This window comes from Lentzea alba (assembly GCF_011067745.1).
Classification (GTDB): domain Bacteria; phylum Actinomycetota; class Actinomycetes; order Mycobacteriales; family Pseudonocardiaceae; genus Lentzea; species Lentzea alba.
On record NZ_JAAMPJ010000009.1, the window covers coordinates 1 to 57,671 of the forward strand.

General features: G+C 67.5%; 49 protein-coding genes (1 of these 49 running past the window's edge). 27 read left to right on the plus strand and 22 right to left on the minus strand.

Going from position 1 to position 57,671, the window contains the following annotated elements:
• The first annotated feature begins 197 nt into the window (after positions 1-197).
• The 5 genes from G7043_RS29505 to G7043_RS29525 all read left to right on the plus strand — a co-directional run bounded on the left by G7043_RS29505 (position 198) and on the right by G7043_RS29525 (position 10,756).
• Entirely contained in the window at positions 198-2,411 is a 2,214-nt protein-coding gene (locus G7043_RS29505; protein ID WP_166051128.1) for an McrB family protein, read from the plus strand.
• Positions 2,408-3,568, plus strand: a complete 1,161-nt coding sequence (locus G7043_RS29510; RefSeq protein ID WP_166051130.1) for an McrC family protein — start codon at positions 2,408-2,410, stop codon at positions 3,566-3,568. Before G7043_RS29505 ends, G7043_RS29510 begins: the two co-directional genes overlap by 4 nt.
• Before the next feature lie 346 nt (positions 3,569-3,914).
• Positions 3,915-5,693: a hypothetical protein gene (locus G7043_RS29515; protein ID WP_166051132.1), complete on the plus strand. Its 1,779-nt coding sequence runs from the start codon at positions 3,915-3,917 to the stop codon at positions 5,691-5,693.
• 887 nt (positions 5,694-6,580) lie between these two features.
• Positions 6,581-6,970, plus strand: a complete 390-nt coding sequence (locus G7043_RS29520; protein WP_166051134.1) for a hypothetical protein — start codon at positions 6,581-6,583, stop codon at positions 6,968-6,970.
• A 138-nt stretch (positions 6,971-7,108) separates the two neighbouring features.
• Complete coding sequence (locus G7043_RS29525) at positions 7,109-10,756, plus strand: nSTAND1 domain-containing NTPase (protein ID WP_207311925.1); 3,648 nt, start codon at positions 7,109-7,111, stop codon at positions 10,754-10,756.
• Positions 10,757-10,761: 5 nt separating this feature from the next.
• Here G7043_RS29525 and G7043_RS29530 read toward each other — a convergent pair whose 3' ends face one another.
• From G7043_RS29530 to G7043_RS29550, 4 genes are all read right to left on the minus strand, one after another.
• Entirely contained in the window at positions 10,762-11,286 is a 525-nt protein-coding gene (locus G7043_RS29530) for a toll/interleukin-1 receptor domain-containing protein (protein WP_166051136.1), read from the minus strand.
• A 1,201-nt stretch (positions 11,287-12,487) separates the two neighbouring features.
• Positions 12,488-14,101 carry a CocE/NonD family hydrolase gene (locus G7043_RS29535; RefSeq protein ID WP_166051138.1) on the minus strand — a complete coding sequence of 538 codons (1,614 nt, stop codon included), beginning with the start codon at positions 14,099-14,101 and terminating at the stop codon, positions 12,488-12,490.
• Positions 14,098-14,637 carry a TetR/AcrR family transcriptional regulator gene (locus tag G7043_RS29540; protein WP_242642820.1) on the minus strand — a complete coding sequence of 180 codons (540 nt, stop codon included), beginning with the start codon at positions 14,635-14,637 and terminating at the stop codon, positions 14,098-14,100. The genes G7043_RS29535 and G7043_RS29540 overlap by 4 nt, the downstream gene beginning before the upstream one ends.
• 910 nt (positions 14,638-15,547) lie before the next feature.
• Entirely contained in the window at positions 15,548-16,165 is a 618-nt protein-coding gene (locus tag G7043_RS29550) for a TetR family transcriptional regulator (protein WP_166051141.1), read from the minus strand.
• A gap of 124 nt (positions 16,166-16,289) precedes the next feature.
• Here G7043_RS29550 and G7043_RS29555 point away from each other — a divergent pair, with 124 nt between their 5' ends.
• The 5 genes from G7043_RS29555 to G7043_RS29575 all read left to right on the plus strand — a co-directional run bounded on the left by G7043_RS29555 (position 16,290) and on the right by G7043_RS29575 (position 20,369).
• Entirely contained in the window at positions 16,290-17,282 is a 993-nt protein-coding gene (locus tag G7043_RS29555) for an aldo/keto reductase (protein WP_166051143.1), read from the plus strand.
• 512 nt (positions 17,283-17,794) lie between these two features.
• Entirely contained in the window at positions 17,795-18,097 is a 303-nt protein-coding gene (locus tag G7043_RS49560) for an L-rhamnose mutarotase (protein ID WP_313888141.1), read from the plus strand.
• Positions 18,098-18,101: 4 nt separating this feature from the next.
• A complete protein-coding gene (locus tag G7043_RS29565; protein ID WP_166051145.1) occupies positions 18,102-19,205 on the plus strand; it encodes a sensor histidine kinase in 1,104 nt (367 codons plus the stop codon).
• Complete coding sequence (locus G7043_RS29570) at positions 19,202-19,858, plus strand: response regulator transcription factor (RefSeq protein ID WP_313888142.1); 657 nt, start codon at positions 19,202-19,204, stop codon at positions 19,856-19,858. Before G7043_RS29565 ends, G7043_RS29570 begins: the two co-directional genes overlap by 4 nt.
• A gap of 106 nt (positions 19,859-19,964) precedes the next feature.
• On the plus strand, positions 19,965-20,369 hold the full coding sequence (locus G7043_RS29575; protein WP_166051147.1) for a hypothetical protein: 405 nt from the start codon (positions 19,965-19,967) through the stop codon (positions 20,367-20,369).
• A 16-nt stretch (positions 20,370-20,385) separates the two neighbouring features.
• Here G7043_RS29575 and G7043_RS29580 read toward each other — a convergent pair whose 3' ends face one another.
• Positions 20,386-20,985 (minus strand): ABATE domain-containing protein, encoded by a 600-nt coding sequence (locus G7043_RS29580; protein ID WP_166051149.1) that lies wholly within the window; start codon positions 20,983-20,985, stop codon positions 20,386-20,388.
• A 90-nt stretch (positions 20,986-21,075) separates the two neighbouring features.
• On the opposite strand from G7043_RS29580, the gene G7043_RS29585 reads away from it, so the two are divergent.
• Positions 21,076-21,858, plus strand: a complete 783-nt coding sequence (locus G7043_RS29585; RefSeq protein ID WP_166051151.1) for an MBL fold metallo-hydrolase — start codon at positions 21,076-21,078, stop codon at positions 21,856-21,858.
• A 104-nt stretch (positions 21,859-21,962) separates the two neighbouring features.
• Here the strand turns inward: G7043_RS29585 and G7043_RS29590 are convergent, their stop codons facing one another.
• Entirely contained in the window at positions 21,963-22,814 is an 852-nt protein-coding gene (locus G7043_RS29590; protein ID WP_166051153.1) for an NmrA family NAD(P)-binding protein, read from the minus strand.
• A gap of 64 nt (positions 22,815-22,878) precedes the next feature.
• On the opposite strand from G7043_RS29590, the gene G7043_RS29595 reads away from it, so the two are divergent.
• Positions 22,879-23,208: a winged helix-turn-helix transcriptional regulator gene (locus G7043_RS29595; protein WP_166051155.1), complete on the plus strand. Its 330-nt coding sequence runs from the start codon at positions 22,879-22,881 to the stop codon at positions 23,206-23,208.
• 451 nt (positions 23,209-23,659) lie between these two features.
• On the opposite strand, the gene G7043_RS29605 is transcribed toward G7043_RS29595, so the two are convergent.
• Complete coding sequence (locus tag G7043_RS29605; protein WP_166051159.1) at positions 23,660-24,064, minus strand: nuclear transport factor 2 family protein; 405 nt, start codon at positions 24,062-24,064, stop codon at positions 23,660-23,662.
• A gap of 159 nt (positions 24,065-24,223) precedes the next feature.
• Positions 24,224-26,935 (minus strand): right-handed parallel beta-helix repeat-containing protein, encoded by a 2,712-nt coding sequence (locus tag G7043_RS29610; RefSeq protein ID WP_166051161.1) that lies wholly within the window; start codon positions 26,933-26,935, stop codon positions 24,224-24,226.
• Positions 26,936-27,308: 373 nt separating this feature from the next.
• Here G7043_RS29610 and G7043_RS29615 point away from each other — a divergent pair, with 373 nt between their 5' ends.
• Complete coding sequence (locus G7043_RS29615; RefSeq protein ID WP_313888143.1) at positions 27,309-28,067, plus strand: FadR/GntR family transcriptional regulator; 759 nt, start codon at positions 27,309-27,311, stop codon at positions 28,065-28,067.
• 124 nt (positions 28,068-28,191) lie between these two features.
• On the opposite strand, the gene G7043_RS29620 is transcribed toward G7043_RS29615, so the two are convergent.
• Together G7043_RS29620 and G7043_RS29625 are read right to left on the minus strand one after the other, a co-directional pair.
• A complete protein-coding gene (locus G7043_RS29620; protein ID WP_166051165.1) occupies positions 28,192-28,596 on the minus strand; it encodes a nuclear transport factor 2 family protein in 405 nt (134 codons plus the stop codon).
• A 255-nt stretch (positions 28,597-28,851) separates the two neighbouring features.
• Positions 28,852-29,175, minus strand: coding sequence for a winged helix-turn-helix transcriptional regulator (locus G7043_RS29625; protein ID WP_242642840.1), 324 nt, complete (start codon positions 29,173-29,175; stop codon positions 28,852-28,854).
• A 226-nt stretch (positions 29,176-29,401) separates the two neighbouring features.
• On the opposite strand from G7043_RS29625, the gene G7043_RS29630 reads away from it, so the two are divergent.
• Positions 29,402-29,770, plus strand: coding sequence for a winged helix-turn-helix transcriptional regulator (locus G7043_RS29630; RefSeq protein ID WP_166051170.1), 369 nt, complete (start codon positions 29,402-29,404; stop codon positions 29,768-29,770).
• A gap of 79 nt (positions 29,771-29,849) precedes the next feature.
• Positions 29,850-32,417 (plus strand): excinuclease ABC subunit UvrA, encoded by a 2,568-nt coding sequence (locus G7043_RS29635; protein WP_242642821.1) that lies wholly within the window; start codon positions 29,850-29,852, stop codon positions 32,415-32,417.
• Positions 32,418-32,478: 61 nt separating this feature from the next.
• Here the strand turns inward: G7043_RS29635 and G7043_RS29640 are convergent, their stop codons facing one another.
• Positions 32,479-32,919, minus strand: a complete 441-nt coding sequence (locus G7043_RS29640; RefSeq protein ID WP_207311927.1) for a MarR family winged helix-turn-helix transcriptional regulator — start codon at positions 32,917-32,919, stop codon at positions 32,479-32,481.
• A 101-nt stretch (positions 32,920-33,020) separates the two neighbouring features.
• Positions 33,021-33,440, minus strand: coding sequence for a cupin domain-containing protein (locus G7043_RS29645; RefSeq protein ID WP_313888145.1), 420 nt, complete (start codon positions 33,438-33,440; stop codon positions 33,021-33,023).
• A gap of 1 nt (position 33,441) precedes the next feature.
• On the opposite strand from G7043_RS29645, the gene G7043_RS29650 reads away from it, so the two are divergent.
• Complete coding sequence (locus tag G7043_RS29650; RefSeq protein WP_166051174.1) at positions 33,442-33,993, plus strand: GNAT family N-acetyltransferase; 552 nt, start codon at positions 33,442-33,444, stop codon at positions 33,991-33,993.
• Between the two features lie 501 nt (positions 33,994-34,494).
• On the opposite strand, the gene G7043_RS48660 is transcribed toward G7043_RS29650, so the two are convergent.
• Entirely contained in the window at positions 34,495-34,830 is a 336-nt protein-coding gene (locus tag G7043_RS48660) for a hypothetical protein (protein WP_242642822.1), read from the minus strand.
• Between the two features lie 379 nt (positions 34,831-35,209).
• Between G7043_RS48660 and G7043_RS48665 the strand changes: the two genes are divergently transcribed.
• From G7043_RS48665 to G7043_RS29675, 5 genes are all read left to right on the plus strand, one after another.
• The gene (locus G7043_RS48665) at positions 35,210-35,638 is read left to right on the plus strand and encodes a hypothetical protein (protein ID WP_242642823.1); all 429 of its coding nucleotides are present in this window, start codon (positions 35,210-35,212) and stop codon (positions 35,636-35,638) included.
• Positions 35,639-36,126: 488 nt separating this feature from the next.
• Positions 36,127-36,537: a nuclear transport factor 2 family protein gene (locus G7043_RS29660; protein WP_166051176.1), complete on the plus strand. Its 411-nt coding sequence runs from the start codon at positions 36,127-36,129 to the stop codon at positions 36,535-36,537.
• Between the two features lie 49 nt (positions 36,538-36,586).
• Positions 36,587-36,943: a helix-turn-helix transcriptional regulator gene (locus tag G7043_RS29665; RefSeq protein ID WP_313888146.1), complete on the plus strand. Its 357-nt coding sequence runs from the start codon at positions 36,587-36,589 to the stop codon at positions 36,941-36,943.
• Positions 36,944-37,043: 100 nt separating this feature from the next.
• A complete protein-coding gene (locus G7043_RS29670) occupies positions 37,044-37,727 on the plus strand; it encodes a ScbR family autoregulator-binding transcription factor (RefSeq protein ID WP_166051179.1) in 684 nt (227 codons plus the stop codon).
• Between the two features lie 7 nt (positions 37,728-37,734).
• Complete coding sequence (locus G7043_RS29675) at positions 37,735-38,376, plus strand: TetR/AcrR family transcriptional regulator (RefSeq protein ID WP_166051181.1); 642 nt, start codon at positions 37,735-37,737, stop codon at positions 38,374-38,376.
• 5 nt (positions 38,377-38,381) lie between these two features.
• Here the strand turns inward: G7043_RS29675 and G7043_RS29680 are convergent, their stop codons facing one another.
• From G7043_RS29680 to G7043_RS29705, 6 genes are read right to left on the minus strand one after another with little or no spacing between them, the layout of a single operon-like run.
• On the minus strand, positions 38,382-39,584 hold the full coding sequence (locus tag G7043_RS29680) for an ROK family transcriptional regulator (RefSeq protein ID WP_166051183.1): 1,203 nt from the start codon (positions 39,582-39,584) through the stop codon (positions 38,382-38,384).
• Between the two features lie 12 nt (positions 39,585-39,596).
• Positions 39,597-41,720, minus strand: a complete 2,124-nt coding sequence (locus G7043_RS29685; protein ID WP_166051186.1) for a beta-galactosidase — start codon at positions 41,718-41,720, stop codon at positions 39,597-39,599.
• 49 nt (positions 41,721-41,769) lie between these two features.
• Entirely contained in the window at positions 41,770-42,711 is a 942-nt protein-coding gene (locus G7043_RS29690) for a carbohydrate ABC transporter permease (protein WP_166051188.1), read from the minus strand.
• Between the two features lie 4 nt (positions 42,712-42,715).
• Positions 42,716-43,636 carry a carbohydrate ABC transporter permease gene (locus G7043_RS29695; RefSeq protein ID WP_166051190.1) on the minus strand — a complete coding sequence of 307 codons (921 nt, stop codon included), beginning with the start codon at positions 43,634-43,636 and terminating at the stop codon, positions 42,716-42,718.
• A complete protein-coding gene (locus G7043_RS29700; RefSeq protein WP_166051192.1) occupies positions 43,627-44,841 on the minus strand; it encodes an ABC transporter substrate-binding protein in 1,215 nt (404 codons plus the stop codon). The genes G7043_RS29695 and G7043_RS29700 overlap by 10 nt, the downstream gene beginning before the upstream one ends.
• A 15-nt stretch (positions 44,842-44,856) precedes the next feature.
• Positions 44,857-47,340: a glycoside hydrolase family 2 protein gene (locus tag G7043_RS29705; RefSeq protein ID WP_166051194.1), complete on the minus strand. Its 2,484-nt coding sequence runs from the start codon at positions 47,338-47,340 to the stop codon at positions 44,857-44,859.
• A 483-nt stretch (positions 47,341-47,823) separates the two neighbouring features.
• Between G7043_RS29705 and G7043_RS29710 the strand changes: the two genes are divergently transcribed.
• Together G7043_RS29710 and G7043_RS29715 are read left to right on the plus strand one after the other, a co-directional pair.
• Positions 47,824-49,731: a glycosyltransferase family 2 protein gene (locus G7043_RS29710; protein ID WP_166051196.1), complete on the plus strand. Its 1,908-nt coding sequence runs from the start codon at positions 47,824-47,826 to the stop codon at positions 49,729-49,731.
• Positions 49,728-50,933, plus strand: coding sequence for an acyltransferase family protein (locus G7043_RS29715; RefSeq protein WP_207311994.1), 1,206 nt, complete (start codon positions 49,728-49,730; stop codon positions 50,931-50,933). The genes G7043_RS29710 and G7043_RS29715 overlap by 4 nt, the downstream gene beginning before the upstream one ends.
• Here G7043_RS29715 and G7043_RS29720 read toward each other — a convergent pair.
• Positions 50,918-52,186, minus strand: a complete 1,269-nt coding sequence (locus G7043_RS29720) for an ROK family transcriptional regulator (protein WP_313888147.1) — start codon at positions 52,184-52,186, stop codon at positions 50,918-50,920. The genes G7043_RS29715 and G7043_RS29720 overlap by 16 nt on opposite strands.
• Before the next feature lie 239 nt (positions 52,187-52,425).
• On the opposite strand from G7043_RS29720, the gene G7043_RS29725 reads away from it, so the two are divergent.
• Positions 52,426-54,369 carry a discoidin domain-containing protein gene (locus G7043_RS29725; RefSeq protein WP_166051200.1) on the plus strand — a complete coding sequence of 648 codons (1,944 nt, stop codon included), beginning with the start codon at positions 52,426-52,428 and terminating at the stop codon, positions 54,367-54,369.
• A gap of 48 nt (positions 54,370-54,417) precedes the next feature.
• On the opposite strand, the gene G7043_RS29730 is transcribed toward G7043_RS29725, so the two are convergent.
• Positions 54,418-54,786 (minus strand): hypothetical protein, encoded by a 369-nt coding sequence (locus G7043_RS29730; protein WP_166051202.1) that lies wholly within the window; start codon positions 54,784-54,786, stop codon positions 54,418-54,420.
• Positions 54,787-55,674: 888 nt separating this feature from the next.
• On the opposite strand from G7043_RS29730, the gene G7043_RS29740 reads away from it, so the two are divergent.
• From G7043_RS29740 to G7043_RS29750, 3 genes are read left to right on the plus strand one after another with little or no spacing between them, the layout of a single operon-like run.
• Positions 55,675-55,929 carry a hypothetical protein gene (locus G7043_RS29740; RefSeq protein WP_166051204.1) on the plus strand — a complete coding sequence of 85 codons (255 nt, stop codon included), beginning with the start codon at positions 55,675-55,677 and terminating at the stop codon, positions 55,927-55,929.
• 5 nt (positions 55,930-55,934) lie between these two features.
• Positions 55,935-56,642, plus strand: coding sequence for an STAS domain-containing protein (locus G7043_RS29745; RefSeq protein WP_166051206.1), 708 nt, complete (start codon positions 55,935-55,937; stop codon positions 56,640-56,642).
• Positions 56,639-57,160, plus strand: coding sequence for a hypothetical protein (locus G7043_RS29750; protein WP_166051208.1), 522 nt, complete (start codon positions 56,639-56,641; stop codon positions 57,158-57,160). Before G7043_RS29745 ends, G7043_RS29750 begins: the two co-directional genes overlap by 4 nt.
• A 289-nt stretch (positions 57,161-57,449) precedes the next feature.
• Here G7043_RS29750 and G7043_RS29755 read toward each other — a convergent pair whose 3' ends face one another.
• On the minus strand, positions 57,450-57,671 hold the final stretch of the coding sequence (locus tag G7043_RS29755; protein ID WP_166051210.1) for a GAF and ANTAR domain-containing protein. Its footprint extends 507 nt past the window's final position; the window shows 222 of its 729 coding nt (coding positions 508-729); its start codon lies off the right edge, out of view — the gene reads right to left on this strand; the stop codon is at positions 57,450-57,452.

A 57,671-nucleotide genomic window follows, 5' to 3' on the forward strand; every position in this document is an offset into this window, starting at 1 on the left:
CCCGGTACAGCCTGACCGCTCGAGCCCTCAGCTCATCGGGGTACTTCTTCGGTGGTGCCACGGACGACTCCCTTCAGGTCCTATCGGACCATGCTTGAAAGTCTCCGAGCTACCGGGGGAACCTCACAGCTCTGGTCGATCACTGTGCTGCGCGGACTGCAGGTGGCCGGAGCCGTGCTGCGCGGCAGGTGTGCGGCATGGCACGAGAGCGCATCGTTGGACCGTTTGGTGGTGGGCGTAACCGCCCAGCGAAACGACGCGATAGGCGGATCGTGACTTACGAGTTTGACGAACACCGGTGGGGCCTGCGCCGTATCGAGGCGCCTGCCCGGAGGATTATCGATGCCGGCCTGGGTGAGAGCAGGTCGGCGATCGAGCCGGAGTTGCTCGCTTGGGACGCCCCGGTGGTCGTAGAACTCCGAAGGCGGATCGTCGACAACGCTGATGCCGGGCGTGGGACGTTCCTGAAGAAGCTGCGTGAGCAGTTGGTCGGCGCAGACCGCGAAGTCGTGCTGCTGATGGCGGAGTTGCTGGCGTTGCACGCCCTGCCGTTGGGGAATCTCAGCGGGGCGGTGAAGACAGGCAGGGTCACCACGGTGTTGGCGTGGACGGACCCACCTGCTGTGGTGCCCACGGACATCAGCATGGGTCTCGAGGGACCAGGCGTGTTTCACGGTGGTGTGGGGTTCAATGTTCAGATCTGGCAGCAGCTCGGCTGGTTGCTGTCGTTCGTCGAGGAGTGGCACGAGCTGAGTCCATCCGATCGGCAGGCCGCTCTGGAGGAGCCATGGATGTTCCGGGAGTTCGTTGACCGCCAGGACACCGGCCAGATGGCGATTCGGAACTCGTTGCTGTATCTGGCGTTTCCGGATACGTTCCTGCCGATTGCCCGCCAGGCGGACAAGGTCGCGATTCGCAACGCCTTCGAAGCGGAGATCGGTGGCCGGACCGGAGCCGACGCCGTCGCTGTCGACCGCGATCTCTTCGCGATCTATCGCGCGCATCGAGAGCGAGCGGGTGGTGAGCGCGTTCACTACTACAGCGATGAGTGGGAACCGAGGTGGCGCAAGCAGAAGCGCAAGCACACCGACGATTCCTCCCGAGCCTGGCTCGTGCGCGATCCCGATATCGGCCAGGCCGAGCGCATTTCGATCGCCGCGGATCATCTGGGTGACCTGGATCCCTCGATCGACCGCGAACAACTCGACGCGGCGGTCGAGGAGGGGTACCAGCACCTCGATTACGTGCAGCGCAGGGCGTTGGCGACCGATTACTTCCACTTCCTGTCCACGATGAAGGTCGATGACCTGGTGGCGGGGATCGCCGACGACCGCGTCTACACCGGCGTGGTCACGGGTGAACCAGAGCGCATCGGCGGGAGCCTGTGCCGTGCGGTTTCCTGGTCGCCGCAGAGCGTCGCCAGCGTCCGGGCTTTGTCAGCGGATCTGGCCAGGGAGTTCGAGCAACAGGGCGCGGTGGTGGACATCACGGGAGCCTTCGCTGCGCTCACCAGCCTCGCCGGCGCTCCCGACGCGCCCGAGGAGCCGCAGTCGGTCGGCGAGCTCTCGCTGCGCATGGTGACCAGCGAGCTCGCCGACTCGTTGCACTTCGATCAGGAGTGGTTGCAGAAGGTCGTGTCGGCGCTGCAGGACCGCAAGCAGATCGTCCTCTACGGCCCGCCGGGGACTGGAAAGACTTATCTCGCGCGGGAACTGGCTCGTCACATCACTGTCCCGACGGCGATTCGCTTGGTGCAGTTCCATCCGTCGTACGCCTACGAGGACTTCTTCGAAGGCTTCCGTCCGCGCTCGCACGGCGAAACCGTCAGCTTCGAACTGGTACCTGGTCCGCTGCGCCGGCTTGCCGCGGCCGCAGAGGCTGACAAGGGCCGTCCGTACGTCCTGATCATCGACGAGATTAACCGCGCCAACCTGTCGAAGGTGTTCGGGGAGCTGTACTTCCTGCTGGAGTACCGCGACGCGACGATCGACCTGCAGTACTCCCCAGGCGACCGGTTCAAGCTGCCCCCGAACGTGTTCGTCATCGGCACGATGAACACCGCCGACCGCTCGATCGCGCTGGTGGATGCCGCCATGCGGCGGCGATTCGCTTTCTTCGAGCTGCATCCCGACCACCCACCGGTCCGCGACCTGCTGGCACGGTGGGTAGCGGCGAATGCCAAGACCGACGACCGGGCCGAGCTCCTCGCCAAGCTGAACAGCGCGATCGGCTCGGACCGTGAATTCAAGATCGGCCCTTCGTACCTGATGAAGCCGGACGCCGACCGCGGGCTCGAGCTGGTGTGGGAGCAGTCGATTCTGCCGCTCTTGGAGGAGCACTACTACGAGACGTTGAGTCGGCAGAACGTGCATGAGAGGTTCGGTCTCGACGTCATCCGCGGTATGCAGTGATTGTTCTGAAGGAGAACGCCTCCGCAGGCCCGACTGTGCCGCTCACCGCGGCACAAGTCGCATACCTGCGCGACAGCAAGCTGGTCACGATCCGCGGCACCGGTCCGTACACGATCACCCCCAAGATGAAGCAGGTCGGCGCCGTGCACGCGCACGGACTCGACGTGGTGGTCACGCCCAAAGTGAGCATCCAGCGCTTGCTGTTCCTGCTCGGCTATGCGGCCAACCCGGGCTTCCTCTCCGAGGACGTCGAGGGCGTCCAAGCTGACGGCCTGTGGCCGATCGTCGCGGAAACCTTGTGCCGCAACGCTGAACGCGCACTGGCTGGCGGGGTGCTGCAGGGTTACACGACCGATCAGACGACCAGCAGCGTGCTGCGCGGCCGAGTCCGGGTCGCCGATCAGATAGCCCGCCGCCCAGGCCGGATGATGCCGTTGGAGATCACTCACGACGAGTACACAGTGGACATCGCCGAGAATCGTTTACTGCGCGCTGCGGTCCGGCGGATGTGTCGCGTCCCCCGCGTTCCCCAAGCGCTGCGCACCCGCTTGCGTCACCTGGACAACCGTCTGGACGGTGCGTCAACGCTGCGTACGGGCGCTCCGCTGCCACGGTGGCGTCCGCACCGGCTCAACGCCCGTTACCACCCGGCACTGCGCATCGCGGATCTGGTGCTGAACACCCTGTCGTTCGAGGTCGGCGAGGACGGCCTGGCCATCGCCGCGTTCGTGGTCAACATGGAGCGGGTCTTCGAGGACTTCGTGACCACCGCACTGCGCGAGGCTTGGCGCGCCGATCAGGGACGCACTCACAGTCAGTACCCGGCCACCCTCGATACCGGCGGCGCTATCGTCCTGAGAGTCGACGTGGTGCACCTGGTGGACCACAAGCCCCGATTCGTGGTGGACGCCAAGTACAAGCTCGAAGGTCGCTCCGGCGGCTACCCGAATGCCGACGTCTATCAGGTGCTTGCGTACTGCACCGCGCTGCAGGTCGATCGTGCTTGGCTGGTCTATGCGAGCGGCACCGGCGGTTCGGCACCGCGGGCGATCCGCAACACCGGCATCACGATCACCGAGTACCCGCTGGACCTCGATTCCGCGCCTCGTGATCTGCTCGCCCAGGTCAACCAGCTCGCGCGCTCGGCTTGGATCTGACAACCATGACAACGAACAAGCGCCCTACTACGACCTACGACGCTTTGATGAAGCCTTCCGCACTTCGCGCAGGCGCTCGCGATCCCCAAGGAAGCGGACGAAGACTTCGACCAGGCACTGGTGAAGTTTGCGTGACCTCGAGCGCGAGGACCCCGCCCCGCGGCCGCGTCAATCCGCAACTGAAGTACCGCAGCCAGCGACTCGCCAATCGCTCGCCCGCTCATGTCATGAGCCGTTTGAGACTCAACGTCGGTGGATTCGGTTTGTCCGAAGGCATTGAGCCGTAGACTTCGGCGGTCAACGCCGACGAGGTACGGCCGTTGCGCGCCTGTGGGGAGAAGATCGCATGCAGGACCGTTCGGACTCGATGGAGATCGCCGAGCCTGAGGAGAACGGCCGGCGAGATGCCGCCAATATGCCTGTTGCGAACGATTCGACGTCCGACTCGGGCACCGAATCGACGACGTCGACGGTCTTGGTGGAGGTGCTTCCAGGAGTGGCTGTCGTCGCCGGCGAGGTCCCGCCGGAACTGAAGCCCGACCTGATCGACTTCGGGATCGTGCCAGCGGCCGACCGCAAGCAGATCTCAGCAATCCTTGCCTCGATCGGAAACGCGGCGACCGTGGCCGGCAATCTCGGAAACGCGTTCGCCAGCGTGCAGGGGCTCTACAGGATCGGCGACACGGCACAGGCCCTGCTGAAGAGTGGCGCGACGCTCGCCGTCAAGGACGGCGGGAACCTCGGAGCGGTGATGGGCCCCGGTGGCATCCTGCATCAGGCCCGCTTCTACCCCGTGACTGCGGTGAGCAAGGCGCAGATCGCGGCCTCGGTCGGGCCGGCACTGGCCATGGTCGCGTTGCAGATGATGCTGAACGAGGTCTCGGGCCTCGTCAGGACCAACCTCGCGGTGACAAACCAGGTCCTCACCGTCATCCGCAAGGATCAGTGGGCCGAACTGACGGGGCTCGTCGCCGCCGTTGATCGCGCGGTCGACCAGGCGCGAGAGATCGAGTCGGTTCCGACGTCGTTGTGGGAGGACGTCGCGGGCAGCGGAGCGTTGCTGCAGAAGCAGCTTGAGCTCTATCAGGGAAACGTCCGCCACCACGTCAAGCGGATCGATCGGGCCGACGCGCGCAGTCACCGCGAGTACCTACAGGCCAACGTCGAGGTGATCGCCTTCGACGTCCACGCCCTGCTGTCCTCTCTCAATGCGTGGACGGGGTATCACGCGCTTCGCGCCGCAAGGGCGAGAGCCGCTGGACGTGAAGACGCTGCCGAGGCGCAGTACGCAGAGGTGATCGCCCGCGATACTCGCGTGGAGTTCGACTCGACCCTCGCCGAGATGACGAGTCTCGTCGACGCGCTGGTCCGGGAGCTTCGGATCACAGCCGAGCTCCGCGACCCGGACGTGTGGCCGCTGTTGGGAAAGCGGAAGGACGTGAAGGCAGCGCGCGAAGTTTCCGCCCGGCTTCTGGAGGCGATCGAGCCTCTTGCCGACTCTCTCCACCCGCCGGTTCCTCCGCTCGACGTCCCTGACGTCATCTGCGGACTCGAGTCGCTGGACTCAGAGCCGTACCTTCGCGTTCTGCGGTGGCTCTTCGACGACGGTGAGACTCTGCGTGCCCTTGGCTTCCCCGAGCAGCTCGACGACGACGGTCCCATTTCCGCGCTCGTCGGCGGAGCGATGGGGGTGTTGGCGGCAGCGATGGACAAGACCACGGACAGGACACTGGTCGCCGTCACGGATCGCCGCATCATTCTGGCCAAGACGAACACTTTGCTTGAGCAGGCCGAGACCCACCAGGACATCCCGATCGACCAGGTGCGCTACGTCCGAGCACCAACCGCACCGGACAGCAGTTCACGCCTGGTGATCGACCTCATCACACGCGACGAGAACATCCGGTGGCTCTTCCACCCCGACGTCGACAACACTCAAGTAGACGCGCTCGCCGCCGTGCTCGCCGAGTCGATGACGATCCCTGACACTGAACGCGATGAGCTCCAACGGCGGCGCTACGCCTCCATTGAGGCGGGCGAGAAGAGCGAGAGTACCGGCACGAGGTCTACCAAACCGATTGGATTCGAGGCCACGACCTGCGATGCCCAGTCGGCGCCGAGCTGATCGAACAGTTCGTGGCCGGGTGAGCTTCCCGGTATCCCGAGTCTTTCCAGAAGCGATGTAGCTGAACGATCAGATCGTCGCGGGCGCGGACGGTGTTAGGCACCCTGCTCTCGCGCATCTTCGTCGACCGGCGCGTCTGCCGCGCTTCGTCTAGCTGGGCGCCATACCGTCCTGAGACTGGAGCCGCACTTCAACAACACTCGGCAGGCCGGTCTTGGCCGGTCTGCCCGCCGAAGGAGCCTTTCTTGATCGGCTGCCGCTGACCGCTTTCACGACGGTCGACTTGATCCGCCGCGTCGGCCTGCATGCCTGACGTGCGAGTCCCCTCGTTCCTACCGGGATGGGGTGAGATTAGCCAGTAGACACCCGAGCCTCCTGGGCACCGTGAACACGGTCAGAGTGATCATGAGGGAGCGTTGTCGTGGGCATTCAAGAGCAGGCCAAGAACTCCGGAACGCCCCTGTCGCGGTTCCGGGATGAGCACCTGCCGAACAGGGGCGCCGGGCTTCTGGCGCGGGTCAACGCTCTGGAGATTCCAAACTTGTGCTCGGTCGGCAGTACTTGCCGAGTGCAGGCCTACCGATTAAAGACAACCTCCACCACCCGTGTCGGTTTGATGGCGTGCTGTTCAGCTGCGCGGCTTGCGTCGCCTCCGCCACCAAGTGTTATGTGATGTCTGTCCTCGTCGGAAAGCCAGCTGTGATCGCCGCATCGTACGGAGTTGTACGGATCCTTTCCCTGCGGGCGCGGAAAGTGTACGGACAACGCCTTTTCCCTGGTCGTCCTCCGTTGTGATCACTACGAAGAAGTGTGGGTGCAAGGGCTGCACCTTCGTTCATTCACCGGGAGGAACTGTGCCTGGACGGAAGTTGAATGTCGTCGCGGTGGTGATTCTGCTCGCTGCCGGGATGCTGGTGAACGTGTCGCCTGCGTCGGCCGTCGACGTGGGCGGCAACGGCAATCCCTACTACGACTGCCCGAACGCGTTCACGGTCGCCTCGACGAACATCACCCGCAACGGGCAGGTGATCGGGCTGGTCGAGATGCGCTGGTCCTGGTCCTGCTCGGGCAACTGGACGCGGACGACGTCGTACATCGGCGCACGAAGCCTGTACTCCGCGATCGACAAGAACCCCAACGAGAACACGGCTTACGGCTTGGACTACGCGACCCAGAACTGGTCTCCGTACTGGCGGGTGGCGGCCTCTCAACCGATGTGCTCGTACGCCTCGATCCAGGACGGCGGCACGTACTACTACGGCACGGTCTGTGCCTAGCTGAGTGACGCGAACGGTTGATGGCTGGGCAGGTGGTCCGGCCATCAACTCTTCGAATCGATTCCCGGCGTAGGCGAATTTGGTGGTTGCGCCGTTTTGCCGCTGTGTCGCGGGCCGCGGATCCATACCGTTGATTGCTTGGCGCACGAGGAGGTCGCCTTGGACATCCGCACTTCTCGCGAGTTCGCGCACGCCCTGGAGCTGATGCGTAAGGCGGCGGGCAAGTCGTTGCGCAGCCTGGCGTCGGAGTGCGATCTGCCTTTCACCACGATTTCCGGGTGGTGCAAAGGCAGACACCTCCCGCAGTTGTCGATGCAGCGCGAGTTCGGCCGTCTCCTGGACGCGCTCGGTGTGGACGGGGCCGGGCGCAGCCAGTGGTTCGAGGTATTGACCCGGGTGCGGCAGGCTGCTCGTCGCGCCGGCTCGGTGGTGAACCCCTACCGGGGGTTGCGCGCGTTCGAGTCGGATGACGCCGACCTGTTCTTCGGGCGGGAGGAACTCACCGCCGAACTGGTGACTGCGTTGGGTACGGGACCGGTTCTGGTGGTCGGCCCGTCCGGTTCCGGCAAATCCTCGCTGTTGCGCGCGGGCGTGGCCCCGAGGCTCGACCGCGTCGTCGTGATCACACCGACCGCCGAGCCGCTGCGGCAGCTCTACGACGTCCCAGAGGACGCGGCGTTGGTCGTGGATCAGCTGGAAGAGTTGTTCACGCTGTGTGCGGAACAACGTGATCGAGATGCGTTCCTCGGTTCTGTGCTGTGCCGAACCGGAGCGGTGGTGCTCGGTCTGCGCGCCGACTTCTACTCGCACGCGTTGCGCCATCCGGAGCTCGTGAGTCTGGCCGAACGTCAGGTCCTCGTCACACTGATGAACGAGGACCAGCTGCACCGGGCCATCGTCGAACCGGCTCGGTCGGTGGGGCTCGATCTGGAGCCTGGCCTCGTGCAACTGTTGCTCCAGGAGACCATGCAGCAGTCCGGCGGTTTGCCGCTGTTGTCCCACACGCTGCACAGCATCGTCGAGTTGTGGCGCGAGAACGGTGCCGCAAAACGAACGATCGGCGTCGATCACTACCAGCGGGTGGGCGGTGTGCGAGGTGCGATCGCGCGGACCGCCGACGCGGCATACGAATCGCTCACAGCCGACCAACGAACTGCGGCCCGCAATCTTCTCCTGCGGATGGTGCGGGTAGACGACACCGCCGCGGACACGCGTCGCCGGGTGACGTTCGACGAGCTTTTTGTCCAGCGCGACGAGCTCGATGCTGACGACATCGGCGAAGTCCTGGAAGTCTTTGTGGCACACCGGTTGTTCACCGCTGACCGGCAGACTGTCGAGATCAGCCACGAGGCGCTGCTCACGGCGTGGCCGCGCTTGCGGGAGTGGCTCGCGCACGACCGGGTCGGCCATCACCTGCACGGCAGGCTGACCGCGGCCGCCCAGAGCTGGAAGGACAACGGCTGCCGCGACGAGGACCTGTTCCACGGCGGCACGCTCGTGGCGACGCTGGAATGGTCGAAGTCTCCGGGGCCGCAGGACGCCCTCAACCCGCTGGAGCGTGAGTTCCTGAACGCCTCGGTAAAGCGCAGGGACGCCCAACGCGCGACCGAACGGCGGCGCGTGCGGAGGGTCTACCAGCTGATCACGATCGCGGTGGTGCTGTTGCTCGTCGCCTCCGGCATCGGCCTGTACGCCCGCCAGGTGTCCGTGGTGGCGGCCGAGGACAACCGCAAGGCGTTGTCCAGGGAGATCGCGGCGAAGGCGGATCGGTTGCGCGACAAGGATCCGGCGTTGGCGGCGCAACTGACGTTGGCGGCGTACCAGTTCGCGGAAACACCGGAGGCGCGGTCCGCAGTGCTGGACTCGTCAGCGCGACCGCTACCGGGTCGGCTCAGCGCGCGCAACGGTACGGCGCAGGTGATGGCGGCCGGCGCGGCCCTGGTCGCGATCGGCACCGACACGGGCCAGGTCGAGTTGTGGACGCGGGGCGGCCAGCCGGTCGCGGACCTCACGGCCGGTCATCCGGTGGCCGCGATCGCGCTCAGCGCCGACAGCGCTCTGCTGGCCGCGGGAAGCGAAACCGGCGCCGTGACCGTGTGGCGGGTGAGTGATCCCAAGCGCCCGGTGATGGTCGGAACAGCCGGGTTCGGGCCCTCACGGCTGTTCTCGCTGGCCTTCAGCCCGGACGGCCGGCTGCTCGCGGCGGGCAGTGGCGACGCGATGGTGCGCACGTGGCCGGTTGGCGGCGCGGAGGCCCCGAGCGTGCTCTCCGGCCCGACGCAGGCCGTCAAGGACGTCGCTTTCACGCCGGACGGGCAGAGGATTGCCGCTGGCTCTGACGATGCGACGGTGCACCTGTGGCGGGTGACAGCACCGCAAGACCACGTGGTGCTGCGCGGCCCCACGAGCCGGATCTTCGCCATCGCCATCGCCTCCGATGGCAAGACGCTGGCGGTGGGTACGGCGGCTGAGCACTCGGCGTTCACGTGGACTCTCGACGATCCGGCGCGCCCTCCCCGGCGGTGGACGGGACCGGCGAGCTGGGTCAACACCGTCGCCTTCAGCCCGGACGGCACGAAGCTCGCCGGCGGCAGCTCGGACGGCCTGCTGTGGCACTGGGATCTTGAGACCAGCGAGGTGCTCGGGAAACTCCCGCATCCGAAACCGCCGACGGCGATCGAGTACCTCGACCGGCACACGCTGCTGACCCTCGCCACCGACGGTTTCACGAGGACGTGGACGGTGCCCGGTCCGATGCTGACGGGTGCCGGGACGCAGGTCTATTCGGCGAACTTCGACGTGAGCGGCAACCGTCTCCTCGTTGGCGCGGGGGACAACAGCTTGCGGCTGTGGGACGTCTCGGATCCGAACCGACCCGTCCTGGCCGAAGAGAAGACCGTCAACGAGCAGTCCGGGGCGTCGGCACTCAGCGGTGCGTCCACGGTGACGTCCGACGGTGTCATGCTGATCTCCGGCTCTCTCGACGGCACCGTCACCCTCTGGCACGGCAAGCCACCTCGGCAGCCCGTGCGAGTGAGCGCGGCGACCGCCACGGTCCAGGCCCTCGTCATCAGTCCGGACGGTACGACGCTGGCCGTCGGCAGCGATGACAAGACCGTTCGCCTCGTCGACATCACTGATCGGATGCGCCCGAAGCTGGTGTCGACGCTGGAAGCGTCCACGAGCATCGTCTACGGGGTGCGGTTCAGCCCGGACGGCATGCTGCTGGCCGCCGGCAGCGCTGACGGCAAGGGCTACCTGTGGGACATCGCGGACAAGACGCGGCCCAGCCTGCGCGCGACGATCACCGGGTTCGGAGGTCCGGTCTACGCGGCCGCCTTCAGCTCGGACGGCGCGGTGCTCGCCTTCGGCAGCTCGGACTACTCGGTCCGGCTGGTCGACGTCAGCCGACGTGACGAGCCGCGCACCCTGCCAACGCCGCTCATCGGACCGGTGGGCGAGGTCTACGAACTGGCTTTCCACCCGCACACCAGGCAGCTGGCCGTCAGCAGCACCGACCGGACCGTGTGGCTGTGGGAGATCCAGAACCCCGAACGACCGATCCATCTCGGTACGCTGTCCGCTCTGGACGGACTGCTGACGGTGGCGTTCAGCCCGGACGGACGCAGGCTCGTCGCCGGGGGACGGGATCGGACCGTCCGGCTTTGGAACATCGACGTGGCAGCGACCTCCAGGTGGGTGTGTGAAACCGTCGGGAAACCGATCACTCCCACGGAGTGGGCGCAGTTCGTGCCCGGCGAGCCGTACCGCCCGCCCTGCCGCTGACCCGCCTACCGCCGCTGGCCGGTGATGCCCCAACACAGGCGCCGGAGCGGGCCGGACTCCCGCACGGAGTGCCGGAACCGGACGTAGTTGAGCTGGCGGAGCACCATCAGCTCCGGCGGCGGCTCCGGCACACCCGGCAGCAACACCGGCACGACAGGGATCGCCTCGGTCGCACATCGTTCGACGAACGCCCGAATCTCCAGCATCTGCCACCTCCCGGCACCCCTCGGCCCGAGGAATACCGCGGCGGTGCGGACGGCGCGGATCGCCGACTGGATCGCGTCCTGTGCCCATGTGCCGGGACGGACCTGCTCCACGTCGATCCACGGTCGGATGCCGTGCCGGCGCAGTGCGTCGGCAATCTCGAGAACGTTGGCGAGGTCGTGGGTGTTGTAGGCGAGGAAGACGTCGAACCACTCGACTGCATCGATCTTCGGCAGGTCAGGTGTGGCGGTCTTGACCACCGCACGCGGGCTGGGCAGGGAGAGAACGTCGTCGGGCTGGCCTGCCGTCCGTGGTGACGCCTTCATCGGGAATCTCCTGCTCGGGACTGAGGACTTTTCCGCAGTCAAGCCCTCAAAGTTCAGGACCGAAAGCACGACCGGCAGCTTCGGACGAAACCCGAGCGGCTCGCAGCGCTTCAGCACAGGTCCGTACGCCGCAAGGAGCTTCTGGGCGGGTGTGCCGTGAGATGATTGTTGGCCCGGTGCGAGGCGTTCGCGCACTGAGCATCGTGTGAACGCGTCTCGGCGATCCAGAACGCGCTAACAGCAAGCTGAAGGCTTGGTGCGTCTCGTCGAGACGGAAGGTGACCGTGCTGGGTCGCCGTCTGCAGACCGCTTACGTCCGTGCCTCGGGTGCAGTCCGGGCACGAAGCTGGTCGCCGGTGAGTTGAACAAGGCGATCTCCCAGGCAGTGAGCAACGATGAGCTCATCAAGGACAACCCGCTTGGTGAGAGTGGTGTCAAGCCGCGCACGTATCGGTGCCCGACCAGTCGGAGTGCGTGTGCGCCAACTGGGACCGCGATCCCTTGAGGAGGTACCTCCGGCTGAGTTGGCCGCGATGCTCGACCACGTCGCTGAAGGAGTCGGTGACGTCAGCGAGGAGGCGTTGCCAGCGTGTTGTCCTGGAGTTGCTCGACTCGAGGCGGTTCACGGACAACGTCAAGAGCCGTTTCGCTGCAGTCCACGCCATTCGGAGTTGGACCCGTGGCGTTGACCGCCATGACGGTCCTATCGGACCGATGGTGGCGGCTGGGAGTGGGAGCCAAATGGGAGGATCCATCGCGCGTCAACGGTGTTTGACTGCATCGAACGGCAGTCAACGGCACCGGCGCGACCTGCGGTTTCAGTGTTTCCGCTGGTGCCGCACTTGATCGGGCGGCCCTGGGGGTCAAGGGGTCGCAGGTTCAAATCCTGTCGTCCCGACGGTCTGAATCAGCCCGCTGATTCTGGGTGAAAACCCAGAATCAGCGGGCTTTTTCGTGCGCTCGAAACGATCTTCGCTTGATCATCGTTTTCATGATCAACAGGCCGATGAAGGAGCCAAGAACTCCTGGCCATGTCGCGTCAAGGCGACGAACAACACCGTCCTGAGCGGGAACTCCCGCCGGACTCGTCCTTGACCGTTGAGGTGAGACCATCTCGAGGACGCAGGTGGTCACCGGCCCGATCTGTTCGCTGCCGCCCGGCCGGGTCCAGTGCAGGTGCAGATCACCAGGGCCGCCGATGTTATTTGTCCGCTGACGCCTTGCACGGCAGGATGATTGCGGATGGCCGTGCCGGGTCGTGGTGGACGGTCTGGTCGGCGGCGCGGAGTTCGATGGCGGTTCCGATCGGTTCGCCGGTGCCGTGGTTGCGGGCGTATCGGGGGAAGGCGCCGCTGGAAACCTGCACGCGGATGCGGTGGCCGCGCTTGAAGCGGTGGGCGGTTGCCCACAGGTTGACCTCTGTGAGGGTCGGGATGTCGGCGCCGGTGAGCCTGGTCAGGCCGTCGCACACGTTCGAGGACTTGCCTTCCTCGTCCACATCGCACAGCCGCACGAAGACGTCGGCGAACGGCAGGCTCGACTGGAACCAGATCTCGGCGCTCACCTCGCCGACCACTTCCACATCTGCTTCGAGCGGGGCGGTGGTGAAGGTCAGTACGTCGGGCCGTGACTCCAGGGCGCGGTTGTCCTTGCGTCCGCCGTGCATCATGCTGATACCGCCCACTGCGGGCGTGGGATCCGCCGGGTCGTACCGGTACTGGGAGGGTTCGCCCTCCGGCGGCGCTTCGGCCGACAGGCCGCCGCCGGACTGCAAGTGGAACCGAAGCGGCTCGTGGCCGGGCGGGGGCCAGGACTCGAAGTCGCGCCATGCCTCCTCGCCCATTACGTACAGCCGCACCGGAGCGCGATCGGGTGGGGCTTCGCCGCGGGCGTGCGCGAGTCCGAATTCCAGGGCTTCCATGATGGCGACGTTGTTTCTCTCCGCATGGGTCCAGGGCCCGATGGTCAGGCGCGGGTTCTTTCCCGCCTCTTGCAGCGTCCGGAAGTCGCGCAGTTGTCCGGCTAGGAAAATGTCGTACCAGCCGCCGATGGAACTCACCGGGGCGGCGGTCTTCGCCACGCGCTCACGGTGGTCCAGCCGGGACCAGAACGGGTCGTCGGCGTCGTGCGCGAGAATGTCTTGAAGGTACTGCGATCGCTCCCCGACCGCCTTGACGTCCGCGTCCTTGAGCGGAAGCGTCCGCATCGCGCGTTCGATGCGGCGGCTCTGGGAACGGATGCGCAGCAGTCGCAGCGGGCGCTCCTGCGTAGCGACTACCCCGCCCCACGAGAACGGCGTTTCCAGTGAGAAGCCGTCACTGCGCAGGAATTCCCGAGTGAGGGCCGACTCGCTCACCTGCGGGATCATGGCCTTGACCTGGGGCGGGAGTTCGTCCGCGACTGCCCATTGCACGAAGCCCATGTAGCTGGCGCCGAACAGCACCATCGCCTCTCCGAACCAGGGTTGGGCGATCACCCAGTCGAGGGTGTCCAGGCCGTCTTCGCGCTCCTGGCGCAGTGGGTCGGACACGCCGCCGGAGCCGAAGCTGCCGCGGGTGCTTTGGATCAAGACCTGGAAGCCGCGTTCGGCCAAGGGGGTAACCATGGCGTTGCTGATCAGGCCGGCGCGGCCGTAGGGGGAGCGCATGAGGAGGGTCGGTAGGCCTTCGGCACCCGAGCGCGGCGCCCACCGGTCGGCGAGAAGGACAGCGCCGTCTCGCATCGGCACGCGCAGGTCCCGGTGGACGGCGAGGTCACGGGTCTGGGGTGGCGGTAGCTTCAGCGATCGTTCCAGGATGCGGCTCGTCAGCTTCATAGTTGCGGACTCTCTGTTGCGATGGTGCCCAAGGCGGTCGTGACCCGGATGAGCCGATCCGCGAGGGCTTCAGGATCGAGTGGGTCGTCGGACTCGACGACCCACACATTGAAAAACGCGGACGAGCCGCCGGTGATGAAGGCCGCGACATCGTCGACCGTCCGTGAATCCAGGTCGTTGCCGCAGCGCCGCGCGACGTTGGCGCGGGTGAACGGGAGGAAGAAGTCCGACAGCGCTCGGTTCAACGCGAATCCGCTCGGACTGGTGAGCATCGCCCGATAGAAGGGCCCGTGCTCGGCGAAATGCCGGGCGAGGATCAACACGTGGTCTCGATCGCTCATGCCGGCGGACTCGTCGGGCGGCGAGGGCTGCAGAGCACTGCGCAGGAGGTCGAGCGCGGCTTCGAGCAGGAGCGTGTCGCGGTCGCCGAAGTGCTGATAGAGGGCCTGCCGGCTGATATCGGCGGTCTCGGCGATATCACCCACGGACACATTGGCCGTGCCGCGCTCGGCCACCAGCGAGACCGCGGCTCGCATCAAGGCTGTCCGCGATCGCCGCACCCGCCGGTCCACTGAGGGCTCACTTGCCGGTTCCCGCTCCATGGGACCATGGCTAGACGTCTGTCAGTAAATTGACAACTGTCATTTTATGGTCACTTGTTGCCGTACTCGATGTGACCGACGAGGCCAGTGAGTCTGCTGTTGCGGGAGCGAAGTCTTGTCGTCTTGAGGCGTCCTTGATGACGTAGATGGGCGGCTTAGCGCCCTCGTCCGATGGTTGACCGCGCGGGAGTGCTGGCGCGGTGCGTGTTGTCGCCGTGGACGGGCCGTGGTCGCGGATGGTGTCGGACTCCGAGTTCGCCGTGGTCGCCGGTGGAAGAATTCCTGGCGCATCGGGCGCCGGTCGAACACATGGAGAAGCATCCGACCGGAGCACTTCGGTCGGTTCGTGGGATGACTGCTGCCGCCGGCGCGGTCGGGTTCAGCGACGCCCTTGCGGCCATAGGGGCGGTCCGGATCGAACGCCGCGAGCACGGGGCGGCGATATCGCCCGGCGGTGGCGAACGGGATTCCCCACCAGGACCGCACCCCCGGTCGGGGCCGTGGGTGCGGTGGCAGTCATGACATGTCCTTCCCGCACGGTTCAGATGTTCGCGCGGCGTGTCGGCGGCTGGTTGCTCAAGGGGAACGCCCGCCCATCATTTCCCGGGATTCGGCAAATCGCCCGGTGGGCTCACCTGTTCAAGCGGTTGATCTCTGCGCACGAACTCGGTTGTTCGCCGGTGTCGAAAGGGGACATCAGTCGGACTTGATACGTTGACGGGTATCCGTTTGCCTGGCCCAGGAGCGTTGATTCGTCAGCAGGATGCGCCGATTGGTGAGCGGCAAGGGCGGACGGCGCCGTCTGGGGAATGTGCGGGCAGGGCTGCCGCCGGTCCGGGGGACGTCAGCGCGCTCGGGGGAAAAGTCGTTCGACAGCGGCCACCACCGCGGCGCGGCGGGCGGCGACAGTGGGGTCCACGGCGTGCACGGCGGCGGCCTTGCTGAGTTCGGGTTGCGACGCCCAGGTCATGGCGATCTGGTTGACCAGGGCGAGGACATCGGCCGGGTCCCAGGCGGGGTCGAGCTGTCCAGCCTGTTGCACCTGGCGGAGCCGGTCGATTTTGTGGGCGAGCAATGCCTGGGCGTGATCGTCGGCAGTGGCTGTGGTGCCCGGCAGTTCGAGGCGGCCCCAGGTGATCAGGCGGTGGTGGTCCGGACGGGCGGCGAAGTAGTCGAACAGGCGGCCCGCGTAGCCGGGGAGGTCGGACGGGTCCAGCTGGGTGGCCTCGGCGATGACGACGTACTCCCGTGCAGCGACGTCGGCATAGAGCGCGTCCTTGCTGCGGAAGTAGGCGTAGACGCGTTCTTTGCTGGTCTTGGCGAGCTTGGCGATGCGGTCCACGCGGGCGCCGGCGATGCCGTAGCGGGCGAACTCCTCCATGGCGGCGATGAGAATGCGCTCGCGCGTGGTGTCGCCGGGGGCGGGCGCTGCGGTCTCGCCGGAGTCGCGGGACTGGGACATGACCCCAGGATAGAGCACCAAACCGTTTAGTTTGGCAACCGGGCAGTCGGCGCGTAGAGTCACACCGAACAGTTCGGTTTGACCTCTGCGAGTGAAGCCGGCGAAACACTGAGGAAGTGAACTCATGCAGCATCGCAATCTGGGCTCTCAGGGTCTGCGCGTCTCGGCGCTCGGCCTGGGAACCATGGGCATGTCCATGGCCTACGGCGCCTCGAACGACGACGAGGGCATCGCGACCATCCGCCGCGCCCACGAGCTCGGGATCGACTTCTTCGACACCGCCGAGCTGTACGGCGCCGGTACCGGCAGCAACGAGATCCTCCTGGGCAAGGCGGTCAAGGACTTCCGCGACGAGGTCGTCCTCGCCACCAAGTTCGGCTTCGACATGAGCGCCCAACTGCTCAGCCCCGGCTTCGACAGCCGCCCGGAAAACATCCGCAAGGTCGCCGAGAACAGCCTGCGTTACCTGCAGAGTGACCACATCGACCTCTTCTACCAGCACATCTCCGACCCCGACATTCCCGTCGAGGAGGTCGCCGGCGTGGTCGGCGAACTGATCACCGAAGGCAAGGTGAAGTACTTCGGCCTGAGCAACGTCGGCCCCCAGTACATCCGCCGCGCCCACGCCGTCACCCCGGTCTCCGTGCTCCAGTACGAGTACTCGCTCTTCGAGCGGGAGGTGGAGGAGAAGATCCTTCGCGCTCTGCGGGAGCTCGGCATCGGCCTGGTGCCCTACTCCCCGCTCGGCCGCGGCTTCCTCGCCGGTCAGGTCAAGCCCGCGAGCGAGTACCCCGCGGACGACATGCGCAGCTGGGACGACCGTTGGCAGGGCGAGAACTACACGTACAACGTGCACGCCATCGAACAGCTCAAGAACCTGGCCGACACCAAGGGAATCACCACCGCCCAGCTCGCGCTGGCCTGGCTGCTCGCCCAGGGCGAGGACGTCGCGCCCATTCCCGGCACCCGCAGCACCAAGCGCCTCGAGGAGAACGCCGGCGCCGTCGACGTCCAACTCTCGGCCGCCGATCTGGCCCGCATCGCTGAAATCCTTCCCCACGGCTCGGCAGGCAGCCGCTACCCCGCCGCGATGCTGTCCAGTTTCACCACAGACTGACCGCGCCCGCGACCCCGAGCCCGTCGGCCGAGGAAGACCAGCGTGGGGATCGGTGCGATGTTGCAGCGCGGCGATCCGATCGAATCCCAGAACGAGGCCCGAGGTCGTGCGGTCGCAGCACAAGACGTTCAAGGAGCTGTTCAGGCGTGCGAACAGGTGCGCTGGGCCGACTTCGGATCGGTCCGGCCAGCTCCCGCTCGAGTCCCCTGAGCCTGCGGACCGAACGCCGGACTCGATCAGTCCTTCGTCACGCAGTTCCGCCCACAGATCCGGTGGAGGGGCACCGAGAGCGCCGCGACGTTCGCGCGGACCTCAGCCTCGGCGCGCGCTCCGATGACAACACCGGTCACCGCCGGGTGTCCGAAAGGGAACCACAGCGCGACCGCCTGCATTTGGTCGAGGCGGACACGCAAAGCGCCACTGTCACCGCATAGCGCGAACTCCAGGCATGTCAGAGGAGACACAATGGACAGAGCGCTACGGCATGGTGATCCGGCTGCGCCCGGAACGACGTGAGGAGTACCTGCGGCTGCACTCGGCCGTGTGGCCCGCTGTCGAACGGACGACATCGGCAACGATCACGACGCCGACCAGACCCGCATCGCGGCCGACCCGAGACGCAGCGCTGGTGGACCCTCACCGATCCGTGCCAGGAGTCCCTGGCAGAGCGCGGTTCCGGCCACTGGTGGGCGCCGATGCAGGAGATCTGGCACCTGGACGCCCCAGGTCTTCCTGATCCGGCCGCGACGGCGCCGGAGTCGCAGGCCGATTCTCGTGCTGCCGTTGACCAGGGCGTTCACGGTCCAGCACAGTGAGCGCGTGCAGAGGACGCTGAGCATCCTGACGGTCGTCGCGTGCGCGACGCTGCCGCTGGGCTCGTCGGTTTACCACCAGCAGCTCGTGCCGACGTTGCTACTCGGACTGGTCTTCGCCCTGCTCGCCATCGTCGGGTTCCGGTTCGTCGAAAGCCGCGCCATGGCGTTCGCCGTGGTGTACGTCGGAATCCAGCTGACGCTTGGTTTCCTGCTGTTCTGGATGTCGGGCGCGGCGCTCGGGTCGGTCCTGCTGCTGGTGGTCCTGGTCGTGCAGAGCGTGCTGCTGCTGCCACTGCCCGCCGCCGTCGCGGTGGCCGCGGTGATCCCGTTGGTGCACCTGGGCATGGACTGGGCCGCCGGCCTGCGTGAAGGTCTCGGCACGCTGGCTGTCACCACCTTCACCGTCGTCGTGACCGAACTGCTCGTGCGCGAGCGGCGCGCCAGGGCCGCACTGGCGGCGGTCAACGAACTGCTCCGCGGGTACGCCGCCCAGGCCGAGCAGCTCGCCACCACCCAGGAGCGCAACCGGGTCGCCCGCGACATCCACGACGGGCTGGGGCACCACCTGACCGTCGTGCAGATGCTCCTGCAAGCCGCGCGCGCCGTGATCCACACCGCCGACGTCGAGCGGCTCGACGGAATGCTCGCCAAGGCGCAGGACCAGTCGAAACAAGCGTTGGCGGAAGTGCGCCGCTCGGTCGCCGCGCTGCGCGAACCCCGGCCTGCTCCGCTGGTGGACGCCTTGCGGGCGTTGACCGACGAGGTTTCCGAGGCGGGTGTGCCGACCGAGCTGGAGGTGCGCGGCGCGGCTCGCGCGGTCCGCGCCGAGGTCGAGGAGTCACTGTTCCGGGCAGCGCAGGAGGGATTGACCAACGTCCGCAAGCATTCGGACGCGACGGCCGCCACTGTCGCCCTCGACTTCGGTCACGTCGACGTCGTCCGGCTGGAAGTGCGCGACGACGGCCGAGGCCTGCCGGAGAACCCGTTGCCGGACAGCGGGTTCGGCCTGGTCGGCCTGCGAGAGCGGATCGCTGGTCTCGGCGGCCGGGTGTCCGTCGACTCGGCGGCCGAGCGCGGCGTGACGCTGACCGTGGAGGTGCCGGGGTGACACCACCGGATTCCCCTGTGCGGATCCTGATCGTCGACGACCAGGCCCTGTTCCGGGAGGCCTTGGCGGCGCTGTTGGAGGTCCAGCCCGAGATCGAGGTGGTCGGTGAAGCCGGGAATGGCGAGCAGGCCGTCCGGCTGGCCGCCGAACTTCGTCCCGACGTGGTCCTGATGGACCTGCGAATGCCCGTGCTGGACGGAATCGCCGCGACCGCCAGGTTGCGGCTCGAGCAGCCGGAGGTGCGGGTGCTGGCGTTGACCACGTTCGACGACGACGCGGACGTGTTCGCGGCGCTTCGGGCGGGCGCGGTCGGCTACCTGCTCAAGGACGTGTCCTCGACGCGGCTGGTGGAGGCGCTGGTCGCGGCCCGGCGTGGCGAGTCGGTGTTGCAGCCGTCGGTTGCGGCGAAGCTCGTGGCCAGGGTGGCCCGGTTGCCGCACGAGGAGCCTCCGCCGCCGGCCGTGCCGTTGTCGGAACGCGAGCTCGACGTCGTACGGCTGCTTTCTGCGGGGCACAGCAACCGCGAGATCGCCGGGAAGCTGTTCCTGGCCGAGGGCACGGTGAAGAACCTCGTCACCAGCGTGCTGTCCAAGCTGCAGGTGCGCGACCGCACCCAGGCGGCGCTGCGGGCCAGGGAGCTCCGCCTCTTCTGATCGGCGCGGTCATGACCCCGGGCATGACTTTCGGCACCTGACGGCGTTGTCCCGATGACAGATGATCAGCCGCACAGCAACAACACCTCACTTCGAAGGAGCGCTCATGAGTGCGGAGCAGACCACCGAATCGCCGCGGCGGGCACGTCCGGTGGTGCGCTTCACGCTGCACTTCCTGGAGATGGTCGTCGCCATGGTGGTGGGGATGGTCGCCCTGGCGCCGGTCTGGTCGTTCGCCTGGCCAGGCCTGTCCGGCAACATGACCGCACAGGTGCTGGTGATGGCCACCAACATGTCGCTGGGGATGGCGCTGTGGATGAAGATCCGCCGCCACGGCTGGGCGAGCATCGCCGAGATGTCCGCCGCGATGTACGTGCCGTTCCTGGTCCTGCTGCCGTTCTACTGGGCCGGCGTGCTGCCGGGGATGGCGCTGATGGCCGCCGGGCACGTGCTGATGCTCCCGGCCATGCTGCTCGCGATGCTGCGCCGTCGCCACGAGTACAGCTGCTGAGAAGGCGCGCCAAGCGTCAGTCCGGCTGGGCCCGGGTACGGCGGGCGTAGGCGCGGGCGGCTCGTGCGCGGTCGCCGCAACGGGTTGAGCACCACTGGCGGCGGCCGTGGCGGAGCAGGTAACGGTTGCACGGACTGGACTGGCAGGCGGTGAGCCGTTCCGCGTCGGGCCCCGTGAGCAGGTCGGCCGCGTTGGCGGCGAGGGTCGCGAGGGCGTGGTCGACGATCTCGGTGGTGGGGTGGGGCGTCGCCCGGTAGGGGCCGTTCTTCTCGTCCCAGTGCAGCAGCGGTGCCGTGGGAACTCTGGTCAGCGCGTCGTTGACGGCGGCCAGGGCGGCGGGCAGGGCAGGCAGCCCGGCGACGCGGGCGTCGAACAGGGCTCTGATCTGTTCGCGCAGCGACCTCAGCTGCGAGGCGCACATTTCCCGCATGCCGATGTCGACCGGCGCAAGGCCGTGTTCGGTCAGCCAACGGTTCGTCTGCGCGGGAGAGTCGAGGAGGTCGAGAACGCGCCTGCCCGGCAACGCGATGGCGCTGTTGGCCAGGGCGAGCGACGAGTACTGCTCCTCACCCGGCACGGGCGTCCAGGCGGCTTCCGTCGTCACGCTCTCGTCCACGACCTCATGGTACGACTTGCCTCAGTCCGTGAGAATCACTACCGTGACTCTCACGGATACCGCACACCCAAACCGTGAGGAACCCTGCTCATGACTTCCGGTCCGCTGGCCACCGAACCGTTCCCCGTTCACGTCTTCGGCGGTCCGACCGCCCTCTTCGAGTACGGCGGCCTGCGGTTCCTGACCGATCCGACCTTCGACGGACCGGGTGACTACCCGGCCGGCGGCGGCTCGGTCCTGACCAAGACCGGGCACTCCCGAGTCGCACCCGCCGACCTGGGCCGTATCGACGTGGTGCTGCTCTCCCACGACGAGCACGCCGACAACCTGGACAACGCCGGGCGAGCCCTGCTCGCGGACGTCCCGCTCACCCTCACCACTCCCGGCGCCGAGCACCGCCTCGGGGAGAAGACCAAAGGACTGGCCGACTGGGAGTCCGTCCAGCTGAACCGTCCTGACGGCGGCACGGTCACCGTCACCGGTGTACCCGCCGTCCACGGCCCCGGCAGCCGCGAGGACATCGAGCCGTTCACCGGCCAGGTCGTCGGTTTCGTCCTGACCGGGAACGGCCTGCCGACGGTCTACGTCAGCGGTGACAACGCCTCTCTCGACGCCGTCGAGCGGATCGCCGAGCGATTCGGCCCGATCGATACCGCCGTGCTTTTCGCAGGTGCGCCGCGATTCGCAGGTCTCTTCGACGGCGAGCCGCTCGTACTGGACAGCGCTCAGGCCGCGGAGGCCACGAAGATCCTCCGCGCTCGCCGCGTGGTCCCGGTCCACTACGAGGGCTGGGCCCACTTCACCGAGGGCCGCGACGACCTCGATGCAGCTTTCGCCGCCGCGGGACTCTCCGACCGTCTGCAGTGGAACTGAGCGAACCGCGCAGAAAAGTACGGCGTTCCAAGGATTACCTCCCGATGAGAGCCCTCTCATGAGTGGCCGGCTCGAACCCGTCGGCAGTTCCGGCCGAACCGGTGTCACTCCAGGCCGATGTCGGCCAGCCACTGACTCGTGCTCCGGGGCGTCACGCCGAGCAGCTTCTGGGCGGAGCGTTCCGGTGCGATCGAGCGATCCGGGAGTGCGGCCGATGCCCGGTAGCCTTCCGCAACGTCCGCGGCAGGGCCTTCTCCCAGCATGGGCGCGATGAACGCGCGGAACTCCTCCGGGGTGATGGCGCGGTAGACCACGTCCCGTCCGAGCCGGTCACCGAACGCCTCGGCCAGCTCTGGTCCGGTCACCGCCGGGTACTGCCCGACGGCGACCACACCGCCGACATCCGTGCGCTCGAACAGCGCGACCGCGGCGTCGGCGATGTCCAGATGCGACGCCCACGAGACGCCGAACCCGACCGGCAGCGGGTAGCCCAGCACGCCCTGCTCACGAACCGGTCCGACGACCGGCGGAAGCAGCAGGTTCTCGAGGAACAGCTCGGGGGCGATCACCGCGTGAGAGACACCGCTGTCCGCCAGCAGGCCCGCCAGCGTCGAGACCGCACTCGCACCGTCGCCGGGCGCGTCGACCGGGAAACCACTGGTGGAGAACACCACACGGGCCGGCCGGGCCGCCCGGACCGCATCGGCGATGTTGCGCGCATAGGTCAGACGATCTTCTTCCGGCACCACGGGGAGGTGGACGAACACACCGTCGGCACCACGGTAGGCCTCGGTCAACTCCGCGACGGAGGAGCAGTCCGCGGCCACCACCCGCGCACCGGGCAGGACGACATCCACCTTGCGGGTCAGGGCTGACACGGACTTGCCCGCGGCGATGAGTGCGGCGGCGACGGGGCCGCCCTGGGCGCCGGTGGCGCCGTGGATCACGTAGGTCATGGATTCATTAGTGCATACGATGCACTAGTTACATCAAGTGCACTATTGGCGGTACACTCAAAATGTGACGAACCCCTGCCTGCCGGAGTGCGGCGTCGCCAGGTTTCTCGCCCTGCTCAACGGGCCGTGGGCGACCCTCGTCGTGCGCGAACTCCTGAACGGCCCCCGCCGGTTCACCGAACTGCGCGAGGCACTGACGGGTATCAGCCCGCACACCCTGACGAGCCGACTGCGTCAGTTCGAGAAGTACGGCATCGTCACCCGCACCGCGTACCCCGAGATCCCTCCGCGCGTCGAGTACCGGCTCACCCCACTCGGCGAAGGACTCCGCGAAGTCCTTGACGCGATGGGCACCTGGGCCATGTCGATCCCGGAGCCCGTTCCCGCGGAGTGACGCGCCAGGCGCTCTCAGGAGGCCTGCGCCTCCAGTTGCTGCCGCAGTACCCGCGCCAGGCTCGTTGTTGGCCAGCAAGGCGAACACGAACGCGTCGAGTTCGTCGCAGTTCAAGAACCGCACGCGAACTTGCGACACAGCCCCGCAGCTGGGCCGCCCGGAGGCGGTGCAGCCCGTCGACCACGCGCATCGTGGCCTGCTGCACCACGATCGGCGGCAGCTCTCGTTCAGCCACGTCCACGAGTCGCCGGACGTGTACCGCGTTCACCTGGTTGACTCGCACCGATCGCCGTCTCCCATCACACCGATCGGCAGGCTTGCGACAGGCCCGGCTTTCCAGCGGAGACCGAGCGACAGGCTCGATGACCGCGCGATCGCCATGGGCATGCTTTCCTCGATCCACACTCGCCGGCTGACAGGGTCTCCACTGTCAGCCGGCGCTCCGCGCAACTCAGGCAGCGCCCCAGAAGGCGTCCTCGGACTCAGGGTCGGAGGAGAACAGCCACACTTCGGCGATCCGATCGCCCTCGACGCGCAGCAGGTCGACGCCGTCCTGGCCCATCGTCGCGTCCTCGCGCTTCCCGCTGAAGTGGATCGACGCCGCGACCACCGCGCCGTTGACCATCAGCGGGCCGGTCAGCGAGAGCTCGAACGACCCTTCACTGGCGGTCATCATGCCGCCGAGCAGCTGACCGACCGCGGCGCTGCCGCGATGAGTGCCGGAGAACTGGTTGTCACCCGGCTGGTGCCACACGACGTCATCGGCGAACAACCCGGCGACCGTCGGAAAGTCCTTGGCGGCCAACGCATCGAAGTACCTGGTCACAACGGCCAGCGGGCCGGTCGACTCAACCATCACAGATCCTTTCGAAGTTCGTTGCTATAGCCCTATGGTCACCATTGGTACCCAGTTACCTCAACGTAACCGAAGCGCCGCCGTGACCCACGTCACTCGACCTTGCCGGGCCGCGACGACACCGTTGAAAGTCCTTTGAGAACTGACTTGGACGCGCCACTAGCTCATCGCGAACGAGTCGAAGGTGGCCGTGCCGGAGATGGTGGCGGCGTGCGACGTCCAGATCATCCCGGCGTCCTGAGTGGCCGAGACTCCCGGCACGGTGACCGGGTTGCCGATCCGGTGCCAGTCTGCGCCGTCGCTCGACCAATGTCCGGTGTAGACACTGCCGTCGCGGACCAGCTTCAGGTGGAGAGGTCCGGTCGCCGGGGCGGTGGGGTCACTCACCCCTGACTCCAGGTAGCCGTCACCGTTGGCGTCCCATTGCAGTGTCGCGCGCATTGAAGGGATGTTGACCAGCACCACGTAACCGGGTGAACGTCCCCACGCGGTGAGGTCGTTGCGGAACACCAGACCGGCCTTGGTGTAGATGCTCGGGCGGTCGTACTCCGCCACCCGGACGGTAGCCGTGGCCTTCTGTCCGGCGCCCTGCTTGGCGTAGATCGTGCCGTACTGGTCGTCGTGCTGGGGCGGGCCGCCCCAGATGTCGCTGCTGGCATTCGTGATCGTGTACGTGCCGTTGAGCTCACCGAACCGGGTCGGCACGTTGCCGTACGCCGACAGGGAGGTGACCGGGCTGAGCGGAACGATGCGGACCGTCCGTGTGGCCGTGAAACGCTTTCCCTGGCTCACGTAGGTGACCGCGATGGTGAAGTCCTGCGGCTTCAGCGAGGAGAACGCCGACGGCGCGGTCACAGTCCATTTCGGTGTGGCCGTCGCACCAGGGGCCAGGGTCCCAGGCGATGGTGTGGTCGTGGTGGTCTTCCAGCCCGTCGGTCCGGTGATGGCAGCGGTCAGGGAGGTCAGGCTGCTCGTGGTGTCGAAGTTGGACAGTGGCGCCGTGATCGTCGTCGACGCGTTCGCCGCCAGCTGCGGGTCTGCGGCCGAGGCAGCGGCCCCCAGTGGCGGGCGCTGTGGATCCGCCGACGATCGCAGTGGTCGTTCCAGGCCGGACTGGTACATGATCCGGCTGGCCGCGGGTGGGAGGTCCGTGCCCAGCGCGATCACGTTGGTGGAGCTGCTGCGTGGCGCGTTGGCGAGGTCGCTGCCCGCGATGTCCGCGGAGGCGTAGTTGGTGTGGTCGTGCAGGTCGCCGGTGCTGGCCCCCCGGGGAGCGTTGGTGTGCAGGGCGAACCGCGTGCGGACGAACACGTTGTCGGTGAGGTTGACGAACCGTGAACCCTCGTCCAGGTAGACGCCGAAGGAGTAGTCAGAGGTGGGTGCGGTGCTGTCCCGGCAGAAGTTGCCGTCGATCAACGAGCCGGGCATGGCTGACAACGTGTAGATGCAGGCCCCGTCGTTCATCAGGGTGATCACGTTGTACAGGTAGTTCTGGCTGATGCGCACGTCTTTCAACGTCGTGGGCGTCTGGTAAGGCGGGAAGTGGTCGTATGTGCCGCGGGCCGCGTAGGTGCCGCTGCCGCCGGGGTCCATCATCCCCCAGCCCCAGCCCACGTTGATGCCCGAGTACGGCTGGTTGTAGACCTCGTTGTGAGCGATGGTGAGACCGTTGACGTACGTGGCGAAGATGCCGGCCTGTTCCAGGTAGTCGATGGCGGTGTCGTGCACCGAGTTGTTCGTCACGACGATGTTCTTGTTCGTCATCCGCACGTCGGACGGGTGGTGTGCGTCCGCGCCGACCCCGCCGATGATGATGCCGCCGCCGGCGTTGTGGGCGAAGGCGTTCCCGGTGATCGTGATGTCCTGCGCGGCGAGCCCGACACCTGACCCGTTGGACGCGGCGTCGTTGCCGATGCCCAGCGCGTCCGATCCCAGGTTGGTGAACGTGTTGTCGCGCAAGGACACGTTGGTGGCGACCGAGACCTGCACAGCACCGGAGATCAGCCGCACGTTCTGGCGGGTGCCTTCGTACCCGCGGCAGCCGGACCCGCACGTGGAGAACGCGTCCGCCGGACGGGTCGGCTGAACACCGGACAGCACGCCGCCGGACTGACTGGGCGCGTAGCCGTTGTCGCTGTTGGGAAGGAGCCAGGAAGTCCCGGTGAACGTCAGCCCTGTGAACTCCAGGTTGCGCACCGGCTTGTCCAGCGTGCCCGCCACCTGCAGCAGTGACTCCAGGCGTGGCAACTGCACGTCCGACCGCCGGATGTCCTCCCCCTCGGCCGGCTTGTAGTGGAGCACGCCCGCGTTGCCGTCCAGGTACCACTCGCCCGCGCTCAGAAACTGAGGTGCGTTCTGCAGCGAGAACCGTGCCGGACGGAACGGGGACTGCACGGTGTCCCAGCCGAAGGTGTTGTTGTCCCACGCCGGCTGGGCAAGTGTCACCTGGTTGCCGCTGATGCTCGCAACCGGCGTGTACCGGTCGGTGAAGGACAGCACAGCACGGAAGTCCATCGCGGACGGGTCACGCACCTGACGGAGTTGCTCGGCCAGAGCCGGGTCGTTCACCACGAAGCCCTTGGCGTTCAAAGTGATCGCCGACGACGCGACCGAGACCTGCGCACGCGGGGCCAGTTTGCCGTTCACGTACAGCTGACGGCTGGCGAACCCGGTGCCGACCTTGGCGGCGAAGACACCGTTGTGCAGGTCGCTCGGGGTCCACCCGGTCACCTGTCGGGCGCCGGTGAAGACCGGCCGCGCGCCAGGAGCCGCCTGCCAGCTCACGGTCCGCCCGGCGGCCCCCGAATCCCTCGAGTCGAAAACCAATGGCGTGGTCAGCTGGTAGCGGCCCGCACCCACCACCACCGCCACGTTTCGACCGGCCGCTGCAGCGCGTCGCGCCGCTTCTTGCCCGGTGCCGATCGCGCAGGGCGCATGGACTTTGCAAGCCGCGCCTCTTCCCTGCGGGGAGACGTAAATCGTCTCCGAGCCGGCCGCTGTGGCGGGACTGGCCGCGATGCCGGCAATCAGCAACGCAGCGCACACGGCCCCGAGCCGGCGTCTCCCGCTGATGTCCATTGGCCGCATTGAGGACTCCTTCGTTGGAGTGGGACGCGCTCGCTACGAGTGCCGGAACCGTAAGTCGTCATACGACTGACGTCAACAGTCGTATGACGACTGGCGTCTGATGACATCGGCCAATACACTCGTCGCACCTCAGACTTCGCCTGCGGACGGGAACCCGGTGACCAGCGCACGAGGCAGAAAAGCCGAGCCGACAGGCGGGTTGGCACCCTTCCCCCGGCGGCCGGCCAGGCTCGCCCTCCCGGTGGTCGAGGCTCTCGTCGACCAGATCATCTCCGGGCAGCTGCCGGTGGGCTCACAACTTCCCTCCGAACTCACGTTGTGCGAGATTTTCGGGGTCAGCCGGATCACCATGCGTGAGGCCGTCAAAAGCCTTGAGGACAAAGGGCTCGCGCTGGCTCGCCAAGGCTCGGGAACCACGGTCACCGAGGAGGACAACTGGCTCCTGCTCGACCCGATCGTCCTCGCCGCGGCCGTACGGCACGACACCCAGCTGACGCTGCTGAACCAACTGGTGGACATGCGCGCTCAGCTGGAGTCTCCGATGGCCGCCCAAGCGGCCAGAAAGGCGAGCCGCACTGATATCGCCGAGATGGCCGCGCTTCTCGCTCTGCTCGACAGCCAGGTCGACGAGCAGGCCAGTTTCCTCGAGACGGACGTCGCCTTCCACGACCGCATCATGCGCGCGTCCGGCAACCAGTTGTCGAGGTCGATCGTGCGCACCGTGCACGCCGAGGCACGCAAGAACTACCGCTACTCCGGTGACCCGACATCCGCGGAGTGCCGGGTCAGCAACGACGAGCACCACGCGATCTTCGAGTGCATCAAGAACCAGGACGAGGCGGGCGCGGAGCAGGCGATGTCCCAGCACATTCTGCGAGCCTGGGAACGCCGCCGCCCGAACCGCCCACCGGACTGATCTTGCGGCAACTTGGTCACGCGTGAGCTGGTAGTGAGCCTTTCCAACTTGTTCGTGCTGGTCCGCGATGTTCCCTCACCGGACAGGGATCGGTCTGCGACCTGGAAGCGCTCGCGCAGCAGGTTCAGGCGGCGCCCCAGAAGGCGTCCTCTTCCACCGGGTCGGACGAGAACAGCCACACTTCGGCGATCCGATCGCCTTCGACGCGGAGCAGGTCGACGCCGTTCTGGTCCACCGCGGCGCCGTGGCGCATCCCGCTGAAACGGATGGGTGCGGCCACCAGCGATCCGTTGGCGGCGAGCGAGCCGGTCAGTGAGATCTCGAAAGTCCCCTGACTGACGGACATCATGCCGCCGAGCATCTCGCCGACGGCCTCGCCACCGCGGCGAGTGCCGGAGAACTGGTTGACCCCGGGCTGGTGCCACACGATGTTGTCGGCGAACATTCCCGCGACCGTGGCGAAGTCCTTGGCGGACAACGCCTCGAAGTACTTGCGGGCGACGTCCAGCGGTTCGAGCGACTGCGCCATGATCCGTGTCCTTCGAAGTTCGTTCCATGCGGCGCCAATGGTCGCCATTGGCGCCCAGTCACCTCAACGTAACCATCAGCCGCCTGTGGCCCACGTCACATGCGACTGGGATGGTCCACATAGGACACAACGATCGGCTGCGCATCCGGCCGCGTTCAGGGCCAAGCTGATGTCATGCGAAAGATGTCGGCGGACGAAGCGATCGAGTTCCTCATGGCCGGTACACACGCGCGGGGAAGCTCGCGACCGCGTTGTTCAGCGCCGGCCGGCGTCGTAGGCCTCTCGCGCCTCGAGCACCTCTGCCGTGTGCTTCTCCGCCCAGCGGCCCAGCGCCTGCAGCGGCACGTGCAGGGTGCGCCCGAGTGCGGTCAGCTCGTACTCGACCCTGGGCGGCATCTCCGCGTACTCGTGCCGCGCGACGATCCCGTCTCGCTCCAGGTCCCGCAGTGTCTCGGTGAGCACCTTGGCGCTGATCCCCTGAACCACCGCACGCAGGTCACCGAAGCGCAGGCCGTCGCCCCGCCCGAGCGCGATCACCACCATGGCCGTCCACTTGTTGTCCAGGCGCGCCAGCGACATGCGCGTCGACCAGATCGCCGTCGCGGCAGCCCATCCCGGTTTCTGCGACAAGGGCCACATCCACTCATTGGTTACGTTGAGGTGACCGGTTACCAGCGGTGAGCATAGGACAGCACCAACGACAACGCACGTGGAGGCAGGTGATCAGCTTGTTGCGAACCACGTCGGCAACCTACAGTTGCCAACGGTAATCAACTACCCGAACGTAACCGACAGGGAGCCACCGATGACCGAGCACCCGGAGTTCAACGTGCTCACAGCGACCTGTCCATCACGTACCTCATTGGCCCGCATCGCCAACAAGTGGACAGCCATGGTGGTCTCCGCGCTCGGCGACGGCAGGCTGCGGTTCTCCGACCTCCGCACCACCGTGGACGGCATCAGCGGCAAGGTCCTCACGGACACGCTGCGAGAGCTGGAGCGGGACGGTCTCGTCAGCCGCCACGTGTTCGCCGAGGTTCCGCCCCGCGTCGAGTACGAGCTGACCCCGCTCGGGCACACCCTGCACGCACCGTTGCGCGCGTTGGGCGACTGGGCCGAGCAACACATCGAAGAAGTGCTCACGGCCCGCGAAACCTTCGACAAACGACGCTGATCACCGCACGACCGCTCGTCGGGCAGGTCGGCACACACTCGACTGCACACAACATATAGATTCCATGGAAGCAAGTTCCATGGAACTGCAGTTGAACGGCAGCCGGACGAGAGAGGCACTCATGGGTGACGACCAGCCTTTGGCGATCGAGGTGCGCGGGGCACGAGTGCACAACCTCCGCGACGTCGACGTCACGGTGCCGCTGCGCAAGCTCGTCGCCCTCGCAGGGGTGTCCGGATCCGGCAAGTCATCACTGGCGATGGGCGTCCTGTACGCGGAGGGGTCGCGCCGGTACATCGAGGCGCTGTCGACGTACACACGCCGGCGGATGTCACACGCCCCACGAGCGGCCGTCGACAGCGTCAGGCACGTCCCGGCCGCGCTAGCCCTGCGGCAGCGCCCCGGAGTTCCCGGCGTGCGCAGCACGTTCGGCACCTCGACCGAGTTGCTGAACGTCCTGCGCCTGCTGTATTCCCGACTGGGTGCACACTGCTGCCCGAACGGCCACCGTCAGCAGCCGACGATCGACGTCGCCCTCAACCTCAACCTGACCTGCCCGGTGTGCGACGTCTCGTTCTATCCGCCGGGCGCGGAGTCGTTCGCCTTCAACTCCGACGGCGCGTGCCCGCACTGCACGGGAACCGGGATCGTCCGGGAGATCGACGAACAACGGCTGGTTCCCGACCCTTCGCTCACCATCGCGAACGGTGCCGTTGCGCCGTGGTCCATGTTCGGGCTGACGGTGATGCCACAGGTGGTCGCGGAGTTCGGGGTCCGCACCGACGTGCCGTACACGGAGCTGACCGCTGACGAGCGGGACGTCGTGATGCACGGACCTGCGGAGAAACGGCACATCGCCGTGCCGTCCAAGAACGGCAAGCTGTTCGAGCTGAACTTCACCTACCGCAACGCCCGGCAGGCCGTGCAGGAGGCGTTGAACAACGCCACCAGTGAGCGAGGGCTGAACCGGGTGAACAAGTTCATCAGCACACAGGTGTGCCCGACCTGCCACGGCACGCGCCTGAGCGAACAGGCGCGGGCGTCGCTGGTCGACGGGATCAACCTCGCCCAAGCGACCGCCAAGACCCTCGACGAACTCATCTCCTGGGCACCTCGGATCGAGAGCACCCTGCCGCCGGACATGGCCACGATGACGAGGAGCATCGTCGCCCAGCTGCTGCAGATCGCGCGCCGCCTGGTCGATCTGGGCCTGGGCTACCTCAGTCTGGACCGGGCGTCCTCGACGTTGTCCACAGGTGAGCGGCAACGCGTCCAGCTGGCACGCGCGGTGCGCAACGAGACGACCGGCGTGCTCTACGTGCTCGACGAGCCCTCCATCGGCCTGCATCCCTCCAATGTGGACGGACTGCTGGGCGTCATGCGGGATCTGTTGAAGGACGGTAACTCCGTGGTTCTCGTCGACCACGACGTCCAGGTCCTGCGCGAGGCCGACTGGCTCATCGAGATCGGCCCCGGCTCCGGCACCGAAGGCGGACGCGTCCTCGCCACCGGCGAGGTGGCCGACCTCGCCGAGCACCCGCAGTCCCTCCTGGGCGGCTTCCTCGACCGGCGGGAACCGGTCGTCGTCCGCCCCCAGCCGGACGACGACGACGACGTGTTCGACCACGGGCGCATCCGCCTCTCCACCCGACCGCTGCACACAGTGCACGCTCTCGACGTCGACATCCCGCGTGGACGCCTGACCGCGGTGACCGGGGTGTCCGGCTCGGGCAAGACCACGCTGATTCTCGAAAGCCTCGTCCCGGCAATCGAAGCAACCGCCTCAGGCGGCCGACTGCCCGCCTGGGTCAAGACAGTCGACGCCGAGGGGGTCGCCAGGGTCAACGTCGTCGACGCGACTCCGATCGGCGTCAACGTCCGCTCCACCGTCGCCACCTACAGCGGCGTCCTCGACGACCTGCGACGTGCCTACGCGGCCACACCGGCAGCACGCGAACGTGGACTGACCGCCAGCGACTTCTCCTACAACACCGGATCACTGCGGTGCCCCCGCTGCGAAGGCACCGGCCAGGTGTCGCTCGACGTGCAGTTCCTCCCCGACGTCGACATCGCCTGCCCGGAATGCGAAGGCTCCCGCTACGCCCCGGCCGCGAACGACTACCGGCGCGCGAGCTCCACAGAGGACATCTCACTGCCCGAACTGCTCGCCCTCACCGTCCGGCAGGCGGTCGAACGGGTCCAGGACATGCGCCGGGTCAAGAACCGGCTGGAGACGCTCATCGACCTCGGGCTGGGCTATCTCACCCTCGGCGAAGCCACGACCGCGCTCTCGGGCGGCGAGGCGCAACGCCTCAAACTCGCGTCCGAGCTCGACCGGAACCAGACCGACGCCCTCTTCGTCCTCGACGAACCCAGCGTCGGCCTGCACCCTCTCGACATCCGCACGCTCCTGTCGGTGATCGGGCGCCTGACCGACAAGGGCGCCACGGTCATCGTCATCGAGCACGATCTCGACATGATCGCCAACGCCGACCACGTCGTCGACATGGGCCCAGGAGGAGGGGCCGCCGGCGGCACGATCGTCGCCAGCGGAACACCACGACTCCTCGCCCGCGATCCCCACAGCCTCACCGCCCGGTACCTCCGCGACCACCTGGCCGCCGCACAGGACGTCCGAGTGTTGTGACCTGGCCTGGAAATGACGCCGCGGTCCTGTAGTTCCTAAGCACTTGTACGACGTCTGAGGATTACGCGTGCGCACTCGCGCGATGAGCAGCGCGAAGACGCGAGAGAGCCGCGGCCAGCTGCTTGAGCGACCGCTCCGGGAGCACCGAACCGATCCGGATCTCCAGCTCGTCGTCGAAGACCTTCGCGGCCTTGGCCAGCAGGCGCCGGCCGGAGGCCGTGAGCTCCACGATGGACGAACGCCGGTCGTCCGGATTGGCGCGACGCCGGCAGTAGCCGGCGGCCTCGACCCGATCGACGACCTTGCTGGTGCCACCGACCGTGATCCGGAACTCCTCCGCGATGTCCAGCACCCGGCAACCGCCACGCTCGCCGAGCAACCGCATCACCTCGAACCAGGTGAGCTGCAGGTCGCACTCCGCCTGCAAGCGCGCGTCGACAGCACCCCACAGCTCGATCTCGAACCGAACCAGATCGCTGTACACCAGCCTCAGATCCACCACGGCGACTCCTCGGATCTCCTCGCTGGGGTCACATGTCCAGCGGTGGAGCCAACCACACGGCTTCCGCGGAACCAACTTCCGGGGCATCTTGGCCTGCGGGTTCAGTTCCTGGGGCGCATGATCAGCGCGGCCACGTAGTACGTGCAGGGTTCGCCGGTGGTGTTGGCGAACGCGTGCACCCGGTCTGCTTCGTAGTACGTCGAGTCCCCCGCCTCCAGGTCGATCACCTGCTGCTCCACGGTGAGCCGCAGCGCGCCCCGCTCGACCACGACGTACTCGTGCGAACCCCTGGCGTACGCCGGGAACTCGCCCGCGTCACAACCGGCCGGAAGCGTCACGCGAACCAGTTCGAAGTTCACCCCGGCGACCACCGGCGACACCACGACGCGTTCCCAGCCCGCCGGGTGCACCGTGCGCTCCTGATCTGCACGGCGGCGGACGACGACCCCGCGGTCGTCGTCCTGCAGCAGCGCGATCAGCGGGACGTCCAGCCCTTCGGCGACACGGGCCAGCACGGTCACCGTGGGCGCCTTCTCCGCACGCTCGACCGCGGACAACACAGTCACGGAGATCTACGCGGCTTACGTCCTGCAGACCACCGTGTCGCTCGCCGAAACGCCGCCCACGAGAGCGCAGTGGGGTGCGCGGTACTGGGACCTCGCAGGCCGGGGCTTGCCATTTCTGGTCGCCGAACCGGAGGGCGAGGTAGTGGGCATGGCGTTCTGCTCACCGTGGAAGACCAAAAGCGCGTACCGCTTCACCGTCGAGAGTTCGATCTACCTCGACCCACGCGCGGCAGGACGGGGAGTTGGCACCGCGCTCCTCGAGAAGCTGCTCGACCGCTGCACCACGGCGGGAATCCGCGAAGTGATCGCCGTGATCGTGGACAACGGCAACACCGCATCGCAGAAACTTCATCTCCGCTGCGGTTTCACCGAAGCCGGGCGCCTGCACGGCGTCGGCACAAAGCACGGCAGCACCCTGGACACCGTGCTGATGCAGCGGCACCTGCCGACGGCTGTCCGGTTTCCCCACCCGGGTACCTCAGCGCAGCCTGCAGGGGTCGCTTCGTAGGTACAGGCTGAGCTTGCCGGAAGCGCGCCCGCGCGGCACTCCCTGCGCCGCCAGGGAGTTCTCCCGTCGTTGTCTCACGGCCGTGAGGATCTTGGCTTCGAGCACCTCACGGGATCGGCGCACGGCCCGTTGACCTCGTCGCTGCTCGATGCGGTCAACACGGTCCCCAGCCCGAACTTCTGGTTGGCTGTCACGATCACCGAACCGGCATGAAGAAGCCGTCCCAGGAAACGCCTCGAGGCGGGTCTGGCAGAAAACCCGCCTGACCAGCGAAATCGCCAGATCAGACGGGTTCTACCTTACGTCACGTGCTGCGCCCGGCGGCCAACTCCACCGCCGGTGTCCCGAAGTGCAGCCAGGCCGCGGACGGGGACCTCGGAGTCCACGACGAACGAGCCGTCGGCGATCAGGCGCCGGCGGGCGTCGCCGAAGTCGCGGATCGCACCAATGTCGGTGGCGCGATCCCTCTGTGCCGTTCGAGAAAGGACGTGTCGCGCAGGGTCACGCTCCTGGGTGCAGACCAGGCCAGCCGGGTGTCGGGTCGCCCTTGACCTCGCCGAAGTACAGGGCGAAGGTCTGCTTCAGCCGCTCGGCCTCGGCTCGGTCCTCCATGAACCGGGGGAAACCGTCCACGTTGGCGTTCGGGTACTCCCAGATCGGCTTCAGGCCCTTGGGCGCGGCGATGTCCGTGCGCACCGACCAGCTGTTGGAGGTCTGGCGTTCGGTGGAGAGCTGCCAGTTCAGGTACAGCTTGGCCGTCGTCGGGTTGGCTGCCTGCTTGAGGATCGCGATCCGCTGACCCCATGCCATGAACGGGTGCCCGTCGGGCATTCCCATGCGGACAGGGCCGGTGCTGGTGGGGTTGCCGCCCGTGCCGATGCCGATGACCGCCGACTTGTTGTTGATCGCGGTGCTCGGCGAGAAGGAGCCGCGGGCGAACTGCGGTTGCTGGGCGGCGAGGCGCGATCCAGTCCCAGCCGTAGGTCTCGACGTAGAGGGAGTAAAGGTAGAGCACCGCGTCGTCGTCGTGCGGGTAGGACGAGGCGACGGCGCCCTTCCAGCGCGGGTCGACCAGGTCCAGCGGCGTCAGTGGCGGGTTGGCCCCGGCCGCTGCCACGTCGTACAGATAGCTGAAGGCGATGACCATGCCGGCGATCCAGGCGCCGTCGGGATCCCGGAACTTGTTGTACAGCTTGCCGAAGCCGGCCGGCTTGTAGTGCAGCAGCCGGCCCTCGCGCTTCCAGCGGGTGAAGTCCTGCAGCGTCTGCAGCTGCACGACGTCAGGGACCAGGGTGTCGGTCGCCAGCTGGTTGTCCACGCGGACGTCGTGGTACTTGCTGTAGTCCACGATCAGCTGGAGGTCGATCGCCGGGAACCGCTGACGGAAGGCCGTTCGCGCGCCCGCGCCGCTCCCCGAATCGGCGAGGTCTCCACCCGCGTAGACCACGAGCTTGCCGCTCTCGGCGAGAGCGTCCCGGTACAGCTCATCGAGGGTCCTGGTCTCCTCGCGGCCGGAGCCGCGCGACGAGTCGGCGGGAGCGGCCGCAGCAGTGGAGGCGGTGGCACCGAGCGTGCCGAGTCCGAGCGCGGCACCCGCTCCGGCGGCGAGGAAGCGCCGCCGACTGGGAAGGCTGGTCACTGGTAACCCTTTCTGGGCGTTGGACAGAGAAGGGAACGCCGGCCCTTCGGAACGACCAGGGCAAGCATTCACCTGACAAGACAGTATCTGCTTTGTCAGATACCGGCGAGCACAAGTAATGTGAGTGGTGCTCGCGCATTCGCAGCGGACTGCGGCGTCGAAGAAGTCCACGAGCCCATGCACTTGTCCGGTCGACCTGCGGTGAGTGTCCTTTTCGGACAACACACGGCAAGCGGACCGAGCGCTTTCCGGCGACGATCACCGGTCACGGAGCCAGCGTCCGCCGCGGTCTGCCGAATATTGGCCCCGTGCGCCGACAGGCGCCTGCACGACACCCTTAGCGAGACGGACGAGTTCCGATGCCACGTCGAGCGGCGAGATCCGAGATCGACCCGCGAGAGCGGCTCTGACACCGCAGCTGCACATGATCGATGGTGAAGAGAGACGACATTGGCCAGCCACACACCGGCGATTGACCACACGGGACACAGCGCATGACGCCGCGGGACGACGTCGCGATCGTGGCGGAGAAGTTGATCGCAAGGGTGGCGGCGAAGGATTCGGTCGGACTGGGTCTCCTGTTCGCCCCTGATGTGACGTGGTGGACGACCCCGATACCCAGTCCTCCCTGGCCCACTGAGATCCGCAGTGGCCGGCAGGTCGAGGCGTTCGCGCTGGGTTGCCTGTCCGTCTTCGACATCACCGCGATCACGATGCGACGCGTGGCCGTCGACGCTGACGACGCCGTGTTGCTGGGACGGCTGCACGGACGCGCTCTGACGAACGTTGCCGACTTCTCCTGCGACTTCGTGGTGTGGCTGACCGTGCAAGGCGGTCTGATCACCGGATTGCGCCTGTTCTTGGACACCCTCGCGATCACCTCGGCACTGCGTGCTGGTCACTGAACGTGCACACGAGATTCCTCGGGTATCACCAGAATGCCTTCGAAGCCAGGTGACCGCTGATGGCAAGATTGCTTATTTCAGGGAGGCGAGGCTGATGACGGGACAAAAGGTGTCCGACGTGCCTCAACAAACCGCGCGGAAAGAAGTGGATGAGCCGCCGGAATCACTGTGCACCATGCTCCGTGAACTCAGAAGCCGGCACGGGCTGAGCCAGTGCGGCCTGGCCGGGCAACTCAACGATGCCTCCGGCAACAGCAGCATCACCAGGGAGAACATCTCCCGCTGGGAACGCGGCAAACGCATACCAGGGCCTTACTGGCGGAAGTGGCTTTGCGCCGTGCTCGACCTGCCGCAGCAAGACGTGGACCTGGCGGCCGCCGTCGCCCGTCGCACCCGCCGGGCCTGACCACGACCACCCCTGTGAAGCGGTGTGACGCAGGGAAACGCCGCTTCGAATGCGGGCGCTCCGGCGTGCGGCCGCCGGAGCCGTCCGCTGGAAGGGTGCCATGCCTGCCGGAAGCACCAGTACGAATCACACGAGGGCCGATCTTCTCGCCGCAGCGGCGGTCGTTTTCGAACGAGACGGCTATGCCCGCGCGAAGGTTTCCGACATCTGTCGTGCGGCCGGGGTCACCAAAGGCGCGCTGTACTTCTATTTTTCGTCGAAGAAAGCTCTCGCCGCGGAGGTGCTGAACCGGCAGACGCAAGAGTGGAACCACGCGCGGCGGCAACTGTCGGTGGCACGTCACAGTCCACTGCAGGTTCTGGTGGACCTCGGCTACGCGGTGTCCCTCCGCACCGGGCCTGATCTCACCACCGCGGGCGCACACCGTCTGCTCTTCCAGTCGCCTCTGTGCGAGGAGTTCGCCGAGCAGCAGATCGACCAGTGGATCGGGGTCGTGTGCGACCTGCTGCTGGCGGCGCAGAGCGAGGGTGAGCTGTACGCCGATCTCGACCTGCGGCAGGCCGCGGCAGCGGTCATGACGGCCCTGATCGGGATGCGGGTCACGTTGATCGCGATGACCGATTTCGACGACGTGACACAACGTGCGGCCGCGGTGTGGCGGATGTGGATTCCGGCGCTGGCGCCACCGGACGTCCGCCGCACGCTGCGACTGCAGCCGCCTTCCAGCCACATTCACTCCACAATCACCGATACGCGCTGGGTGCTCGTACCGGAGTCCGGGTAGGAGCCGATTGAACGACCTGGCGAATGGGCACCGCACCAGGGAACGCCTGATAGCCGCGAGCATCGAGTTGTTCGACCGCGACGGGTTCCCGCGCACCTCCCTGGACGCGGTGTGCCGGAAGGTGAGGGTCACCAAGGGTGCCCTCTATCGTCACTTTCCGTCCAAGCGCGCACTTGCGGCGGCGGTTGTCGAGGAGTACTTCCAGATGTCGCACGACGTTCGTGCCGCGGTCGAGGCTGTCAGCCCGACCCCGCTGCAGGCGCTGATCGACCTGACGTACCTCATGTGCCGGCTGGTCTGCACGGATCGGACGGTGCGGGTGAGCGTGCGTCTGCTGTTCACCAGCGAGCTGTTCGATCTGCTGGCGGGCACGTACTGCGTCAGCGTCGCCGCGATGATCCGCGACCTGCTGCGCGATGCCGTCGAGGTGGGCCAGGTTCAACCGGACGTCGATGTCCGCGAAGAGGCAGAAGGCCTCATGATGATGATCATCGGTGGGCAGCTGCGCACCGTCGTGTCCGCTGACAAGTCCGATGTGGACGGTCAGCTGACGATGTTGTGGCGGGGTCAGGTCGACCGGCTCGTGCCGGCCGAGCAGCGCGACCGTCTGCGCACCCAGCCACCACCGTTCGACCGCGTTGTGGACTGAGACCGCTAGCCGGCGGTGCGGATCGGTGCGACCGGCCGGGCTCCCCCGGCAGCGAGGAATTCCGCCACGGGCAGGGTCGCGGCGCCCAGTGCGACCGACTCGGGCCCGAGTTCGCACAGCGCGATCGACGCCTGGGCGAACGGTCTGCGCAGGGCGTGGCGCGCGGCTTCTTCCCGGATCTCGGGCAGCAGACGCGAGCCGAGCAGGAGTCCCGCCCAGCCGCCCACCAACACCCGCTCGGGGTTGAAGAGGTTGATCAGGCTGCCGATGCCGATACCCGCGTGGCGTGCGACCTCACGAAGCACTTGCCGCGCTGGTGCGGTGTCCGAAGCAACCAGCGACCGCAGCGTTGCCTCCTCGTCCGCGGCGACGGTGCCGCCCAGCGCGCGATACCGGTCGACGACGCCCTTGGCGCCGATGTAGGCCTCCAGGCAGCCGAGCGCTCCGCAGCGGCACTTCCGGCCGTCGAGGGCCACCGTCGTGTGCCCCCACTCCCCCGCGCCGCCGGACGTGCCTCGGTAGGGCACGCCATCCGCGATCACGCTCGCGCCGACGCCGGACCCGATCAGCGTGATGACCGCGTCGTCGATGCCGCAGCCGGCGCCGAACCACAGCTCGGCCTGGCCGGCCGTGTTGGCGCCGTTGTCCAGGTGCAGCGGGACGTCCGTGTCCGCACGCAGCATCCGTTCCAGCGGAACGCCGTCCCAGCCCACGGTCTGCCCGTAGACCAGTCCGTGCTCCACCAGACCCGGCAGGCCGATGCCGACGCCGAGCACGTTGCCCTGGCCGGCCCCGCATTCGGTGAGGCAGCGCCGGAGCCCCGCGTGGATCCACCGCACGACCTCGTCGGCCGGGTGGTTGCCGGGCCGCAGGGCGAACTTCGTCGTCGCCAACCGCCGCAGTGTCAGGTCGAACGCCTCGACCAGCACGTGCGTCTCTCCGACGTCCACTCCGACGACGACGGCGTGGCGGGGGTTCACCCGCAGGAGCACCCGCGGCCGTCCGCCGTCGGAGTCGACGTGTCCGGCCTCGACCACGACCCCGTCGGCGATCAGCTCGCCCGTCACGTTGCTGACCGCCCCCTGGCTCAGGCCGGTCACCTCGGCGAGTTCGTGCCGGCTGCGCGGGCCGTCGAGGTACAACGCGCGCAACACCCGCGCCCGATTGCCGGCACGCAGATCACGGACAGTCAGCTTGCCCCGGTGCACGGTGTCCTCTCCTCACGTCGGCACGTGTTGGCGCCGTGTGGTCGTCATGGCGTTCAGCAGCGTGCCGTAGGGCGCGGTGAACCGGACCCCGCCCGCTGTCACGCTCGGCGTGATCGAGGAACCGAGGTGCCCGTTGCGACCGGTGACGAGCGCATCGGTGACCACACCGTCGGCGAGCCGGACGAGGGCCGCGCCACCGGCACACAGATCCAGCGCGACCGAGCAGGACGTGCTGGTCTCGACGCGAACGGTGCCGCCACCATCGGCGTTCGCGAGCACCGCGAGGTGGTCCACGCCGCCGGGACACCGGCGCAGGTACACGTCGGCGACTCCCTCGACGACCCTCGCGGCGGGCGGCGCCCATTCGGTGACCCGCCGGGCGGCGACGTCCGCTGCGTCCACAACGGACGGATCCGGCCAGTGCAGGACCCGGTCCGGGTCCGCGGAACGGATCACGTCGTCGAGCAACAGGCACGACCTGCCGTGGAGGTCGAACGCCGGCATCTCGCCGACGAGGATCAGCCGTCCACCCTCCGCGACGTGACTCGCGAGCAGTCGTTGTTGCGGGCGCGGCAGGTAGCGCCACGTCGGCACCACCAGCGGAATACCCGTGACCCGGCCCGACGCGCGTCCCGCGGCGTCGGCCGGATCGGTGCCCGGATCATCGAGATCCCACAGGCCGAAGTCGAGCTGGTACCTCCGGGCCGCGTCGTGCCAGGCCCGCAGGAACTCCCCGCACGCGGGCACCGTCCAGTCGTTCCTGCGGCCCGCGAGTCGTGCGTTCCACGCGGCGGCGGCCGCGTGCGGCGCCCAGTAACCGATCACCGCCGACCGCACGGGACGGCCGATGGACCATTCGGTTCCGTGGCGGCGCAGGTAGTCCGCGAGCGCCCGCGCGGCCATCGCCTTCTCCGTCTCCTCGCCGTTGGCCGCGATCGGAGCGCAGTCCGGGTAGGGCCGGTCGTGGAAGCGGTCGAGGTCGGAGTCCCAGGTGCTGGTGGCGACACCGGTGTAGAGGTTGTAGCCGGTGGCGCCGCAGGCCAACGCGAGCACAGTCTGGTGCAGGCAGGTCGTCGGATCGGCGAACGCCTTCTCGTAGAGCACCGAAAACCCCCAGTTCTCCTCGTAGTTGCAGCCGGGCGCCAGTTTGGCCGCGATCACGTAGCGAGCACGGGACTCGTCGTTCTCGGCGACCGGTCCGACCCAGTTGGTGAAGCCGTAGCGCACGCCGGCCCAGCGCCACGGCTGCGTCCGGGCGAGCCAGGAGTCCAGCGCGCCCGGACCGGCGGCGGGCGGGTTCAGGTTCACCACGGTGGGCACTGCCGCACCGACCGTGGCCGACCATCGCCGGAACAGTTCGGCGAACCGCTCGGCCTGCGTGTGTCCCCACGCCATCCGTTGCAGCGGATCGATCTCGGCGGCAACGGTGGTGGGAGGAGACGGCGGACCGCCGCCGAGTGGAGCGTGCAGCCGGTGGTGGGCGGCCAGCGCGGATGCGCTGAAGTCCATGTCCCACAAGCCGAGCGCACCGTCGGTGTAGATGCCCTCGTTCGCGATCTGCACCGCGACGATCGGACCGTCCGGCGCCGAGTGCGGCCGCACGAGTTGCTCGCCGACCGCTCGCAGCCAGGACAGCACGAGTTCGTCGAACACCGGGCACAGCGGCGCGGGCAGTGGCCAGTCCACCGGCTTGCCGTCGGGCCCGCAGCGCGAGCCGGACCAGGTTCTCGGCGCACCGGAGACGTCGAGGACCGGTTCGATGCGCCGGTCGTAGATCGGCGACACCCAGTCGGGCAGGCCGCCGTAGTTGGTCTCGGCGTGGATGAACGGCCCAGGCTTGACCACCGCGGACAGACCGGCCTCCGCGGCGAGCCGGACGAACCGCGCCGCGTCGCGTCGGGGGTCGGTTCTGCCGACCAGATCCGGAGGCCGCTGCGCCAAGGGCTGGTGGTGTCGCCACGGCACGTACGTCGTGACCGCGTCCACTCCCATGCGTGCCAACGCGAGCAGCCGGTCGCCCCAGTTCCTCGGCTCGTCCCGGTAGTACGGGTAGTCGGCGGTGACGAACGGCCGCGGCTGCCCGTCCTCGATGAACCATCCCCCGCGCATCGACGGGATCTGAAATGACGTCGTCACGTGCATCCTTTCGACAGTTCGACTTTCGAGGTGCGGGGAATGGCCGGGGTCAGCTCTTCAGCCCGGTGAGCTGTATTCCGTCGAGGATCCTGCGCCCGAACACGAGGAAGATCCCGATGACGGGCATCACGGCGATCACCGCGCCCGCCATGACCAGGTGGGGCTGTGCGACCCGACCGGCCGCGAGCGCCTGCAACGCGAGCGGCAGGGTGTACGCGTCCTGATCCGAGAGGATCACGAGCGGCCACAGCAGTTCGTTCCAGTGGAAGATGAAGCTCGTGATCGTGACGACCGCGAGCGCGGGCTTGGCCAGCGGCAGCGCGACCGACCAGAAGATCCGCAGCCGCCCAGCCCCGTCGATCATGGCCGCTTCCTCCAACTCCCCCGGCAGCGTCAGGAAGAACTGCCGGAGCAGAAAGATGTCGAAGGCCGAGACGAGGCTGGGCACGATGACGCCGGCGAGACTGTCGCCCATGCCGAGCTCCTGGGTGACGAACACCTTGGGGATGAGCAGGGCGATGCCGGGCACCATGATCGTGGCCAGCACGACGAGGAACAACGCGTCGCGTCCGGGAAACGGGATGCGGGCGAACGCGTAGGCGGCCAACGCGTCCAGCAGCAGCTTTCCCGGGATCAGCACGACCGCGACGATCACGCTGTTGAGCAGGGCCACGGCGAACCCGCCGAGATCGAGGACCTGGAGGTAGTTGGCGAAGGTGCCCGCCCACTGGCCGGTTCGCGCGTCCGTCGGCAACAGGCCGGGTGTCGGTGTGAACACGTCCTGCGGCTGCTTGAACGACGTCGCCACCATCCACACGAACGGCGCCAGCGCGACGACGACCCCGCCGATCAACAGCACGTGGGCGGTGGCCCGCAACGCGATCGGCGCATCGCGGCGCCGTTGTCTCCTGCGTCGCGGTGCGGCCAGGTCCGTCGGTGGCGCGGTCACGACCGCGGTTTCCACGGCGTCCGCTGTTCTGGCAGCGCTCATCGGCTCACCCTTCGTACTGTCGCGGAACCAGGCGGAACTGCGCCGCGGTCACCAGCAGGACGGTCACGAACAACAGAACGGACATGGCGCTCGCCGCACCCATCGCACCGTTGCGGTAGCCGAACAGGTAGAGGTGCAGGACGTAGCTCAGGCCGGAACGCTCCGGTCCGGCGTTGCCGCCGAACAGCACGTAGACGATGCCGAACACCTGCAGGGCCGCGATCACGCCGGTGACGACGAGGTAGAAGGTGGTGGGACGCAACAACGGCAGCGTGATGTGCCCGAGTTGCCGCCACCGGTTCGCACCATCCACTTCGGCCGCCTCGTAGTAGGTGCGCGGGATCCCCTTCAGACCGGCGAGGAAGATGAGCATCGCCGTACCGGACTGCCAGGCCGCGATGAGCGCCAGTGCCGGGATCACCACGCCGGGGGTGCCGAGCCAGTCGGGCCCGCGGACGCCCACCACCTCGAGCCCGGCGTTGATCAGACCGAACTGCGGGTCGTAGAGCCACTTCCAGATCGCCGCGACCGCCGCTTCCGCGGTGATCACCGGCAGGTAGAAGACGAGCCGGTAGAACGCCTGCCCCCGGCGGAGGAGATCGATGAGGTAGGCCTGCACGAATCCGGTCACCAGCGACGCGGGCACCGACAGCAGCGCGTACAGGGCGGTGACGCGAACCGACTTCCAGAAGTCCGAGTACAGGTCGGAGTCGAAGAGGATCTCCTGGTAGTTCCGCAGTCCTGCCCAGCGGGCAGGGGAGATCATGTCCCATTCCGTGAAGCTGAAGTACAGCGCCGCCCCGGCGGGCACGAGCATGAACACCAGGGTGTGCAGCATCGCGGGTGCGGTGAAGGCGAAACCGGCCAGCGCGTCCCGCCGGCGCCGATCCCACGAACCCGATCGGTGGACAGCGTTCACTGCCACCCCAGCAGCTTGCGGGCCCTGACCGCGGCGTCCGCCAGGGCGTCGGCGGGTGACCTGCCACCGTCGACGCCTTCCTCGATCGCCTTGGCGAGGTACTCGTCGTTGATCTGGATCCACTCCGGCACAGCGGGACGCGCCTGAGCGGTCTCGAGCTGGTCGACGAACACCTTGAACGCCGGATCGGTATTGATCTTCGCGGCCCGCGCTGACTTCCTGTTCGTCGGGAAGTTGCCGGTGATGTTGCTGAACTCGGCGTTGTGCGTGGCGTCGGACAGGAACCGCAGCCACTTCCACGCCGCATCGGGATTGCGGGCCTTGCTGAACACCACACCGTTGTCCCCGCCGATGTTGCTCGCCGCGACGTCCTTTCTCGGCAACGGCGCCACACCGAAGTCGAGCTGCGGGAACTGCTGCCTGATCGCCAGCACCTCCCACGGGCCGGAGAACATCATCGCGGCAAGTCCTTTGTGGAACGGGTTCTCGCTGTTGGTGATCTGGCGCGGCGAGCTCTCCAGCAGCTTGCGCCACATCGCGAGTGCTTCCTGCGCCGGCGGATCGGCGAAGGCGATCCTCCTGTTGCCCTCGTCGAGCATCGTGCCGCCCGCGGAAGCGACGAACGCCGGGAAGACCCAGGCTCCGAAGCCCTCACCCTTGGGAACGTTCACTCCTGCGAGGTCCGGGTTCTCCCGGCGCACCCGTGCGGACTCGGCGACCAGCTCGTCCCAGGTCACCGGCGGCGTGCTGATGAGTTTTCTGTTGTAGAACAACGCCACGGTGGTCTGCTGCAGGGGGATTCCGAAGAGCTTCCCGGAGATCTTGTTGGTGCGCAGTGCGCCGTCGTAGAAGTCGGACTCGGTGATCGTGCCCGCCGGGACCTCGGCGAGCTGTCCGGCGTTCGCGTAGCGGGCCATCAGCGGCTGGTCGAGGTAACCCGCATCGGGGCCGCGGCCACCACCCAGTGCGGAGGAGAGCTTGGTGTTGTAGTCGTCCTTGGGAATCTCGGTGAGACGGATGGTGATCGTGGGTTCCGTCTCCTCGAACCGCTTGAGGAGTTCCTTCACCTGCTTGGACTGCTCCGGGGTCGGTTGGTAGTACCAGAACTCCACGACCTTCTCGTCCGTCGGCGGGTCACCGCCGCAAGCGGCCGACGCCGCCAACGAGACCGCTGCGGCGGTCGCCGCGACCCACTTGGCGAGAGCTCTCATCGTTCCTCCTCGTGGTCACGCAGTCACACTGTCCACATAGAACCGCTGCCCCCTGGCGACGTGGTCGTCGGAGATCGCCATCGCGAGGTGCACTCGTTCCACCCGGCCGAGGTCGACCCCGGCGAACCGGGACGGCCGGACGCACACCGTGGTCCACCGGTTCGCCGGAACCGGGTCCGGCACCAGAACGTCCGCCTCGACGCGGTTGACGTCCCGGACTCCGAGCCGCACCTGGTACCCGCCGACCGAGGCGAGCACCCGCGCCCGGAGCTGGGCCGCTTCGCGCAGGTCGACCGGGTGGCGGTACAGGTAGATCCCGATACCCGGCCACGAGCCGAGGGCGGTCATCCGCACGGCCGACCGATCCGAACTCGGCATGACCAGGCGGTCGACGACCGCGTTGTGCATCGGGTGCGCACCGTCCGGGCAGGCGAAGTCCGCCAGGGTTCTCGGGTCCTCCGGAAGTCCACAGTGGACGAGGGCGAGCCCCGGGGACGAGCGCGGTCGCGCGGAGCACAACGGCCCGGTGATCGCGGAGGAGACGGATCGGTATCTCGACTCGAGTGCGTCTCGCACCGGCCGCCGCCGCTGCCTGCTGATGTCGCTGAGACCGAAGGTGTTGACTCCGGCGATCGGTGTGCGCCAGTCGTACGCCGCCCACCAGATGCTGCCGACGAGCCAGCCGTCCGGCCGGGTGGCGAGCCGGCGTTCGTACACCGGCCAGGTGTGGTCGAAGACCTGACGTTGCCGATCCGCCAGCGCGTCGTCCTCCTGTGCCCACATGCCGAACTCGGCGACGAGCACCGGCTTGTCCGGCCACGCGGCGTGCGCCTGGTCGAGGAACCGCTCGGTGAGATCGGCCTCCGCCCCGGCGTCGGTGGATCCGAAGACACCGAAGTAGGTGGTCCATCCCGCCACGTCGACCAGGCTCTGCGTGGGGTCGTGCGGGCCTGGCCTATCAGCCGCCGCGGCCTGGGTCACCAGCCGGCCGTCGTCGTAGCACCGGAGATCGTGGACGACGCGACGCAGGAACTCGGCGCGGTGCTCGACGCTGATCGCCTCGTTCGTGGCGCTCCAGAACAACACGCTGGGCCGGTTGTAGTCGCGGAACACCATCTCCCGCCACATCTGCTCGGCTGTCCCGCGGTGCAGCTGGTCGGCGAAGTGGTAGGTGTCGAACCACCAGGTCGGGATCTCCTCGACGACGGCCAGCCCGACCCGGTCGGCGACGAGGTAGGTCAGCGGGTGGTTCGGGTAGTGAGCGGTGCGCAGCAGGGTCGCGCCCGTTTCGCGGATGTCGACCAGGTCGTCGATCACCCGCTGCGGCGAAGCGACGGTACGTCCGGTGTCCACCCAGTCCTCGTGTCGTGCGACGCCGTGGAACGCCGCCTTGCGCCCGTTGAGCAGCACGGCCGGTGAGTCGGCGGCGACAGCGACGGTGCGCAGACCGATCTGCGTGGCGAAGCTGTCGACGACCTGCCCGCGGTCGATCAGTTCGACCGTGAGCACGTAGAGGTTCGCGGTCTGCGGGGTCCACAGCCGCGGCTGGTTCACCACACCGGCGAACCGGACCGTTCCGTCGCCGGTCTCCGGGTCGATGACGACCTCGTGCGGCCCCTCGCCCCGCCACACCGCGGGCGCTCCCTCCAGGTCGGCCGGCGCCGAGGTGCCGAGCAGGCGGCGCGGAACCACTGCCTCGGCAAGCCTCGCCCGGACCGTGAGGCCGGCACCGGCCGCCGCGTCCGTCCGGTCGACGACGACGGTCGCCACGAACTCCGCACGCTCGGGCGGATCACCGATCACGGTGGTGGGGACGACGTCGACCCTCGCCACCGAGACGGCGGGCACCCGCTCCAGGTACACGTCCTGGACGACCCCCGTGTAGTTCCACCAGTCGGAGAGCACCGCGGGCACGATGTCGGTCCGGCTGTCCCAGGGCGGGTTGTCCACCCGAACCGCGATCAGGTTGTCCCCGTCCACGACCGCGTGGGTGACGTCCAGGCTGAACGGGCTGTAGCCGCCCTCGTGGCAGCCGATCCACCTGCCGTTGAACCACACGTCGGCGATGTAGTTGACCGCGAGGAAGGTCAGCCGGACCCGTTCGCCACGACCCGGTGCCGCCATCGGCACCACGCGCCGGTACCAGACTCCGTCCTCGTACCGCTCGGTCACGTTCTCCGGCAACGGAATGCGGTGCGTGCACCATCCACTGTCGTCGTGGTCGACCCGGTGCCGCCCTCGCCCTTCCTCCTCGATGGCCGGCAGTGACACCCGCCGGTCGGTCAGCGAGAGCTGGTGGTCCACGGTCGCCCGTTCGGCTCGCCACACACCGGCGAGGTCGACGAACTGCCTCGAACGCTGCCGCTCGATGCCCGGCATCGGTCCGCCGTACGCATAGGGCACCACGAGACCGTTCAGCCGGCGCAGCTCGACCGTCGGAGCCAGGGTGCCGGCTCTCCACGACACGAACGGCGAATCCGGGTGCTGATGCCGCCGCACCGTCCCACCTCATCTCGGTCCACCACGCGGTCAGCCCACCAAAACCAGACCATAGTTCAAGACTTATAATAAGTCGAGTGCGTATCTCCCGGTGATCAAGAGTTCGAAGCCGGACGACCGCGTCCGCGCACCCCTCCCGGCGAGCTGCCGGCAGCACCACAACAGCGTCCTACTGACCTCGAAGCAGCGTCAGGGGGCCAATTTGTGAGCGGAGAAGCAAACCGTGACCCGCGTCATAATTTCCCACTTGATTCATCGAGTGAATTTACTGCGGCGTAACATTATTTTTCGCATTGGACCAGACCGCTTCGCCAGCCATACCGCCGGTATCAAACCCACGGACTAGTGACTGAAGCTCAAAAGTGCCGATACTTTTCTGTCGGGTGCAGTGAATTCACCTGCAGCCGCCTCCTCGGATTTCGTCCCGAAGGGAATATTGTGTCGGTCAATCAGGTCAGTCGCCGTGAAGGCGCGGCCGCGGTCTTGTCACGGCCACTCGTGTACGAGGCTGAAAGATGGCGTGACATCGCGTGGCACGTGCTGGGCGTGCGCGGCCGCCGCGCCAGCCGGACCGTGGTCGCGGTGGTCCGCCTGATGGAGCTCGCCCAGGTGGAGGCCCGGTTCGGCAGCGATGGCGTGGACACCGTGCTCACCCAGCTGGCACATCGGATCACGCCGCAATTGGCACCTCGCGAGCGAATCGGGTATTCGGGCAACGGAAGTCTCATGTTGTTGCTACCGGACACGGCCACTCGCCGGGTGAAGGCCCGGTTGGACCGGATCGGGCGGCAGATCTCCGCCGCCCGGTTGACCGTGGGCACCGAGCAGCTGTCCGTCACACCCGCGATCGGCTGGGCAAGCGCCGAGGAAAAGACTGACCGTAAAACGGCCGGCGCCGAAACGACCGGCACCGATGACCTCGACGCGCTGGTCGAACGCGCGGAACAGGCTGCGGGCGTCGCCGCGCAACACCTCGATTTGACACCGCGAAACTGGGCGTCCACCACTCACCTGCCGCGCAGGAAACTACTGCCCGGCATCCTGCGCACACCGCTGCAGATACTGGCCACACTGGCGATCGGATTGCTGTTGCCGTTCCTGGTGCTCGCCGAGTTCGGCAAAGCCGGAGTCGACCTGGTCGCGCCCGCGTACGTCGCGGTCTGCCTCGCGCTGGTGCTGACCGCGCTGGTGATCAGGTGGGAGACCTACTGCGCGCTCGATCCGCAGCGCCCGCCGAAGGAGCCCGCGACGCCGTACCCGGCCGCGTCCGCGATCATCGCGGCCTACCTGCCCAACGAGGCGGACACCATCATCGAGACGATCCAGCGGGTGCTCGCGGTGGACTACCCGGCGCCGTTGCAGGTCGTGCTCGCGTACAACACGCCGAGAAGGCTGCCGGTCGAAGACGAACTCCGCGGGCTGGCCGCCGCCGACCCGCGGCTCGTCGTGCTGAACGTGCCCTACAGCCACTCCAAGGCCCAGAACATCAACGCCGCGCTCTCGGCGATCACCGGTGAGTTCGTCGGGGTCTTCGACGCCGACCACCACCCCGACGCGAACGCGTTCAGCCGGGCGTGGCGGTGGCTGTCCCACGGCGCGGACGTGGTGCAGGGGCACTGCGTGATCCGCAACGGCCACGAGTCACCGGTGGCGCGCATGGTCGCCGTCGAGTTCGAGTCGATCTACGCGGTGAGTCATCCCGGTCGCACGCAACTGCACGGCTTCGGTCTGTTCGGTGGCTCCAACGGGTTCTGGCGGACAAGCGCGCTGCGCGAGACCCGGATGCGCGGCGAGATGCTGACCGAGGACATCGACTCCTCGATCAGGGCGCTGCTGGGCGGCAAGAAGGTGGTCACCGACCCGGCGTTGCTCAGCCGGGAACTCGCGCCCACCACACTCGGTGCACTGTGGAACCAGCGGATGCGATGGGCCCAGGGCTGGTTCCAGGTCTCCTGGCGGCACCTGCCCGCCGTGCTGCGTTCCAGCACGCTGACCACGAAGAACAAGATCGGCCTGCTGTACCTGCTCGGCTGGCGGGAGATCTATCCCTGGATCTCGTTGCAGATCATCCCGTTGCTGGCCTTCATCGCCTGGCACGACGGCGCGCAGGCCATCGAGTGGGACATCTCGATCTTCGTGCTGGCGTCGCTGTTCACCCTGTCGGTCGGGCCGGCTCAGGTGCTGTTCGCCTACCGGCTCGCCGCGCCCGAGATCCGCAGGAACCGCCGATGGTTCTGGTCCTATCTCGCGGTGTCGCTGTTCTTCTACACGCCGTTCAAGAACCTCATCGCGCGGGTCGCGCAGGCCAAGGAGCTCTCCGGCGAACGCCGCTGGGTGGTCACACCGCGGACCGCTGCCGTGCCCGCCGCGATCGCCGGGGAGCGCGCGTGATCCGGCCTGGAAAGCCCGCGGGCACCGACACCGCTGTCACGGCAACCGGTATCGCACACGGCCGGTTCTCAGTCGATGCGATCAGGGCATTGGCCGCCCTGCCGGTGTTGATCTTCCACGCCTACCAGTACAGCCGCTACGGCCCTGATGCCGCCTGGCCGCTGGACGGCGTCTGGCATCGGATCCTGATGGCGTTTCCCTTTGGTGTGGACCTGTTCTTCGTCCTCTCCGCGTTTCTGCTGGGCCTGCCCTACGCCAGGGCCGCGCTCGACTCCGGCCCACCTCGCCGTGCTCGTGTCGTGCTGCTGCGGCGAGCGGCGAGGCTGCTGCCGCTCTACTACATCACGGTGCTCCTGGTGTGGGGCTTCACCAACCCGACACTGCCGGGTGACTGGCGGGATCTGTTGCTGCACTTGACGTTCACCCACGTCTACAGCGACGAGAAGATCTTCTTCAGCAACGGCCCCGCGTGGTCGCTCGCCGTGGAGATGCACTTCTACCTGCTGCTGGTGGTGATCGGCACGATCGCACAACGCCACGTGCCCCGGCTGGAGTCCCGGCGGGCGCGCCTGACCGCCCTGTACGGCGGGATCGCGGCGCTGGTCGTGATCAGCAACGCCTACCGCTGCTGGGCCGTGTACGTGGCGGACGCCCACTACGAACAGTGGTCCTACTGGTTCAACCCGCTCGCCAAACTCGACGTGTTCGCCATCGGTCTCGCGTTCGCCGTCCTGATCGCGGACGGCAGGGAACTGCGCACCAAGCCCGCGCGTTGCGGCGTTGGCCTGGCCGGCGCGGGCATGATCGTGGCCGTCGCGCTCACGCAGCCACTCGGCACGCCGATCAGCACGTGGTGGCATCCGCTGTTCGCGCTCGCCGCCATGCTGTTGATCGCCGCCTCGGCCATCAGCGACGCCGGCTCGGTCCCCGCGGTGCTCCGGTGGCGGCCGCTGGTCTGGACCGGGGTGATCAGCTACAGCGTGTACCTGTGGCAGGAACCGATGCTGCGGCTCCTCGACAGTGCCGGCCTGCTGCCCGCACCTGGCCAGCCGCACACGTTCCCGGTCGCGGGCGTCGTGCTGACGGCCGTGAGCCTGCTGGTGGCGTGGATCAGCTACTGGTTGGTCGAGCAAACCGGTCTGAAGATCCTCGCCGCGTTCGACCGGGAAGGCCGGAAACGGGACTACTACGCGGAGTCGTGACGCTTGCCGGCGCGGTGGGTGATCCGGTCACTCGGCGTCGAGGCGCCACCGGTGGTGAGGAAGTGTTCGACCGGGAGCGTGGCGGCACCCATCGCCACCGCGTCCGGCCCCAGCCGGCCCAGCTCGATCGACGTCTGGGCGAACGGGTGATCGAGCGCGTGCTCCGCGGCGGCCGCGGTGATCTTCGGGAGCAACCGCGATCCGAGCAGGAGTCCCGCCCAGCCGCCCACGATGATGCGTTCCGGGTTGAACAGATTGATCAGGTTGGCGATCCCGGCGCCGAGATACGTGGCGGTCTCGTCCAGCACCTCGGCCGCGACCCCTCCGCGCTCGGCGGTGTCGAGCAGCTCGGCGAGGGCGGCCTCCTCGCTCACTCCGCGCCGGCGACGACCACGCCTCGCCTCCTGGTACCGCTCCAGCACGGCCTCCGCGCCGACGTACGCCTCGAGGCAACCACGGGCCCCGCACCGGCACCGCCTGCCACCGACCTGGACCGTGGTGTGCCCCCACTCACCGGCGCTGCTGGTCGCGCCGCGGTAGGTGGTGCCGTGGGTGATGATGCTGGCTCCCACACCGGAGCCGATCAGCACGACCACCGCGTGCCGGCAGCCGCGACCGGCGCCGAACCACATCTCGGCCTGCCCCATGTTCTTGGCACCGTTGTCGATGTGCAGGGGAAGATCCGTGCCCGCGCGGAGCAGTCGTTCCAACGGGACCGCGTCCCAGCCGAACGTCTGGCCGTGGACCAGCACCTCCGCGCCGTGCTCCACCACGCCCGAGACGCCGATGCCAACGCCGAGGACGTCGCGTTCGGAGACACCGGCCTCGGCGCACACGGCCTTGATCCCGGCCAGAATCCGGTCCACGACGAACTCGACGTCGTGCCCGTCCGCCAGCTCGTAGGACACCTTGGCGCGCAAGGTCATCGCGAGGTCGAAGAGCTCGACCCGGACGCAGGTCTCTCCCACGTCGACCCCGATGACCGAGCGGTGCCCGGCGTTGACGCGGAGCAACACGTGGGGGCGCCCACCGTCGGAGTCCATCGAACCCGCCGTGATCACGACACCTGACGCGATCAGGTCGCTCACCACGTTGCCGACCGTACCCGCGCTGAGGCCCGTGAGCCTGCTCAGCTCCTGACGGCTGGCGGGACCGTCGAAGTAGAGCTGCCACAGGATCACGGCACTGTTGCCACGACGCAGGTCACGTACGGTGCTCCGCTGGTGCGGTACCACGCCCACCTCTTTTCTCACCGGCCCACAGTATTGCCGATCAAACGACTGGCGCCGAGTCGCCACGTCGTTGACCTCCACTTTGCCAGCACGTTAAATTAACACTTGAAATAAGTGTTTGGCCTCGGACGATGACGCCCGACGACAGGCTTCCTCAACGGTTGGCGTGCAGCCACAAGCCGCACCCGCCTCTGTCGGCCCCTCGGTGCCCAGCCGTGCCGAGTTCTCGAACCCCCGCGGAAGATCCCGAGGAGGAAGTCGTGCACACCCGTCTGGATTCCAGGCGACTACGGGTCGCCCACGTCACGACCGCTGTCGGCCTCGCCCTGTTCGGCATGAGCGTGCCAACCTCTGCCGTGCCAACCTCTGCCGTGCCACGCTCTGCCGTGCCGGCCGAGCAGCACGCCGCCGATGCCGGAGGGGTCGGCTCGTGGATCACCACAGCCGATCGCTCCCAGTTGCTCAACCCGCAGCCGGCCCTCGCCTTCCGTTCCGGGTCGACCGGCACCGCGGACACGATCACCATCGACCCTGAACAGACCTACCAGACGATCACGGGGTTCGGGGCGTCCTTCACGGACTCCTCCGCCTGGCTGATCTGGAACTCGCCGCATCGCGACTCCATCATGACCACACTGTTCGACCCGAGGCAGGGCATCGGACTGAGCACGGTGCGCCAGCCCATTGGCGCGTCGGACTTCTCCCGGTCGGCCTACACGTACGACGACGTCCCGAAAGGACAGACGGACCCGAACCTGACCCGGTTCTCCATCACCCACGACGAGCCCTACGTGCTGCCCCTGCTCCGGCGCGCCAGGGAGATCAACCCGCACACCACGTTCATGGCGTCGCCGTGGAGCGCGCCGGCGTGGATGAAGACCAGCGGCGAGTTGGTCGGCGGCAGTCTGAAACGCGAGCACCACCAGGTCTATGCGAACTACTTCGTCAAGTTCCTGCAGGCCTACCGGGACGCCGGTGTGCCGGTCTCCCTGGTGACACCCCAGAACGAACCGGAGTTCTCGCCCGGGAACTACCCGGGCATGCTGATGTCCGCGCAGGATCAGGCGGACTTCATCGGCGGCGCGCTCGGTCCGGCGATCGAGAGGGCCGGGCTGGACACCCGCATTCTCGCCTTCGACCACAACTGGGACCGGCCGGGTTATCCGCTCGACGTGCTCCGCAACTCGACCGCCGCCCGGTACACGGCGGGCTCGGCCTTCCACTGTTACGCGGGTGAGCCGGGCGCACAGACGAACGTGCACAACGCGTTCCCCGGCAAGGACGTCCACTTCACCGAGTGCTCCGGAATCAAGACCGGCGACGAGGCGAGGACGTTCGCCGACACGTTGAGCTGGCAGACCCGCAACCTGATCATCGGCGCCACCCGGAACTGGGCGAAGAGCGTCGTCCTGTGGAATCTGGCGCTCGACCAGAACGGCGGGCCGACCATGAACTGCACCACCTGCACCGGTGTGGTGACGGTGCAGGGCAACGGCACCGTCACCTACAACGCCGAGTACTACGTTCTGGGTCACATCAGCAAGTTCGTGAAGCCCGGCGCGGTGCGCATCGGCTCCAACACCTTCGGTCAGGGCAACATCGAGAACGTCGCCTTCCGGAACCCGGACGGTTCCACCGTTCTCGTCGTCCACAACAGCGGGTCCGGCACCCGGACCTTCGACGTCACCTCCACCGGCCGGCACTTCAGCACCTCACTGTCCGCGGGCGCGGTCGCCACGTTCACCTGGTCGGCCGGCAGCACTCCTCCGCCCGGCGGCGGAGAGTCCGCATTGGACCGGTCAGGCTGGCGCGTCAGCGCGTCGTCCACTCCCGCCGATGCCTGCTGCACCGCGGACACCGCCGCGAAGGCGATCGACGGCACCTCCTCCACCCGATGGTCCACAGGCCTTGCCCAACAGCCCGGCCAGTGGTTCCAGATCGACCTCGGTACCCCGCGGAAGCCAACCAAGATCGTTCTGGAGAACGGCTCCAGCACCGGAGACCATCCGCGGGGCTACGCCGTGCACGCCTCCGACAACCCGTCCTCCTGGGGCGACCCCATCACCACCGGACAGGGCAGCGACCCGACCACCACCATCCACCTCCCCGCCATCACCGCCAGATACCTCCGCATCACCCAAACCGGCAACACGGGCAACTGGTGGAGCATCTCCGAGCTGAACCTCTACTCCCCCGCGACGTAGGCCTGGTGCGGCGGTCGTGGCGTCGGGTACCGCGACCGCCGCAAGTTCCTACGAAGATCCGCTGGCGATGGCCTTGGCGGGAATCCCCCATCCGTTGTTCACCGCGGGCTCCTTCGCCCACTCACCGAGCCCGTGGTCGCAGCCGAACACGTCGGTGATCCGACCGCTGGCGTGCCAGTTCTTGTAACTGCGGACCACGAAGAGCGGCCCGATGTCGAGGCGGTCGAGGTTGTACGGGAGGACTCGCAACCGGCCGGTGTAATTGGGACCTGACCACACGCAAAGCTTGTAGTACTTCCCCACCTCACAAGGCGGCCCCGGCTCCGGCGGCGCGGCCTCGGCGGGCGCGGCCGCCACCAGTGCGATCGCCCACGCGATCAAGGTCGCCTTGAGGGTGAACCCACGAGAGCTGAGCACCGAACAAACCTCCAGGAAAAGTCCGGAATGGACAGAACCCCACACCTGTTTGCTTCCGACGACTTCGTCGAATTCCGCGGTAAAGTTTGGCGGCATGTCCGGCTTCATCGCCTGATCGCCTGACCCGCTTCCAGCTTGGCACGGAAGGCGTCTCTCAACCCAGGGGCCGCTTTCGCCGAGCCGGGAGAAACAGCTCCCCGACTCCGTGCAGAACGTCCAAAGTGGACTTCCCTTCGGTCCGCACAGTGGAAGCGGGCACGAAGGCGCGGGATCCCCGCACGACGAGATCGAACCGATCTTCGCCTGATCATCATTTTCATGATCAACAGGCGGATGAAGGGGCAAGGAGGAGGCGCAGGCTCCTTCATTCTGCCGCATTTCGTGTCAGTTGCCAGCGGTCCGCGACGCGGTCTGCATGTTCCCGGTGAGGGGTTCCGGTCGCCCTCGGCTCCGCAGATGGCCGGCCCGTGGATGCCGAACTCCGCGCCGAGCCGTTGGCCCGCGGTGATCATGCAGGCATCGGCGGCAGTGTTTTCTTCGACGCGCGTGACCCGCCGGGTCCCGGGAATGGGGGGCGATGTCGTCGCCGCGGGTCAGCAGCCACGCCAGCGCGGTCTGTGCCGCGATGGAGCGCAATCCAGATGTCGCGGTGCCCGATCCCGGACCGGCAGGTACCGAGGGCACGAAGGTGATCGCAGAACTCCGCCCTGCGAGCTGACCGTGCCGACGCCGAGAACCCCAGGCAGCGCCGGCCGGGGACGAACACGACGTGTCGTGCACACGGCCGGACGTCTTGCGCGTGTGCTGCCAGCCGGCACCGAGGCACGCGATGATCGAACGTTGTCCGGACAAGGGAGTATCGTTCCCAGAAAGTGCCCTGGACCCGGCATGACGGCATCCGACCGGGGGATTCCCATGGCGCATCTCGATCAGCTTCCCGCTACCACGGCGATCGCGGGGATCGCGGGGATCGCGGGGATCGCTGAACCCCACCAGAGCACGGTCGCGTCCATCCAGCACGCGGCCGGGCTGGGCCTGTTCAGCGCGGCGGAAGCCGAACTGGTCATCGACCGGATCCGCGCGCTCACCACCGGGGACCCAGCGCAAGCCCTTCCAGTCAGTCCTAATGAGACAGTCGCGTGACTGCCGTGTCCGCGAACGTCCGGCCGCGGGCGATCCGCCCCACCTGTGCCCGGCACGACGTGTCGCACGGCCAGATCGACAATTCAGCCGGAGTGATCTGGATCTTCGACGAGCACGACTGGGCCTCGGCGGTGCGCTCGACCATCCACCTCACAAGCAACGGACAGGCGCAACCTGCCCGATCAAGGAGATGTCCCATGACACCCCTCCTCCAACGCGTACCGGCGGACCATCCGGCACGCGCAGCTGCTGTCCGGCCAGACTTCCAGTCAGATGGGGAGGTTCTGACTGGCACGGTGTGCCAGGCCCCGCCAGACGTGGTCGTACTCGCGGTGTGCGGCGAGGTGGACTCGTCCACCAGCCCGCTGCTGCGTGATCGTCTCCTCGAGCAGTTGCGACCCACTTGCCCACAGCTGGTGGTAGACCTCACCGAAGTGAGTTTCTTCGGTGCAGCCGGTATCACCGTCCTGGTCGCTGCCAGGGAAGCAGCGGAGACGGCGGGGATCAGGATGTGTCTGGTCGCCCGTACGCGCGTGGTGCTGCGGCCACTGACGATCACCGGACTGGACAGCGTGTTCGACGTCTGCCCCGACATCGCCCACGCCCGGCTGCGCATGAGCGAGGTCGCCGCGCAGATCATCGATGGGTCCCTTGACGATGACGGCATCCTGCCGCGGCCACGCGCGGGGCACGGTGCACCACCCCCGGCGTGACCTCGGAAACCAACATCATCAACAACGTCGTCTACCTGGACGGGCGGCAAGCCGCGTCCCCGGCCACGCTGGCCGACACCTTCCGAATGCTGGAGCGGCAAGCCGACAGCGTGGCCTGGATCGCCACTAGTTCGGTGAGCTGCACCTGTTCGTGGGTCCCGATTTCGTGCTCACCGTGCGGCACAACGACACACCGGACTTGGCCGGCGTGCGGCGCGGATGGTCGCGACGATTCCGGTGATCGCGCGGCGCAGCAGGTTCAGTGCCGGGGTACCGAGGCCGGTGGCGAACTGCCGGGTGCGCTCAAGCAAGATCCCGACAGGGCCTCTGCCTCCGCGAGCATCCGCGATCATGTCCGGCGGCCGGGTCGCCAGCTGTGTGCCCTGCTCGGCCAGCGGTATGGCGAAGAGGGTGAGCACACCGCCGGATGCCAGGAAACCACGAGGAACACGACCAGCGTCGCCAGCGAGCGGCGGCACCACCTCACCTGGCTCTGCAGCGAGTTCACCACAGGGTAGAGCGCGACGGTGAAGACGGCCGCGATGAGCATCCACACGAGCACTCGTTGGAGGTGCATGACGAACACCACGGCCACAGCTGTGTCCAGGGCCGGCCCGATGGTCGCGAGGATGGTCCGTGCAGGAACCTTGTAGGCGCGCTGGTTCGGCAGCATGCCGACCCCCCCGTCCCGGTCGGCGGACAACCGTTCACGGGGGACGCCGAGGACGGCTCCGGTCCGGCTTCGGCGAAGTGCTCCCGGTACCGCCGAACTCACGCCGTGGGCTGTGCGGCGCCTCTCTACGTGCGTCAGGCTTTGCCGGCCTTCATCATCCTTGCGACCTCCGGCGATCGCGCGATCACCTGCTGCGCGACGTCCGACAGCAGCTGGTTGCTGTTGCGGGCGTAGGTCCGCAACAGGGAGAACGCGTCCGCGACACCGATCTGCAGGCGCTCGGTCAGGATGCCCTTCGCCTGCTCGATGACGATGCGGCTGTTGAGCGCGTTCTGCAGCTGTTCGGTGACCATCTC

Coding starts and splice junctions, on each gene's coding strand:
- G7043_RS29505 (WP_166051128.1), top strand. CDS start 198: ATGGCACGAGAGCGCATCGTTGGACCGTTTGGTGGTGGGCGTAACCGC.
- G7043_RS29515 (WP_166051132.1), top strand. CDS start 3,915: ATGCAGGACCGTTCGGACTCGATGGAGATCGCCGAGCCTGAGGAGAAC.
- G7043_RS29530 (WP_166051136.1), bottom strand. CDS start 11,286: ATGAAGGCGTCACCACGGACGGCAGGCCAGCCCGACGACGTTCTCTCC.
- G7043_RS29535 (WP_166051138.1), bottom strand. CDS start 14,101: ATGAAGCTGACGAGCCGCATCCTGGAACGATCGCTGAAGCTACCGCCA.
- G7043_RS29540 (WP_242642820.1), bottom strand. CDS start 14,637: ATGCGAGCCGCGGTCTCGCTGGTGGCCGAGCGCGGCACGGCCAATGTG.
- G7043_RS29550 (WP_166051141.1), bottom strand. CDS start 16,165: ATGTCCCAGTCCCGCGACTCCGGCGAGACCGCAGCGCCCGCCCCCGGC.
- G7043_RS29555 (WP_166051143.1), top strand. CDS start 16,290: ATGCAGCATCGCAATCTGGGCTCTCAGGGTCTGCGCGTCTCGGCGCTC.
- G7043_RS29575 (WP_166051147.1), top strand. CDS start 19,965: ATGAGTGCGGAGCAGACCACCGAATCGCCGCGGCGGGCACGTCCGGTG.
- G7043_RS29585 (WP_166051151.1), top strand. CDS start 21,076: ATGACTTCCGGTCCGCTGGCCACCGAACCGTTCCCCGTTCACGTCTTC.
- G7043_RS29590 (WP_166051153.1), bottom strand. CDS start 22,814: ATGACCTACGTGATCCACGGCGCCACCGGCGCCCAGGGCGGCCCCGTC.
- G7043_RS29605 (WP_166051159.1), bottom strand. CDS start 24,064: ATGGTTGAGTCGACCGGCCCGCTGGCCGTTGTGACCAGGTACTTCGAT.
- G7043_RS29620 (WP_166051165.1), bottom strand. CDS start 28,596: ATGGCGCAGTCGCTCGAACCGCTGGACGTCGCCCGCAAGTACTTCGAG.
- G7043_RS29625 (WP_242642840.1), bottom strand. CDS start 29,175: ATGTCGCTGGCGCGCCTGGACAACAAGTGGACGGCCATGGTGGTGATC.
- G7043_RS29630 (WP_166051170.1), top strand. CDS start 29,402: ATGACCGAGCACCCGGAGTTCAACGTGCTCACAGCGACCTGTCCATCA.
- G7043_RS29635 (WP_242642821.1), top strand. CDS start 29,850: ATGGAACTGCAGTTGAACGGCAGCCGGACGAGAGAGGCACTCATGGGT.
- G7043_RS48660 (WP_242642822.1), bottom strand. CDS start 34,830: ATGGGAATGCCCGACGGGCACCCGTTCATGGCATGGGGTCAGCGGATC.
- G7043_RS29660 (WP_166051176.1), top strand. CDS start 36,127: ATGACGCCGCGGGACGACGTCGCGATCGTGGCGGAGAAGTTGATCGCA.
- G7043_RS29670 (WP_166051179.1), top strand. CDS start 37,044: ATGCCTGCCGGAAGCACCAGTACGAATCACACGAGGGCCGATCTTCTC.
- G7043_RS29690 (WP_166051188.1), bottom strand. CDS start 42,711: ATGAGCGCTGCCAGAACAGCGGACGCCGTGGAAACCGCGGTCGTGACC.
- G7043_RS29700 (WP_166051192.1), bottom strand. CDS start 44,841: ATGAGAGCTCTCGCCAAGTGGGTCGCGGCGACCGCCGCAGCGGTCTCG.
- G7043_RS29740 (WP_166051204.1), top strand. CDS start 55,675: ATGACGGCATCCGACCGGGGGATTCCCATGGCGCATCTCGATCAGCTT.